Annotated in this window: 39 protein-coding genes, 4 tRNA genes and 1 pseudogene; 26 read left to right on the forward strand and 18 right to left on the reverse strand. The window is 39.3% G+C overall.

All coding sequences use genetic code 11. The annotated features are described in order from the left end of the window. Positions 1 to 246, forward strand: a 246-nt coding sequence (locus FTV38_RS12200; RefSeq protein ID WP_180022611.1) for a transposase family protein, incomplete at its 5' end; no start/stop codon positions are given. An 84-nt stretch (positions 247 to 330) separates the two neighbouring features. Here FTV38_RS12200 and FTV38_RS12205 read toward each other — a convergent pair. The 4 genes from FTV38_RS12205 to uvrB all read right to left on the reverse strand — a co-directional run bounded on the left by FTV38_RS12205 (position 331) and on the right by uvrB (position 6,065). Further along, positions 331 to 2,013 carry a hypothetical protein gene (locus FTV38_RS12205; protein ID WP_180022612.1) on the reverse strand — a complete coding sequence of 561 codons (1,683 nt, stop codon included), beginning with the start codon at positions 2,011 to 2,013 and terminating at the stop codon, positions 331 to 333. Between the two features lie 218 nt (positions 2,014 to 2,231). Next, complete coding sequence (gene rarD / locus FTV38_RS12210; protein ID WP_078191878.1) at positions 2,232 to 3,164, reverse strand: EamA family transporter RarD; 933 nt, start codon at positions 3,162 to 3,164, stop codon at positions 2,232 to 2,234. A 134-nt stretch (positions 3,165 to 3,298) separates the two neighbouring features. Continuing rightward, positions 3,299 to 3,889, reverse strand: coding sequence for a lipocalin family protein (locus FTV38_RS12215; RefSeq protein WP_180022613.1), 591 nt, complete (start codon positions 3,887 to 3,889; stop codon positions 3,299 to 3,301). 154 nt (positions 3,890 to 4,043) lie between these two features. Then, entirely contained in the window at positions 4,044 to 6,065 is a 2,022-nt protein-coding gene (gene uvrB, locus FTV38_RS12220) for an excinuclease ABC subunit UvrB (protein WP_180022614.1), read from the reverse strand. A gap of 294 nt (positions 6,066 to 6,359) precedes the next feature. Here uvrB and FTV38_RS12225 point away from each other — a divergent pair, with 294 nt between their 5' ends. Next, a complete protein-coding gene (locus tag FTV38_RS12225; protein ID WP_180022615.1) occupies positions 6,360 to 7,148 on the forward strand; it encodes a hypothetical protein in 789 nt (262 codons plus the stop codon). Between the two features lie 198 nt (positions 7,149 to 7,346). Continuing rightward, positions 7,347 to 8,803: pseudogene (locus FTV38_RS12230) on the forward strand (diguanylate cyclase domain-containing protein). A 60-nt stretch (positions 8,804 to 8,863) separates the two neighbouring features. Here the strand turns inward: FTV38_RS12230 and FTV38_RS12235 are convergent. Continuing rightward, on the reverse strand, positions 8,864 to 9,043 hold the full coding sequence (locus tag FTV38_RS12235) for a hypothetical protein (RefSeq protein ID WP_078190224.1): 180 nt from the start codon (positions 9,041 to 9,043) through the stop codon (positions 8,864 to 8,866). 444 nt (positions 9,044 to 9,487) lie between these two features. On the opposite strand from FTV38_RS12235, the gene FTV38_RS12240 reads away from it, so the two are divergent. The 4 genes from FTV38_RS12240 to FTV38_RS12250 all read left to right on the forward strand — a co-directional run bounded on the left by FTV38_RS12240 (position 9,488) and on the right by FTV38_RS12250 (position 13,325). After that, complete coding sequence (locus FTV38_RS12240) at positions 9,488 to 10,564, forward strand: OmpW family protein (RefSeq protein WP_180022616.1); 1,077 nt, start codon at positions 9,488 to 9,490, stop codon at positions 10,562 to 10,564. A 244-nt stretch (positions 10,565 to 10,808) separates the two neighbouring features. Continuing rightward, positions 10,809 to 12,020: an MFS transporter gene (locus FTV38_RS12245; RefSeq protein ID WP_180022617.1), complete on the forward strand. Its 1,212-nt coding sequence runs from the start codon at positions 10,809 to 10,811 to the stop codon at positions 12,018 to 12,020. Continuing rightward, complete coding sequence (locus FTV38_RS18125) at positions 12,013 to 12,147, forward strand: hypothetical protein (RefSeq protein WP_257220694.1); 135 nt, start codon at positions 12,013 to 12,015, stop codon at positions 12,145 to 12,147. Before FTV38_RS12245 ends, FTV38_RS18125 begins: the two co-directional genes overlap by 8 nt. Positions 12,148 to 12,368: 221 nt before the next feature. After that, positions 12,369 to 13,325, forward strand: a complete 957-nt coding sequence (locus FTV38_RS12250) for a TauD/TfdA family dioxygenase (protein ID WP_180022618.1) — start codon at positions 12,369 to 12,371, stop codon at positions 13,323 to 13,325. A 107-nt stretch (positions 13,326 to 13,432) separates the two neighbouring features. Here the strand turns inward: FTV38_RS12250 and FTV38_RS12255 are convergent, their stop codons facing one another. Beyond that, positions 13,433 to 14,344, reverse strand: a complete 912-nt coding sequence (locus FTV38_RS12255; protein ID WP_180022619.1) for a LysR substrate-binding domain-containing protein — start codon at positions 14,342 to 14,344, stop codon at positions 13,433 to 13,435. Between the two features lie 102 nt (positions 14,345 to 14,446). Here FTV38_RS12255 and FTV38_RS12260 point away from each other — a divergent pair, with 102 nt between their 5' ends. Next, positions 14,447 to 15,298, forward strand: coding sequence for a pirin family protein (locus FTV38_RS12260; RefSeq protein WP_180022620.1), 852 nt, complete (start codon positions 14,447 to 14,449; stop codon positions 15,296 to 15,298). A 94-nt stretch (positions 15,299 to 15,392) separates the two neighbouring features. On the opposite strand, the gene FTV38_RS12265 is transcribed toward FTV38_RS12260, so the two are convergent. After that, positions 15,393 to 16,376 carry an alpha/beta hydrolase gene (locus FTV38_RS12265; RefSeq protein ID WP_233945430.1) on the reverse strand — a complete coding sequence of 328 codons (984 nt, stop codon included), beginning with the start codon at positions 16,374 to 16,376 and terminating at the stop codon, positions 15,393 to 15,395. 336 nt (positions 16,377 to 16,712) lie between these two features. Here FTV38_RS12265 and chrA point away from each other — a divergent pair, with 336 nt between their 5' ends. Then, entirely contained in the window at positions 16,713 to 17,951 is a 1,239-nt protein-coding gene (gene chrA / locus FTV38_RS12270) for a chromate efflux transporter (protein ID WP_180022622.1), read from the forward strand. Positions 17,952 to 17,986: 35 nt separating this feature from the next. Here chrA and FTV38_RS12275 read toward each other — a convergent pair whose 3' ends face one another. Both FTV38_RS12275 and sthA read right to left on the reverse strand, forming a co-directional pair. Next, the gene (locus FTV38_RS12275) at positions 17,987 to 19,099 is read right to left on the reverse strand and encodes an AAA family ATPase (RefSeq protein ID WP_180022623.1); all 1,113 of its coding nucleotides are present in this window, start codon (positions 19,097 to 19,099) and stop codon (positions 17,987 to 17,989) included. Between the two features lie 143 nt (positions 19,100 to 19,242). Then, complete coding sequence (gene sthA, locus FTV38_RS12280; protein ID WP_180022624.1) at positions 19,243 to 20,658, reverse strand: Si-specific NAD(P)(+) transhydrogenase; 1,416 nt, start codon at positions 20,656 to 20,658, stop codon at positions 19,243 to 19,245. A gap of 206 nt (positions 20,659 to 20,864) precedes the next feature. Here sthA and lipA point away from each other — a divergent pair, with 206 nt between their 5' ends. The 3 genes from lipA (at position 20,865) to FTV38_RS12295 (ending at position 25,348) form a co-directional block, all read left to right on the forward strand. Beyond that, positions 20,865 to 21,878 (forward strand): lipoyl synthase, encoded by a 1,014-nt coding sequence (gene lipA / locus FTV38_RS12285; protein WP_078190238.1) that lies wholly within the window; start codon positions 20,865 to 20,867, stop codon positions 21,876 to 21,878. A 410-nt stretch (positions 21,879 to 22,288) separates the two neighbouring features. Then, positions 22,289 to 24,802: an acyl-CoA dehydrogenase gene (locus FTV38_RS12290; protein WP_180022625.1), complete on the forward strand. Its 2,514-nt coding sequence runs from the start codon at positions 22,289 to 22,291 to the stop codon at positions 24,800 to 24,802. A 159-nt stretch (positions 24,803 to 24,961) separates the two neighbouring features. Continuing rightward, entirely contained in the window at positions 24,962 to 25,348 is a 387-nt protein-coding gene (locus tag FTV38_RS12295) for a carboxymuconolactone decarboxylase family protein (RefSeq protein ID WP_005008801.1), read from the forward strand. A 104-nt stretch (positions 25,349 to 25,452) separates the two neighbouring features. Here FTV38_RS12295 and FTV38_RS12300 read toward each other — a convergent pair whose 3' ends face one another. Beyond that, entirely contained in the window at positions 25,453 to 25,710 is a 258-nt protein-coding gene (locus FTV38_RS12300) for a hypothetical protein (protein WP_078191893.1), read from the reverse strand. 186 nt (positions 25,711 to 25,896) lie between these two features. Beyond that, positions 25,897 to 27,075: a trypsin-like peptidase domain-containing protein gene (locus FTV38_RS12305; protein WP_180022626.1), complete on the reverse strand. Its 1,179-nt coding sequence runs from the start codon at positions 27,073 to 27,075 to the stop codon at positions 25,897 to 25,899. Positions 27,076 to 27,244: 169 nt separating this feature from the next. Between FTV38_RS12305 and FTV38_RS12310 the strand changes: the two genes are divergently transcribed. Together FTV38_RS12310 and FTV38_RS12315 are read left to right on the forward strand one after the other, a co-directional pair. Next, positions 27,245 to 28,003, forward strand: a complete 759-nt coding sequence (locus FTV38_RS12310) for a Nif3-like dinuclear metal center hexameric protein (protein ID WP_180022627.1) — start codon at positions 27,245 to 27,247, stop codon at positions 28,001 to 28,003. Positions 28,004 to 28,159: 156 nt separating this feature from the next. Then, positions 28,160 to 28,786: a superoxide dismutase gene (locus tag FTV38_RS12315; RefSeq protein WP_078192384.1), complete on the forward strand. Its 627-nt coding sequence runs from the start codon at positions 28,160 to 28,162 to the stop codon at positions 28,784 to 28,786. 327 nt (positions 28,787 to 29,113) lie between these two features. Here FTV38_RS12315 and FTV38_RS12320 read toward each other — a convergent pair whose 3' ends face one another. After that, entirely contained in the window at positions 29,114 to 30,457 is a 1,344-nt protein-coding gene (locus FTV38_RS12320; protein WP_180022628.1) for a hypothetical protein, read from the reverse strand. A gap of 504 nt (positions 30,458 to 30,961) precedes the next feature. On the opposite strand from FTV38_RS12320, the gene FTV38_RS12325 reads away from it, so the two are divergent. From FTV38_RS12325 to FTV38_RS12345, 5 genes are all read left to right on the forward strand, one after another. Beyond that, a tRNA-Asn gene (locus FTV38_RS12325) sits at positions 30,962 to 31,037 on the forward strand. Between the two features lie 5 nt (positions 31,038 to 31,042). Further along, positions 31,043 to 31,118 (forward strand) — tRNA-Asn (locus FTV38_RS12330). Between the two features lie 217 nt (positions 31,119 to 31,335). Beyond that, a tRNA-Asn gene (locus FTV38_RS12335) sits at positions 31,336 to 31,411 on the forward strand. A gap of 255 nt (positions 31,412 to 31,666) precedes the next feature. Beyond that, positions 31,667 to 31,742 (forward strand) — tRNA-Asn (locus FTV38_RS12340). 22 nt (positions 31,743 to 31,764) lie between these two features. Further along, the gene (locus FTV38_RS12345) at positions 31,765 to 32,247 is read left to right on the forward strand and encodes a DUF2726 domain-containing protein (RefSeq protein ID WP_218945491.1); all 483 of its coding nucleotides are present in this window, start codon (positions 31,765 to 31,767) and stop codon (positions 32,245 to 32,247) included. Between the two features lie 75 nt (positions 32,248 to 32,322). On the opposite strand, the gene FTV38_RS12350 is transcribed toward FTV38_RS12345, so the two are convergent. The 4 genes from FTV38_RS12350 to FTV38_RS12365 all read right to left on the reverse strand — a co-directional run bounded on the left by FTV38_RS12350 (position 32,323) and on the right by FTV38_RS12365 (position 35,480). Then, positions 32,323 to 32,583: a hypothetical protein gene (locus FTV38_RS12350; RefSeq protein ID WP_168379169.1), complete on the reverse strand. Its 261-nt coding sequence runs from the start codon at positions 32,581 to 32,583 to the stop codon at positions 32,323 to 32,325. Positions 32,584 to 32,718: 135 nt separating this feature from the next. Continuing rightward, positions 32,719 to 33,972, reverse strand: coding sequence for a prolyl oligopeptidase family serine peptidase (locus FTV38_RS12355; protein WP_180022629.1), 1,254 nt, complete (start codon positions 33,970 to 33,972; stop codon positions 32,719 to 32,721). 118 nt (positions 33,973 to 34,090) lie between these two features. After that, positions 34,091 to 34,972 (reverse strand): 4-hydroxybenzoate octaprenyltransferase, encoded by an 882-nt coding sequence (ubiA, locus tag FTV38_RS12360; RefSeq protein ID WP_180022630.1) that lies wholly within the window; start codon positions 34,970 to 34,972, stop codon positions 34,091 to 34,093. Positions 34,973 to 34,994: 22 nt separating this feature from the next. Then, the gene (locus FTV38_RS12365; protein WP_180022631.1) at positions 34,995 to 35,480 is read right to left on the reverse strand and encodes a chorismate lyase; all 486 of its coding nucleotides are present in this window, start codon (positions 35,478 to 35,480) and stop codon (positions 34,995 to 34,997) included. A 202-nt stretch (positions 35,481 to 35,682) separates the two neighbouring features. On the opposite strand from FTV38_RS12365, the gene FTV38_RS12370 reads away from it, so the two are divergent. Continuing rightward, entirely contained in the window at positions 35,683 to 36,597 is a 915-nt protein-coding gene (locus FTV38_RS12370; RefSeq protein WP_180022632.1) for a polysaccharide deacetylase family protein, read from the forward strand. An 84-nt stretch (positions 36,598 to 36,681) separates the two neighbouring features. Here FTV38_RS12370 and FTV38_RS12375 read toward each other — a convergent pair whose 3' ends face one another. Beyond that, a complete protein-coding gene (locus FTV38_RS12375) occupies positions 36,682 to 36,960 on the reverse strand; it encodes a hypothetical protein (protein ID WP_180022633.1) in 279 nt (92 codons plus the stop codon). A gap of 96 nt (positions 36,961 to 37,056) precedes the next feature. Continuing rightward, positions 37,057 to 38,472 (reverse strand): type I glutamate--ammonia ligase, encoded by a 1,416-nt coding sequence (glnA, locus tag FTV38_RS12380; protein ID WP_171262625.1) that lies wholly within the window; start codon positions 38,470 to 38,472, stop codon positions 37,057 to 37,059. Between the two features lie 890 nt (positions 38,473 to 39,362). On the opposite strand from glnA, the gene FTV38_RS12385 reads away from it, so the two are divergent. The 6 genes from FTV38_RS12385 to folE all read left to right on the forward strand — a co-directional run bounded on the left by FTV38_RS12385 (position 39,363) and on the right by folE (position 44,370). Continuing rightward, complete coding sequence (locus tag FTV38_RS12385; RefSeq protein ID WP_078190263.1) at positions 39,363 to 39,947, forward strand: aminodeoxychorismate/anthranilate synthase component II; 585 nt, start codon at positions 39,363 to 39,365, stop codon at positions 39,945 to 39,947. Between the two features lie 18 nt (positions 39,948 to 39,965). Then, positions 39,966 to 41,012 carry an anthranilate phosphoribosyltransferase gene (gene trpD, locus FTV38_RS12390; protein WP_168379163.1) on the forward strand — a complete coding sequence of 349 codons (1,047 nt, stop codon included), beginning with the start codon at positions 39,966 to 39,968 and terminating at the stop codon, positions 41,010 to 41,012. A 16-nt stretch (positions 41,013 to 41,028) separates the two neighbouring features. After that, positions 41,029 to 41,835: an indole-3-glycerol phosphate synthase TrpC gene (gene trpC, locus FTV38_RS12395; protein ID WP_180022634.1), complete on the forward strand. Its 807-nt coding sequence runs from the start codon at positions 41,029 to 41,031 to the stop codon at positions 41,833 to 41,835. A 169-nt stretch (positions 41,836 to 42,004) separates the two neighbouring features. Next, positions 42,005 to 42,925, forward strand: a complete 921-nt coding sequence (locus tag FTV38_RS12400) for a hypothetical protein (protein ID WP_257228782.1) — start codon at positions 42,005 to 42,007, stop codon at positions 42,923 to 42,925. 111 nt (positions 42,926 to 43,036) lie between these two features. Further along, complete coding sequence (locus FTV38_RS12405; protein WP_078190270.1) at positions 43,037 to 43,726, forward strand: Smr/MutS family protein; 690 nt, start codon at positions 43,037 to 43,039, stop codon at positions 43,724 to 43,726. Positions 43,727 to 43,821: 95 nt separating this feature from the next. Beyond that, positions 43,822 to 44,370: a GTP cyclohydrolase I FolE gene (gene folE, locus FTV38_RS12410; RefSeq protein WP_171262632.1), complete on the forward strand. Its 549-nt coding sequence runs from the start codon at positions 43,822 to 43,824 to the stop codon at positions 44,368 to 44,370. Positions 44,371 to 44,563: the final 193 nt, after the last annotated feature.

Below are 44,563 nucleotides of genomic sequence, written 5' to 3' on the forward strand. Positions count from 1 at the left end.
GGAATTTATACAGTGTATCCAAATAGCTTGTTGCCATTAAAAGCAAAGAAGCGCTGTAAACTGGATTCCGAACTAAAAATCTATAATCAGGAAATCAATAAAAGAAGAATTGGAATTGAGCATGTATTTGGCAGTTTGAAAACCTTCAAAATTCTTGCTGAGCGATATCGCAATCGAGGCAAAAGACTAGCATTAAGATTCAATCTAATTGCTGGAATTTATAACTTGGAGCTGAGTGAAAAATGACTTATGAAAGAAATCTATTGTGGTGTTTATTTATTTTGGGCAAAACAATGGATTTTTGAAGTCAGATCTATATTTAAAATTCAGTTAACTTTTCAGATTCTCAGCAAACTTTTCCAGATTAAAATCAAAGAAATTTACACTCAGCTCTAATATTTTCGGAAGTGCATTTAAACCATTCTCTCCAGCACTAATCGCAAAATATCTCTGATCACTAAAAGACTGCACGTTTAAGGCATTTTCACATGGCTCAAAATCGAGATTGACGAGCTGGGACGCATGTTCCTTCAGCAACATTAAAACCTGCATATAAGTCTGGCGCTTTTTTTGCTGCTGCGCTTTTAAAGCATCGGCTTCAAGACTTTCATAATCACCTGTTTTCGTCATGCGTTTGGAAAATCCAACATGAGCGCCATGGGTACCCGTATTTTCTACGACGGCTTCAGCAGCAAAGATCTGCTGTTGATCCTCGTCCTCGGTCGTCTGCAAGAGCGCTTTCAATGCCGTATGAATTTGCTGTGACTGCTGTTGATGTAACTCCCACTCATCTTCGTTTTGAACATGAAAAATGTGCGTCCGCCGTTTCAACAAAAGCACCTGCCAAGCCTGTAGTTGAAGTCGCAGTCGTTTTAACTCCAAACTCGCCTCAAACTTCGGGCAACTACTCAAGACGTTTAGACTCGTGATGAGCTTCTGAGATATTTGCATGCTATGGAAAAATAAAAAATCATGCTGTATCTGCTCACTCAGTTGATATTGAACAGTCTGATGCAATGGCTTCAAGATCAATGTATTGAACTGCTGCTCAAAAGTAGGTAAAACCGTCACTAATTGAGTGGCATCCTCTACATGCAGCATTAAAAGTAGATGCTTATCTACCCGTATATGTAGTTGCTGCATTAAATTTTGCAGATCTAAATGTATAAAACCTGCAATAGATGCCAGCTTAGAGACTTGAATTTTTAATTCGTCTATTTGCTGATTCTCTAAAGCAGTATTTAAATCTAAAGCCAACCCATCAAAAACGTCGTCTGCTAGGGCGTCATTATGTTTTGTCGATAAAAACCGAGTTGCTGAATACTGCGTCGTCCAATCTAAATCAGGCGACAAAATATAAATAAACTCAGATGTTTGTACAATTTGTAAATAACGCGTTTTTTGTTCACGCTTTAAATAATATTTAAAAATCGGATGTTGCCAAACCTCAGATGATTTTGGTACAGAAGCATCAAAAACTTGCCCTAACATATGTGACTTTAAGAAAATTTCGATCAAGAAAATTTTAACTTGCAGAGCAGTGAGTTGACGTGCATCACTCGGCGCAATCAAATCCATTTCACGAATGATTTGTGCGGCATTTAAAATGAAATGCTGATGTAATACATTTTTTTCATACTGTAATTCAAAATCTTCTTCGGCATCTATTTTATTGATATAGAGTAGGTTTTCTTCTAATTTTCGCGCAATTTGAATACTCTGGGTCAATATTCGAAGTTCTTCGAGCTGTGTTGCCAAATACTGTGCATGCTCACGCATGACATCATATTTTAGTACTTTCATCAGCATGCCCAAATTCATCGGTACATCTCTTTGATACGACTGTGATGAAGACTCCCAACGAATACCTTTTTGCGATAACACCTGCTGTATCTGTGCTAAATTGGATTGATCAAGATCAGTGCATACTTCAGATACAATACTCCGCCAATGCTGATCCAACACAGGCTCTAGCTGTAAAAGTTTAGCGCTTTGATGAAATGGGACAACCACTGACTGCTTCCTGTATCTTGGTTCTTTAATCGATCTTTTATCGATTTCAGTTTATTTTTATCTAAAATAAATATTTTTGTACACCATCATTCAATGCTGTTCTTCCTAAACAATAAATTGAATCATGGCGTGTTTTAGTTTTCTAAGTTTAAGATTTTATTAAAAAACAGCAAGCATTAATTGTAAACTGATCAATTTATCGTACCAGCATTTTCAGTCTAAGAATCGATTCGATCATTTAACGCTTTTACATTTTTTGCTAGCGCACGTTCATTTTGCTTTTGTTTAAACAGATGCAAAACACCCTCTATCACCAATAACAATACCGCACCCCAAATTGGAATATAGGTCAGCCATTCTTCGGCTTCTACTCGCTCCCCCAATGCGATGGATGCAAAAGCTAACAACACGGGTTCTAAATAACTCAACAAACCAAAAATCACAAATGGCAAATAACGACTCGCCAACATATAGCTACCTAAGCCAAGCGCACTCAGAAAACCCAGTCCTAAAACCGCCAAAATCAGATACGGGAATAACGACATCAGCGCTAAACTATCGCTATGAATAAATCCTAAATAAAAGGCTACAGGCAAAATTAAGCAAAGATCCCACCAAAAACCACCCAAATGATCGGTTTTAAAGGTACGACGTAAAAAGAAATAAATCGGATAAGCCACAGCGACATAGACAGTTTCCCACGCGATACTGCCAATACGCCAAATTTCGTGGCCGACCCCTAAAATTGCCAATGCCACGGCAGCCATCTGCCATTTAGACAGCTTTTCTTTATACAGTACACATCCAACCAGAACCATCACTAAGGGCAATAGAAAATACCCTAAAGATACTTCTAGCCCTCGGCCATTAATTGGTCCCCACAAAAACAACCAAAGCTGTGTAGTACATAAAAATGAACTAATGATTAACCAAATGAGAAAGATCGGTTGCTTGACCACACGCCAAAAAATTTCACTGACTTTGTTTAAATCTTTCATCCACCACATAAATAAGGTTAAAAATGGCAAGGTCGCCAACATGCGCCATGCAAAAGTTTGCTCGCTATCTAGAGGTTTTAAAAAGATGGTAAAGAAATACAAAATACCAAAAGTGACCGATGCCAATACAGACAATGCAACGCCTTTATACATCTTCCACTCCAGTCCAAAATACACCATAAATTTGATATTTTGCTTGATCAATCAAGCTTTTCGCAGAGACATTCTAGCAAATAAAAAACCATGCACAGGCATGGTTTTTTAGCATTTGTTCAAATATTTAGGTTTTATGGTTTTACTGTTTGCTTGGTATGAATAATATCTGATAAGTCATAACCGACAGATTGAGCATAATTTAGATATTCCTGAATCACTTCCTGATCTGGATGAGCCGAACGAGATAGCACCCACATATATTTACGACGGGGTTCACCCACCAAGACTGTTTGATAGTCTTCATCGGCTTTGAGCACCCAATAATCACCACGCCCCACAGGCAACCAACGAATCACTTCAGGTAAGAAACTGACTTTTAATTTTGAGTTAAACGGTGCATTTTGTACAAATGCCTCGCCTATTGATTGTTTCTTGGTGCCATCTTTCGATACACAGCGATTATTGACATTAATATTGCCATTTTCATTTAAGGTATAGACCGCGGTAACATCACGAGCACAGCTTTTTTGAAAGACTAAAGGCTTACGAGCAACTTCATACCACATACCTAAATAACGATCGAGCTCGACTTTTTCCACAGTCTGTAAAGGTTTCGTCTGTGCATAGGCCATTGTGGCTGCACCCAAACCAATTAACACTGCTGCACCAAGTGCAATTTTTGCGAGCTTAAAACCAGCTTTCGGAAGATTCGTTGTTGTCATTTTATGCCTCATTTCGATGCAAAACATTCGATGAAAATTAAGTAATTCTCTCTCTCGTGTTTTTACTCTAGCGGAAAAAATTGCTCTAAAAATCATTTTCTTGTCTGAATTATGTATGTAATTCAAACAATATGCCGCATCTTGTCTAACAAAATTATGAAATCATCTGTGCTTTTAAACGCAAGATTTCATCACGTAATCGAGCAGCTTGTTCAAACTGCAAATCTTTCGATGCTTTCAGCATTTCTTTTTCCAGCTTGTTCATATGTTTTGCTAAAAGTTTTGGATCAGACATCAAATGACGTTCATCTGCAGTTAATGCCTTAGCCTGATCTGAAATTTTTGCATCGATTTCATCATCTGTGAGCACTTCACCAGTATCAATATCATTAACGTTTTGACGCACTGCACTGCGTGGCGTAATGCCATGTTCAAGGTTAAAGGCGATTTGTAAATTACGACGCCGATCCGTTTCATCAATGGCTTTTTGCATTGAGTCAGTCATACGATCTGCATATAAAATCGCTTTACCGTTTAAGTTACGCGCTGCACGACCAATGGTTTGAATCAAAGAACGCTCAGAACGCAAGAAGCCTTCTTTGTCTGCATCTAAAATGGCGACTAGAGACACTTCTGGCATATCTAAGCCTTCGCGCAGTAAGTTAATCCCAACAATTGCATCGTATACACCCGAACGCAATTCATGGATAATTTTAGTGCGCTCAACAGTGTCAATATCTGAATGTAAATAAGCGACTTTAATGCCATATTCTTTCAAATATGAAGTTAAATCTTCTGCCATACGTTTGGTTAATGTCGTAACCAATACACGTTCATTTAAGTTTTTACGATTATTAATTTCTGACAATACATCATCAACTTGCGTTAACACTGGACGAATTTCAATTTCAGGGTCGACCAAACCTGTGGGTCGAACCACTTGCTCAACGACTTGTTCAGACTTTTCCATTTCATAATGTGCAGGCGTTGCACTGACATAAATGGTCGAAGGAATAATCCGCTCCCATTCTTCAAATTTCATTGGCCGGTTATCAAGCGCACTTGGTAAACGAAAACCGTAATTGACCAAATTTTCTTTACGTGAACGGTCACCTTTATACATAGCCCCAATTTGCGGAACGGTAACGTGCGATTCATCAATGATTAATAAAGCATCATCAGGTACATAATCAAACAAAGTCGGAGGTGCTTCACCAGAAGGACGGCCAGACAAGTGGCGTGAATAGTTTTCAATACCGTTGGTATAGCCAAGCTGCTGCATCATCTCTAAATCATACCGTGTACGTTGTTCGATACGCTGTGCTTCGAGTAATTTATCATTTGCACGAAAGAATCCTAGTCGTTCTGCGAGTTCTTCACGAATCGTTCCAATTGCACGCTGTAAATTATCTTTAGGTGTTACATAATGGCTTTTTGGGTAAATCGTAATACGTGGCACTTTACGGACCAACTTGCCCGTCAAGGGATCAAACCATCGAACTGAATCAACTTCATCATCAAATAATTCTATTCGAATGGCATTTTGATCAGATTCAGCAGGAAAAATATCAATAATTTCACCACGAATACGGTATGTGCCCCGTAAAAATTCGAGTTCATTTCGGGTGTATTGCATTTCCACCAAACGACGGATGATATCATCACGGCTAATACGGTCTCCTTCCACGATATGCAGAAGCATACTCATATAAGCATTGGGATCACCCAGACCATAAATAGCTGAAACTGACGCTACGATAATTGCATCACGTCGCTCTAATAATGCCCGTGTTGCCGAAAGACGCATTTGGTCGATATGATCATTAATCGATGAATCTTTTTCAATAAAAGTATCTGAAGATGGAACATAGGCTTCGGGTTGATAATAGTCATAATAACTGACGAAGTATTCCACGGCATTATGCGGAAAGAAGGCTTTAAACTCGCCATAAAGCTGCGCAGCCAAAGTTTTATTATGCGCCATAATAATCGTTGGACGTTGCGTGCGTGCTATCACATTTGCCATGGTATAGGTTTTACCTGAACCTGTTACCCCTAAGAGCAACTGATCATGCATTCCTTTTTCAATCCCCTTCACCAATTTCTCAATCGCTTGAGGCTGATCACCTGCCGGCTGATATTGTGTTACGAGTTCAAAAGGCTGTTCCTGCATCACACTCTTCTTCAACAGTTTTATATGGCTTTATTATGAGGGCAAAGTTGCACAAAACAACGCTAAATTTATGTAAATACCAGAGGCGTGTACGGACTGTAAAATTATAATTCAACATAAACCCATAGATTTTTTTCATGTTTGAAAAATAATTCGCCTGATTTCGCATGTTTTTCTTGAGGAAACTCTTGGCTCTAAAAAAACTCAGGAATAAAGCGTTCATTTATCCCTTATTGATACTTGACCTATGTAAATTTCACCTGCAACATGAACAAAAGGACGCCACAGATCAAACTTATGACTTACCAATATCATGACGAAAGTATTGTTAAAAACCTACCCGAAGATACTATTTTTGTTTTTGGCAGCAATATGGCAGGTCAACATGCTGGCGGTGCAGCGCGTACTGCCCTAGAGCATTTTGGTGCAATGAATGGTATTGGTCGTGGATGGGCTGGTCAAAGTTTTGCTATTCCAACAATGAATGAGCATTTACAACAAATGCCATTGTCTCAGATTCAACATTATGTTGATGATTTTAAAATCTATACCAAGAATCATCCGAAGACCAAATATTTCATTACTTCGATTGGCTGTGGTGTCGCTGGCTATAAAGTTGAAGAAATTGCTCCCATGTTTAAGGGGATTTCCAGAAATGTTATTTTTCCAATTTCATTCCGTCCTTTCGTTGAAAAAGCTTTACCAAAACTTACTTCGAAACTTCTACATACAATTTTTCAAGACTCGGTAATTTTTGCACCTTCGGCAGATGAATTGGTTGATGTTCTGGCCTTAACAGATAATGAAAAAAGTCTTGCGAAAATTGTGCTGAATACCCAAATGTACCCGACAGATAGCAATGGTCGTGACCGTATTTTTGAAATTGAAGATATTTTGCATGCCCTGAATGGGAAAATATTTGAGTTTCAAAGCAACTCAGAAGGCCCAATGATGTTTGGCGGCGTCATTTTAGCCCTACTTGAACTGTACAATATTAATGAAAAAGATTTCATTGATGTTTGGAAAGCTGAACGTGAAATCGCTGCACCAAGACCTGAAAATAAAGCTCGTAAAGCCAGCCGCTAAAGACTTTTTTCACCATATCTCCCCCCCTAAAAAAGCCAAAGTCTACATTGGCTTTTTATCTAAGTTGAATTAACGACTTTTAGTGACATAAGTCACACTAAAAATAAAGTTTATTTTATATATCACATTATTTTAATATCATTTTTTTCGTCTTATACTACATGCTGTAATTATCATGAAGAATGACGAGCACATAAAATAGACATGCTAGATTCTCCTTTTTTTGAGCTATCCCCCATTGCCATGTGGCTTGAAGATTACAGTGAAGTCAAAAAACAATTTGATCTCTGGCGTCAGCAAGGTGTGCAGGATCTCTCCACTTTTCTTCAACAAGATGAATCACGTATTCTGCAATGTGCGAGAAAAATAAAACTCTTACAGGTCAACGCAAAAACGTTGGAACTTTATCAAGCACGTGACTTTGAACATTTATGTCAAAACCTTGATTTAGTTTTTCAGGCGGAGATGTGTCAAACACACATTAGAGAGCTGGTTGCATTGTGGAATGGTGATACGCATTTTTCCCATTCTGCCGTGAACTATACGCTTAGTGGAGAACGCCTAGACATTCAACTCAAAGGCATCGTGCTACCGAGTCATGAGCAGGATTTATCCGCCGTCTTAATTACGACTGAAGATATCACGTCTTATACTCAAGCTTGCCGTTTACAAGAACAAAGTCGTCATTTGGCAGAAGCACGTTTTCATTATTCACCGACTTCACTTTGGGTCGAAGATTTTGCCGGATTAAAATAAAATTAGATCAGCTACGCGCTTTAGAAATCGAAGACTTTGTGACCTTTTTAGATGTTCATCCCGATTTTGTACAAGAGTGCATTAAAGAAATACTGATCGTTGACGTCAATCAAGCCACGCTTGATTTATTTGGCGCTCAGAACAAAGAAATATTGCTCAAAAATGTACATAAAGTGTTTGCCAAAGAAATGCTGCAAACCTTTAAAGAACAGTTGATTGAACTTTGGAATGGCAATCTACATCATCAACGTGAAGCCGTAAATTATGCACTTGATGGCAGTATCCGCCACGTCTTGCTGCAATTTACCGTATTTCCCGATTATCTCGATGACTGGAGCACCGTGCAGGTTGCGCTGACTGATATTACCGCACGTAAAAAGGCTGAAAATTATCTTGAATATTTAGGTAAGCATGACGTTCTGACCAAACTCTATAACCGTTCATTTTATATCGCAGAACTCAATCGTCTCGAACGCAATCAATTGCGTCCTGTTTCTTGTATTTTTATTGATTTAAATGGACTAAAAGAACTCAATGACAGTATTGGGCACGATGCTGGTGACAGTATCCTCAGACGTCTGGGCAACATTTTAAACCAACTTATTCAGCATACGCCCTATTCTGCTTCGCGCATTGGCGGTGATGAATTTGTCATTCTATTACCTGGTGCAGATGATGCGGCGCTGCAAAACTGCTTACAAAGTTTGAATGAGTTGTTATTGGTCGATAACCAATTTTATTCTAATCAACCGATGAGTATCTCGATTGGCTGTGCCACCAATGAGCTGAATGAGCGGATGGACGATATGCTTAAACGTGCCGATTTGGACATGTATCGTCAGAAGAAAAAGTATTATCTCAATAAAGACCGAAGAATTCAGTCTGAAATACGCAATTAACATCAATAATTTGCAATAAAAAAGCCATGGTTTGTACCATGGCTTTTTTATTTAAATCTTTTAACGCTTACCCATCGAACGACGTGTACCGCGTGGTGGCATCCAAGTACGGTCAGCATAACGCTGAGGTTTTGGACGCATATCTTCAAAGATTTCATCCGAAGCATTATCTTCAGCTTTTTTAATCGGAAAAGGCAAATTGACTAAAGCCTTTTTCTTGGGAGGGTTTTGCGTACTCATACGAATAACTCAATTGAATCTGGCGCTATTGTACAAAAAAAATGGTTTTGGTGTAAAAGGCTTTGAGAGATTAGCCTCGATTGACATATAAAGACTCAATGATTAGCTATGAATTTTTATATCTATAGAGGACAACAGCACAAAAAAGTGCTTTGAATATGGTCGTTTTAAACTATTTTATTGACCCAAATCAACCAATACACTGTCACTTATGTCAATAAATATTGAATATATACAAATAGATAGAACCATTTCTAAATTTCAAAAATGTTCGATTTTTTTACACAAATACCTAATTAAAGTCTTCAAATAATACAAATCATCAAGAATGTTACAGGACTATTACGTTTATTCTTGTTTTCTATAACATTTTTTACGCACTAATTTTGAATAATGGGCACTTAGAAAAATTATTATCAATTTACGGACATGGAGTCCTTTAAAATGAAAAAAAGTGTATTGTGCATTGCTGTTTCTATGGCTGCCCTACCTATGCTCAGTCATGCAGACTCACCATATTTTAGTTTAAAAGATGGCGATGGCTTCAAACGTTTTTCTGTCTCTGTTGGTGCTCTACATGTTATGCCACAAGGTAAAGCACAGCCATTCCATGTTGATACATCAGTAAAAAATGGTGAAACAGCCAAAGTTGGTGATATTTCAATTGACGCAGTAAAAGCCAATATGGATCCAGCTATGGATCCAAACATTTCTACTTGGTTTGTCGGTTTGCTCGATAAATTAGGTACGAGTACCTTACCAGCAGGGCTAAGCGGTACTGCTGAAATTAATGGCCTACAAAGTTGGGATAACCAAGGTACTGGCCTTGAAGCCGATGATGTAACCACACTAGGCATCATGACCAACTATTTCTTTACTGATAACATTTCTTTAGAAATGAAAGCCGGTATCCCACCTGAGGTAGACCTAAACGGCAAAGGAAAAATTTATGCGCCATTTGCAGCTATTGCGACACCTGAGTTAGGTATTATCGACCTACCTGAAATCGCAATGAAGAATAGTTTGCTGATTACAGATTTAGAAGCCTACGGCCCAGCGGCATCTGCTCGTGCATGGACCCCCGCTGCAGAAATCCAATATCACTTCGGTAAAACTGGCGTCAATAAATTCCGTCCCTATGTGGGTCTAGGCGTAATGTATGCATACTTTAATGAACTAGAAATTAATCCACGTACAGAAAAAGACCTGATTGCTGCTGGACATATGATTGCCAATATTAAAGAAGGTAATGCAGGCGCTTCTTTAGAAGGAAAGCCAAGTAAGGCTAATCCAAAAGTTGATTTAGAGGCAACTGATGTATTTGCTCCGGTTGCGACGGTGGGCTTCACTTATGATTTCAATGATAAATGGTTTGCTGTTGGTTCTGTTAGCTATGCACACCTTCAAAATGAAACAACCATTACCGTTACAGATGCGACACACGGCGAACTGATCAAATCTAAAGCGGATATTGAAGTAAACCCGATCCTTGCATATGCAGGTATCGGTATGCGTTTCTAATTAATAACCTGAATATAAAAAAGACGGCTACAGCCGTCTTTTTTATTAGGCTATATATGGTCTTTTATTCTGAGATATCTTTTCAATCTCTTTTAAACACTTTTGAATTTATGCTGAGGCAATTTCCTTTATTCATCCATAGTTACCTATAAAAAAAATTTATTGTTTGGTGAATTAAATTTAATCGCAACTCTGCGTTTATTCGAATACCATTGGATTAAATTTAAAGAATGTAGCCTGCTGTATGTCTGATACTCGTTTCTCAAAGCCCCTGATTTACATGCTCATTGGCAGTGCTATTATTTTGGCATTGTCTTTAGGGGTGCGTCATGCATTTGGCCTCTATCTCGTGCCGATGAGTGATGAATTTGGTTGGGGACATAACGTTTTTAGCCTTGCCATTGCCATGCAAAACTTAATTTGGGGTGCTGTACAGCCAATTACTGGGGCTTTTGCAGATAAATATGGCAGTAAGATCGTGGTCGCCGTCGGGGGTGCATTATATGCCCTAGGGCTATTACTCATGGCCATCAGCTCTACCGGTTTACTTCTTAATTTAAGCGCAGGTTTAATCCTGGGTTTGGCTCTCTCAGCCACATCATTTCCAGTATTACTTTCTGCCGTAGGACGTGCAGCGCATCCAGACAAACGTAGTTTAGCCATGGGTATTGCCAGTGCAGCAGGTTCTTTTGGTCAGTTCATTATGCTGCCCTCTACATTACTGCTATTGCAAAAATTGGGTTGGTCTTCGGCTTTGGTGGTCAGCGCCATTTTAATTGCGCTTATTATTCCTTTAGCTTGGATGCTAAAAGCACCAATGTATGTTGCACCAAATGCAACTAATATGCATGAAGCCTCTCTGACTTTTAAACAAATTTTGCAATTGGCTTGGGAGCATAAACCCTTTTGGTTTCTAGCACTCGGTTTCTTTGTCTGTGGCTTCCAAGTGGTGTTTATTGGCATCCATCTTCCGGGATATTTAATCGATCATGGCTTTAATGCCACTACGGGCACTATTTTCCTCGCGCTCGTTGGACTATTTAATATTGTCGGCACCTACACAGCTGGTTGGCTCGGTGGCAAATATTCCAAACCAAAGCTGTTGATGGGACTGTATGGTTTACGTGGCATTGCCATTATTTCCTTTCTTTTGCTGCCTTTAAGCACATGGACAATCTATGCATTTGGCGTCATTATGGGACTATTATGGCTTTCTACCGTACCACTCACCAACGGTATTGTGGCCAATATGTTTGGCGTTAAATATCTCAGTATGCTCAGCGGTATCGTGTTCTTTACACACCAAGTCGGTTCATTTTTTGGTGGCTGGTTGGGTGGTGTGAACCACGATATGACCGGTAACTATGATGCCATTTGGATTTTTTCGATTGTCCTGAGTATTTTTGGGGTATTGGTACATTTCATGGTTAATGAGGAAAGTGTCATTCATGACTAATTCAACATTATGGTTCCGACTCAGTATTGGCATCAGTATTCTGGCCTTGTTGGCATTGTCCATCGGATTATGGAGCCAAACGCCTGAATTATTCGAATACTTTAACCAAGCGTTTTGTGCACATTAAAGACGTATTGAAGCATTAATTCCAATTCAAACTGCTGTTATATCAACACTACAACAGCAGTTTTTAAGCTATTTTCTACACGATTCAATAAAAGCTGCATTTTCAGCATATTAGTATTAATAATACGTTTTTTCATAAACTTAGCTTATTTTTTAATTTTCCAACCTGCGCTTTCTTCCATAGATTAAGTCTCAATAAAGAACAATTTGAGAACTTATGAAATGACCGCATTAACTCAACTTTCGCAAGCCATCCATGATGCTCCACGTTGGCATCAAGCAGAACAATTTCAAGATGGCAATGAAATTCGTATTGAAGCGCAACATGACCAAGCTTTGGGGGCTGTGGTTTATGGTTTAGATGCGCGTAAAGCACAGTCTGGGGAAACCATCTACCGTTTAAAACAAGCGTTGGCAGAACACTTGATTTTAATTTTTAAACATCAAAGTCTAGATGATTTACAGTATCTCGCGTTTGCAAGCTACTTCGGTTCAATTTTCCGTCCTGGTGCAGATATTCCTGTGCTAGCGTCACAAGATGATACCGGTACACCACCAGACGTCGTACCTGTTTCAAATGCAGTCGGCAAAGGTGACTATACTGGACATGGTGAATTGGCTGCGCATGCAGACCATCAGTGGACTCCGCTGCCATCTTTTGGTTCATTACTCTATGCCATTGAACTGCCACAAGACGGTGGACAAACCTCATGGTATAACACTATTAAAGCCTATGAAGCTTTAGATGAAGCGACACAAAAACATTTAGACCAACTTCAACTCATTACCTATAACCCATTTGTCCGTGCCAAAAATAATAAAGGCACAACGGGATATGGCGCTACACCGCTATATCGTTTCAAAGACCACCCGATTGTTGGACATGCTTATCCACATCCGCTTGTACGTACCCATCCAGAAAGTGGCCGTAAAGGGCTGTGGTTAAATGAACGATCTGAAGTGGAATTGGTTCACTACGATGATCAGTCAGGCAGTGAATTGATTGCATCTTTACGTGAACATTTATTGAAACCTGAGTTTCGATATGAACATCAATGGGAAGAAGGTGACATTGTATTTTGGGATAACCAAGCGACATTACACTCACGCCACCCTTTCCCTTCAGACCAACGCCGCTTATTAAAGCGAATTAGCTTAGCAGGAGGACGACCATACTAATGTTGAACTTCATGCCAACAATAAAAAATAAATAACCCTGTAAAATCCGTGTTTGAGCAATAACCCAAAATAATTAGAATATGAAAACAATAAGAACACTGCTCAAATTACGGATGATCTATATCTAAGGCCTTAAAACCTGAAATCAAATGATCTAACATCGCACGTACACCCGGCAGCATACCTTGTCGTGTCGCGTATGCAACATGGATGACCCCTTGCGGCAATTGCCATTCAGGAAATAGCTCAATTAACTCACCACTTTTTAAAGCATCACGTACAAACACTTTGGGCAAAGAAGCGATTCCCACGCCAGAAATAGCAGCAGAAATCATGGCACTAAAACTGTCAGTTCTTAAGCGTGGATGAAATTCAATTTGTTGAGTTTCACTTTTTTCACGATGTCGGAAATCCCAAAAATGTTTAGGCCGATCAAAACCAATACACGGAAAATTTTGAATCTCAGCCAATTGCTGTGGAATTTCACGCTCGAAGAAAAGTTGTGGCGATGCCACCAAAACATGATCCCAAGCATCTAAATCTCGAACGATCAAATCACTATCCAATAAAGGCATATTACGCACACGAATGGCTAAATCTACGCCTTCCTCAATCACATCAACCCGATGATTGGTCGCCATCAGATGCACACTGATGTCTGGATATTGCTGCATAAAATCAGTGACCATTTTGGCAACAGGCATTTCCACCAAAGCCACAGGACAAGAGATTTTAATCTGGCCACAGAGTTGGTCGTTCAACGTACTAAGCACAAAGTTTTCCGTTTCGCTGACTTCCTCTAAAATTTTTAAGCAATGTAAATAGAACTGTTGTCCTATTTCAGTTACTGTAAATTTTCGCGTATTCCGCTGAATCAGACGTACACCCAAACGGGTCTCTAACTCTGTAATACGGCGTGATAGCTTAGATTTTGTAATACCCAATGCTTCACTAGCTTTGGTATAACCTTGGTATTTCACCACTTGCACGAAGTAGTAATAGTCATTTAAATTTTGCATGATTGTTTCATTTTTAGAATAATCTGTTGAGTTTTTCGCCCTGTCATTCCCTCACTATACCTCAATAATAGATCTCAGAAGCAATATATTGAGGGCTGAATTATGAATTCAATCAAACGTGTTTATCATAGTGATCGTAGCACTTGGGTGGGCGATGGCTTCCCAACAAACTCTATGCTCCCTATGCAAGAAATGGGCAATCAAACCAGTCCATTCCTCATTATGGGCTATACCGGCCAATATCATTTCTCTCCAAGTCATCATCAACGTGGTGTTGGGTCACATCCACACCGTGGCTTTGAAACAGTGACCATTCTTTATGAAGGTGAATTGGAGCATTTTGACTCTAAAGGAAATCACGGCAGTATTGCCAAAGACGAAGTGCAATGGATGACCGCGGGTCGAGGCATTATGCATGAAGAACACCATTCTAAAGATTTTGCAAAAACTGGCGGAAATTTAGACATGGTACAACTTTGGGTCAATTTACCTAGTCATGCCAAAATTACTGAACCTCGCTACCAAGAACTGACTACAGCCAATATTGCTGAAGTTAAACTTGCACAAAATGCAGGCGTGGTACGCGTCATTGCTGGCCAATTTGAAGACACAATGGGTACAGCTGAAACCTTTAGCCCAATGAATGTCTTGGATGTGCGCTTGAATGCAAATGTTGAACAGGAATTTTCATTCAACCCACAGTGGAATAACATGATTTTTGTATTAAGTGGCGCGATCGAAATCGAAGGTCAACGCTTTGATGCGAAACAGACTTTATATGTCAGTGACCAAGTATCGTCCTTGAAACTTAAATCTTTTGAAGCAACCAAACTGCTTATTTTAAGTGGCGAAGCTTTAAATGAACCTATTGCGGCACATGGACCATTCGTCATGAATACTGAAGATGAAATACGTCAGGCATTTTATGATTTTCAACATGGTCATTTTGCTTAAATATTTCCACGATAAAGTCCCAATAAAAAAACCGCCTTCTGGCGGTTTTTTTATATCTATTTTGGTATGAATTACGCATCACGCTTTCAACAGATTATTGCGTGACTTTTTGATAAAACTCATCGATTGTATTGACCATTTGATCGAGTCCCGGCTGTTCCAAAGGATAATGTCCTGCGTTTTTCAACAGCACGACATCGACTGGAACTTGGTGAATCCGTGCTAAAAATGGCTGACTTAAAGCCAAAGGCGTCCAACGGTCTTGTTCAGGCTGCGTTAGTAGAATTGGGCAGACATCAAACTGCTCCGGTGGCGTGTCATTTTTATAATATAAATACGAATCTAGAAATTTAACCGATACACTATTCCCAGCTGACGTTTTATCTTTTAAAAAGACCTGCAATGCTGCGTCATTATTCACCAAACGATGCATTTTACTTACCCAACGCATCGGCATTGGCAATGCTGATAATGGTGTATGTGCCGTCACATGAGCCATTGGACTGCCCACGCGGCTCATAAATTTATTCAAAGAGACTTGATCACGCACGGTTTTATTTGAAGTATCTAGAAAGGTCATACCGACGATACCTTTCACCTGTTTATTTTTTGCCGCCACGTGATAGGTCAACATACCACCAGCACTGAGCCCATACAAAACGATAGGACGATGATCTTTTTGTAGCTCAGCTTCAATGAGGTCATTGCCTGCTTGAACCCAATCATCATAAAGAGTTTTAGAGCCTTTTTTGACTTGGGTGAGGCCATAACCGGGCATATCAATAGCGATAGTTTCATAGCCACTCTGTGCCAAAGGCTGACCCAAAATCATCGACATTTGTCGACCATTTGTTCCCACACCATGAAACAGAATCACCTTCACTTTTGCCTGTGGATTTCGATAGGTATCTAAGTGAATAGTATGACCCTGCCAATTCCACCACTCTTCTTTAGGGCGCTGCGTTTCGGTTAAATGGTATTCTTTAGGTAGATAGGGCTGAATGTCCTGCCAACTGTTTTGATCTGCATAACTTGCTAATGGTTGTGTAGCAGGTAGCTGATCATCTGCAAATGCCATGATTGAAAGTAACGATGCAATGCCACTCATCAACCACTTAAATAAGGCACTCAAAATTTCTGATAAGGTGTCTGATTTTGGAGAAGTCATTTTTAGACAAAATATTTTATGTGTAAATGCTGATGCTAATCAGCGGCAGAAACCGATGCCATGTGTATGTGGGACAGTACTATGTCACTTTATCCAATTATCGTTTTCTCTGCAAAGTGCTTCAGAATATATTTGAAGCAGGACTTACATGCTCCTGTAATAATCGACCTTTAAAATCTTTTAACATTCAAGATTTTATCCTTTAGAAATTCATAACCTTATTTCGATTTTTAATATTGGTAACGCATGAGCCAGTCCATACCACAACGAAACCTTGTCATCTTTCTCACCTTTTTAAGATTAGGGTGTATTGCATTTGGTGGACCTGCTGCGCATTTAGTGTTGTTTTTTCAATATTTTGTGAAACAAGAAAAATGGATAACGGAGCATGAATATGCGCATTTGCTTGCCTTGGCTCAAGTCCTTCCAGGCCCAACAAGTAGCCAGCTCGGCATGGCAATTGGATTTCAACTCAACCGCTATCAAGGTGCTTGTTTTGCATGGTTAGGATTTACTTTACCTTCAGCCCTGCTGATGTGTGCCGCGGCCACTTTAAGTATAAAACTCAGTAATCAACTCTCAACTTTATTCTTTCATGTTATTCAGTTAATTGTACTAGCCGTTGTTGCATGGGCATTTTGGCAAATGATGCGAAGCTTCTGTAAAACAAAATTTCAGTATCTAGTCATGCTTTTAGCTGCATTTTTTATTTATTTCTTTCAATTTTCTTTAAATCAAGTTTTGGTGATTTTATGCGCTGCAATTATCGGTTTAGTTTTATCGTCAAATCAATTACACAGCCAAAAGCCAAATATCGCCGAAACATTTCCACCCAAACATGATAATTTTAGCCGGAATGCACATGAAAATACTTGCACCTCTTGGCTATGGCTTCTCGCCTTTATCAGCCCTTTTTTCGTTCTGCCATTCTTCGATATACAACATAGCAATATATTGGCTTTCAGCTTAGAAAGCTTCTACCGCACAGCATCCCTCGTCTTTGGTGGTGGACATATTATTTTGCCATTTTTACATCAGGACTTTGTCTCTACAGGACTGATCAGTAATGAAAATTTTGACTTAGGCTATGCCCTTGCACAACTCATGCCGGGACCTTTGTTTAGTTTCGCCGCCTATCTCGGCACACTTTTACCCATGACCGATGTGCCAATCTTGAATGCCGCACTCGCGACGTTAGCGATATTTTTACCATCATTTTTATTATTGTTTGGCTTATTACCGTTTTGGAATAAATTGATGAAATACCCGATGCTTTTTGGCACCTTAAAAATAATCAATGCGGCTGTCGTTGGTTTATTACTGTGTCTACTATTTCAAATGAGCCAAAAATACATCATTCAATGGACAGACTTTATATTTGTTGCCGTCGTTATTGCTTTACTTCGCAGCAAACTGCCAGTTTGGTTCAGCTTAATAAGCAGTTTTATCGGCTATTACGCTTTTTTAACTTTTCTGCCTTTTTAAACTTAAGCAAAAAAAACTAGAACTCAAGGAGTAAATTAATCCTCATCGATTAAGCTTGCGCCCTTGACCACAGTTTTCCCCTCGACCTGATCCAGTTGATAATGCTGCACATCACTATACTGTTTGATCATTTCAACCAGTTCATTGGAATGTGTGGTCAACCAAAGCTGCGTATAGCGACTTGCTTCGGCAATCAGCATCGCCAAGGCAGGTAATAAATCGGGATGTAAGCTATTTTCTGGCTCATTCAGTGCCATAAAATTTGGGGGTCTTGGACTCAATAAAGCCACAGCTAAACACAAAAACCGTAAAGTCCCATCTGAAAATTCGGCACTTTCCAAAGGTCTTAAGATCCCTTGCTTTTGCATCATCATTTGAAAGCGCCCACCCATTTCCTGCACATAAAATTGGGTCTGCGGAAAGGCTTTTTCTAGTACTTCAAACAAGGTTTCACTGTTACCACGCTCACGCAAGGTTTCAAAAGCCGCAGCTAAATTTGTACCATCATGCGCTAAAACTGGCGAACGAATGCCCACCTGTGGGACACGGATCGGTGAATTTCCACTGACAGAAAACTCATGATAAAAACGCCAGTTTTTCATGGTCTCACGCACTTGTGAAACTTCGGGATATAAGTGTGGATCGGACAATTGTCCAAACACCGACTCTTCTGGTGTTAATGCCATCGGATAAGCAATCCGTTCTTCATCAACATTTTTAAGAAATGCCGCTTGGTTGGTTCTTTCCAACAACTCACTCATTTTTCGACGTTGATAGCCGCTTAACCAAATCCCTTCTACTTTGACCAAAGGATCGAGTGCAAACAAGGTGATGAGCGGTTCAGGAAAACCTATTTCAAGTTGATATTCATAATGCTCCATCTCCACTGCAAGCTTCATGCGCTTAGGGTCTTTCGATCGATCACCCGCACGGTGACCATCTGCCCACATGATTTTTTGAATCCCGCCCTCATTTGCAATAGCTTGGGATAATTGGCCATTTGCAGCTTCATGCAGGAGACGTACAGCTTTATATAGATTGGATTTACCACAACCATTCGGACCACTGACAATATTCAGACGCGATAAGGTCAGATTCATATGATGAATAGATCGAAAACCTTGAATGGTCACTGAACGGATCGTCATAAGCTACCTAAAATGAGTTGGAAATGCTGATGATTATAAGTGGATTGAATGTATATTTTGCATACACTTTATCCTAACTATAAAAAAACCCGCAAGCCGAAACTTACGGGTCTTTCATTGTACATTCTAAGTTCAATTTAACCTTAGAATAAACGGTTCATACCATTCAATGTTGCAACACGGTACGCTTCCGCCATAGTCGGATAGTTAAATGTGGTTTCTACGAAATATTTAATCGTATTGTTCGGGCTGTTCATCACGGCCTGACCAATGTGAATAATTTCCGCAGCATTATTACCGAAGCAATGAACGCCTAAAATTTCTAAAGTATCACGATGGAACAAGATTTTAAGCTCACCCACGGTGTCGCCCGTAATTTGCGCACGTGCCAAATGTCGGAAAGATGCCTGACCCACTTCATACGGAATTTTTTCTTCAGTTAACTGTTGTTCAGTTTTACCAATCGAAGAAATTTCAGGAATTGTATAAATACCTGTAGGAATATCCGTTACAGGTGCAATTCCTTCTTCACCGCTCATGTTAGAACCGGCACAGCGACCTTGGTCATATGCAGCAGATGCAAGTGATGGCCAACCGATTACATCACCCGCAGCAAAGATATTCTCTACTTCAGTTTGATATTGATCATTCACGGTTAATTGACCACGGCTGTTTGGTTTAATACCTACATTTTCTAGGCCTAAACCATCTGTATTACCAGAACGACCGTTACACCACAAAATCGCGTCGGCTTTAATTTTCTTACCACTTTGCAAGTGCAGAACCACATGATCTTCATGTGTTTCAAGATGATCAATCTGTTCGTTGTGGCGAATCAATACACCCTGCTCACGTAAACGATATGACAATGCATCTGAGATTTCATCGTCTAAATAGCTGAGTAATTTGTGCTGTGTATTGATCAAATCAACTTTGTGGTCTAGACCAATAAAGATAGACGCATATTCACAACCAATCACACCTGCACCATAAATGATGATTTTTTGGATTGAATAATCTAGATCTAAAATTTTATCTGAATCAAATACGCGAGGATGATTAAAGTCTAAAGCAGCTGGACGGTAAGGACGTGAACCTGTAGCAATCACTAATTGCTGGAATACTAAAGTTTCCGTCATACCTTCATTGCTAAAAATCAAAACAGTGTTTTGATCTTGGATATACGCACGGCCGTGGAAAATATCAATTTTATTACGGTCATAAAAACGTGAATGCGTTTCAACTTGTTGTTGAATCACTTTATGCGCATTACGTAACACCTGTTTCATCGTGAACTGTTTCCATTCACCGACTTTTTGGAACATAGGGTCACGTTGGTAACGTAAAATGCTTGAAACGGTCTGACGTAATGCTTTACTTGGAATTGTTCCTACATGGGTACAGTTACCACCAAGCTGTTCACGCATATCTACAATAGCAACTCGCTTACCTGATTTAGCAAGTTTCATTGCAGCGCCTTCACCCGCAGGGCCAGAACCCAGAACTACCGCATCGTATTTCACGAAAGTTCCACTAACGACCTCTTTCTTACGTGGCATTCAACGCTCCTTTACAAATATTCTTTAATCTAGGCTGTATTATGACGTATATCCTAACTTTTTTGGATATTTAGCTCACATATATTATGTGATAACCACATTTATTATATGAATATCGTTTTCCCCCTATTTAAGCTCAAGTCCGCTATAATGATCGAGCTAATTTTTTGAATATCTCCTTGTCAAAAACAGTGGAAAAGTTGAATATGTCTGAGAACCGTAAACCTGTACAGGGTGTAAAACTTCGTGGCGCAGAAAAAGTCGCTCGCATACCTGTGAAGGTCGTGCCAACGGTTGAAACGCCTCGTAAGCCTGACTGGATTCGGGTCAAAATGGCTGCCCCTGATGAAGTTCAACGTATTAAAACAACTTTACGCGCACAAAAATTACATACCGTGTGTGAAGAAGCGGCTTGCCCGAACTTACCTGAATGTTTCGGTGGCGGTACTGCAACCTTTATGATTATGGGCGATATCTGTACTCGTCGTTGCCCATTCTGCGACGTTGCGCATGGTCGTCCCAATGCTCTTGACCCAGATGAACCACGTCACATGGCAGAAACCATTGCCAATCTTGGTTTGAAATATGCCGTAATTACGTCGGTCGACCGTGATGACCTAGTTGATGGCGGCGCACAGCACTTTGTTGACTGTATTAAAGAAGCTCGTGACTTGAGTCCAAAAACACTTTTGGAAATTCTAGTTCCTGACTTCCGTGGTCGTATGGATGTTGCCCTTCGTATTATGACGGAGTGTCCACCTGATGTCTTTAACCACAACATTGAAACCGTGCCACGTTTGTATAAAGCAATGCGTCCGGGTTCTGACTACCAACACTCTTTAAACTTATTAAAAATGTTTAAAGAATACTGCCCAGATGTACCAACTAAATGTGGTTTGATGGTCGGTATTGGTGAAACTGAAGAAGAAGTGATTGCGTTATTAGACGACTTAAAAGCACACGATGTTGACTATGTCACCATTGGCCAGTACTTACAGCCCTCTAAAGAACATGCTCCTATTGACCGTTTTGTAAGCCCAGAAGAATTTGAGCGTTACACTGCACATGGCCAAAAGCTTGGTTTCAAAAACATTTGGGCTGCACCAATGGTCCGTTCAAGTTACTTTGCTGACCGTCAATACTATGGTGAGCCAGTGCCTGCGGTACGTCGTAAAACTGATCCTGCAAAGAAAATTGCAGTTCAAACCATTGAAGCTTAATCACTCTAAGATTTAAAACATCGCAAATTAAAGCCCTCATTGATTGAGGGCTTTTTTGTGGCTTTCACACTCAGCCCAATTCGTTAACAAATATAAGATCTTTCGAAAATAGTGCGTTCCTTTAAACGGTATCCAACATATCGAATCATACAAGTTTACGTAATGTGACATTTCTTTGCCCGATAGGGATTGTATTGTGATTATTTATTAATCAATCTATTGAAAACAGTTTATTTGCGCTTTCATGATATTCGCGCAATTGTCCAATCATACTCACCAGCCGAGTGATGCCATTTTGACAGTCTCATGCACTTTAAAATCAGAAAGACAAAAGATGAGATCATTTTTAAACGCATGTAGGCTGTTTTAAACGCATAACGCTCTGGCCCTTGTCACTGGAGCCATAACAAATGCTATTTATACTCAGTGCCGTACTCTTTATTTTTGCTCTTTGGGCCGTTTTTTTCTTTGAACTTTCACGAGCTGTAGGCGCGATAACACTGATATTCGTTTCAATTGCACTCGCCTTTTTAAGCCCATGGTCATTAATACTTGGCATCCCGCTTATTGCTTTAAGTTTAATTGTGTTGATTGATCCACTGAGGCTCAATCTACTCACCAAACCTGCCTATAAAACCTTAGCAAATGCGATGCCGAATATGAGTACTACGGAACGTGAAGCGTTGGATGCAGGAACAAGTTGGTGGGAAAAAGAGCTATTTATGGGCGCGCCTGATTGGAAAAAATTTGAGGCTTATCCCTATCCTCAGCTTAGTGCTGAAGAACAATCCTTCATTGATAATGAAGTCGAACAACTTTGTGCCATGCTCAACGAATGGGATATTCACCATAAACATAAAGACCTCCCACCAGAAGCTTGGCAATTCATTAAGGATAATGGTTTCTTAGGACTAGTGATTCCAAAATCTTACGGGGGCCGTGAATTTAGTTCATATGCACAAAGCCGTGTCATGAGCAAGATTGCATCTCGCTCACTCACTGCCGCAGTCAGTTGTATGGTGCCCAACTCTCTTGGACCGGGGGAATTACTTCTACACTATGGTACCGAAGCACAAAAAGACAGATACCTCCCTGGCCTTGCAAAAGGTGAAGAAATTCCATGTTTTGGACTCACAAGCCCTGAAGCAGGCTCAGATGCAGGCGCTATTCCAGATACAGGTGTTGTCTGTTATGGCACCTTTGAGGGACAACAAGTGCTCGGCTTAAACATGAATTTCTCTAAACGCTGGATTACCCTTGCACCGATTGCCACCGTCATTGGTCTTGCATTTAAGTTATACGATCCAGATGGCTTATTGGGAGATAAAAATAAAACGGAATATGGCATCACCTGCGCGCTGCTACCGGCGAGTCATGACGGTGTCATTACAGGCCCTCGTCATAATCCAGGCTCACCATTTATGAATGGGACAGTTGAAGGTAAAGATGTCTTTATTCCCTTAGACTGGATCATTGGTGGGATAGAAAATGCCGGTAAAGGCTGGCGTATGCTGATGGAATGCTTAGCGGTTGGTCGTGGTATTTCACTTCCTGCATTGTCAACGGCAGCCGGAGAAATGGCATATTTAAACGTCGGCGCATTTGCCAAAGTTCGTCAGCAGTTTAAAATTTCTGTAGGTAATTTTGAAGGTGTACAAGAAGCTTCGAGTGATATCGCATCAGATGCTTATATGCTTGAAGCATTTCGCTATTTGGTGACTTGTGGTTTAAACCAAGGCGGCAAACCTGCTGTAATGACTGCAATGGCCAAATACTATGCCACTGAAACCATGCGTAAAGTAGTCAATCATGGCATGGACATCGTCGGTGGACGTGCCGTGCAGATGGGACCTCGTAATTTTTTAGCTTTGAATTATCAGGCCATTCCTGTGTCAATTACTGTCGAGGGTGCCAATATTCTAAGTCGCTCTTTGATGATTTTTGGACAAGGCTCCATGCGTTGTCATCCATATTTATTTGAAGAGCTACAATTACTTCAAGCCGAAGATAAAAACACTGCACTCAATACATTCAATGAAATGCTCTTTAAGCACTTAGGCTATACCTTTAACCGAACTGCACGTGCTTTTGCTTATGCCTTCACTGGTGGTCCATCAGACTCACCTGCTTCAGCAGATGAATTTAGCCACCCCTACTATAAAAAAATTAATCGATTCAGTGCTGATTTCGCGCTGACTGCAGATATGTGTCTTGGCCTTTTAGCCGGCGATATTAAACGTAAAGAAATGCTCTCTGGCCGACTTGCAGACATTCACTCTTATTTATTTATAGCGACAGCTATTCTTAAATATTATGAACAAGGTCAAAGAAGCGAAGCTGAACAACTACATGCACAACTTGCATTAGATAAAGCTTTGTACAATGTCGAAGAAGCTTTCCATGGCTTATTTGATAACTTCCCAATGCGACTAGCGGCAAGTGTAGTAAAAATCATCTGCTTTCCGTTTGGACGAGTTGTTGCCAAACCTACAGACCATTTAAAACGTGAAGTTGCCACTCAAATGATGCTAGATAATACTTTCCGCCAAGAACTGAAAAAGCACGTGTATTACAGCACTGCAGCAGATGAAGTTTCTGGTCGTATGGAAAATGCCTTTTTACAATTGTTGAAAATTGAACCGCTGTGGAACCAATTTAAAAAAGCTGAATCTAAAGGTCAATTCAAAGGTTTAACTTTTGAAGCACATATAGCCGATGCCATTGCACAAAAAGTCATTACTGCCTCCGAAGCTGAACAGCTCAGCACTTACAACATTCAACGCTATGACAGTATGCTCACAGATGTTTTCGATATGCAACTCATCCACGAACTTGAGCTATCCAATCCACATTTAACCGTTTCACCAGAAGTGAAAAAGCAACAACACACCGATGATGAACCAGAAGCCTTCCTGCGTTATTAATCAGCTTCTGCATCGCTTTTAAGCTTTATTTTTCTCAAAATAAAAGCCATTCCACTGTTAAACAATGGGATGGCTTTTTTATACGACCATCAGCCAATGGTATCGCAGAGTCAAAGGTATAGGCTGTACTGCAAAATTACATCACAGAGGGTTTGCTACATGTCACAACAAGATTATGAAAATGGCTTAAAAGTTCGTACTGAAGTTATGGGTGAAAGTTTCGTTAAACGTGCTCAAGACAATACCGTGCCATTTACTCAACCTTTGCAAGATTGGATTAATGAGCATGCATGGGGTTCAACTTGGCAGCGTGAAGGCGTTTTACCCCGTAAATATCGCTCACTGATTACCATTGCATTTTTAACTGCACAAAAAAGTCCAACAGAACTCAAGGGTCATGTCCGAGGTGCTTTAAATAATGGGGCGACTGTAGAAGAAATTCAGGAAGTATTACTTCATAGTTTGCCATATTGTGGTGCACCAGCGACTCAAGAAGCCTTTCGTGCGGCGCTTGAAGTCATTAACGACTATCAAAAATCTGAATAAGTCGCTACGTTATAAAACAGCTTTAGAAAACTGCGATTATCGTGGTTTTCTAAAGGGTTTCATCTTGTTTTTAACTTACGACCTTAAATATAGTGAATCCCGAATCAAATCCAGTAGACATTAAAATTATAGAAGAATTCATTCACTTCAAATCGAACTTGATATCCCAATTCTGTAAGCTCAGCAGATAAACTTCGAATCTCTTCTAAAGCTAAATGCTTGGGTAAAACCGTAAATACGGCGGTATTCCCCTGTTTGGCATTTTCCTCAATCAGCAAAGCCAAACGTGTCTTATATAAGGCGATATCTAAATTGGCTTGACTGGATAAAACTTTGGCATGTTCAGCGGGTAAAAAGCTCATATTCTTATACGCTTATCTGATTATTATTGCTTATAAATTAAGCCAAATTCAGCAAAGCGTGCAATGCATTTTTGTAATTGATATTTCAATTACAAAGCGCATTGTTTGGCGCAAACGAAGCTCTTCAAAGCGATATACAAAAAAAGGAACTCAAAAAAAATCCCTCATGAAGAGGGATTTTCTATGCTAGCGGGGTAATGGAATATATTGCGAGTCACTGTTTTGAGTTTGCAGTTTACGCTCTCCCACTTGTACCGGCAATGTCATCGCCTTTCCGTCTCGCTCAATGTCAATTTGCATAGTGCTCAATGGCGCTTGTTGTGCAACGTAGTTGATTAAATGCGAAGTCGAGGTAATCAGCTCATTATTCACTTTCACGATTTTATCACCACGTTTTAAACCTGCCTGTGCTGCAGGTCCATTACGAATGACATCTGCGACAATCACACCATTCACACGTGGATCTAAAATATTTTCTTGTTTAATTGGAAGTAAACTAATACCTAACCAACCACGAACCACTCGCCCATCTTTTAAAATAGCGTTCAGCACTTGTTGACATACTTTTGCAGGAATGGCAAAACCAATCCCCAAAGAGCCACCTGACTGCGAGAAGATCGCGGTATTTACACCAATTAAGTTCCCTGCAACATCAATTAAAGCACCACCAGAGTTGCCGGGGTTGATCGCAGCATCTGTTTGAATAAAGTCTTCGTAAGTGTTGATTCCCAAATCTGAACGACCTGTAGCTGAGATAATCCCTTGCGTAACCGTCTGACCCACGCCAAAAGGGTTACCAATCGCTAGGACGACATCACCGACTTCATTGCCACTTAGCTTAAATGGCAAAACCGGTAATTGACTCATTTCAATCTTAATCACAGCTAGGTCTGTATCTGGGTCTGTACCCACAACTTTCGCTTCAGCACGACGACCATCATGTAAAGCCACAACGATCTGATCGGCCTGTGCGATCACGTGGTTATTCGTCAAAATATAGCCATCTGGACGAACAATCACACCTGAACCTAAACTATTTTCGTTTTGATTGGTTTGATCTGGAAGTTGATTACCAAAAAACTCACGGTAAACAGGATCATTTAATAAAGGATGATCCAATTGTTTCACTTTTTGCGTAGTGAAAATATTGACAACCGCTGGAGCAGCAACTTTTACCGCAGCACTATACGAAACTACACCGCCTGTACGCGACGTATCAATGAGGGGCTCAACCTTTTCTGCAGGCATTTTAACCCCATCTGGGGCAATGGGTGCTTTAGGTTTTTGAACCTGTTGCCATGTAAAGAAACCGATGATCACAAGTATTAATAATACCCAAGGTAACCATGTAAAGGTCCGACGCACGTCTATATCCTCTAAATTTTATAATTCATTAATGGCTAAATAATTTATATCGTATTGTAATGTAATCTTTTCAACAAAATTAAAAATAAATACAGAGATTTGTGATTCTTTAGTTACAATTTAAACAATCGTAAATTTTGATTCATCTCTTTGAGATTTTGGACAGTATATGGCTCAGTTAAGTGAAATTATTCAGTGGTGTGACAGCACACTCAAAGCACATGAATTTAAGGACTATGCTCCCAACGGCTTGCAAATTGAAGGCTCAGCAGAAGTGCATAAAATTTTATGTGCAGTTACCGCATCACAAACAGCGATTGAAGCCGCGATAGCAGAAAAAGCTGATTTGCTATTGGTACACCATGGTTATTTTTGGAAAGGTGAAGCTTACCCAATCACAGGTATGCGCGGCAAACGCATCAAAAGCCTGATCAAAAACGATATTTCACTCGTTGGTTATCACTTACCTTTAGATAGTCACCCTACTTTAGGTAATAATGCAGCGATAGCAGATTTGCTCGAATTAGAAAATATTGAAGCTTTAGATCCTACTGAACGTCATCCTATTGGCAATGTTGGCTATTTAAAACAATCCATGACTCCAGCGGCATTTAAAGACTTCGTTTCTGAAAAATTAGGTTTTGATGCCATTCACCTGCCTGCAGATAAACCATCTATTCAAAAAATTGGTTTTTGTACGGGCGGCGCACAGGACTTTATTGGCAAAGCGGCTGCTTTAGATTGTGATGCCTACATTTCAGGTGAAGTGAGCGAACGTACTTTTTACGAGGCTGAAGAATTAAACGTGCATTATTATGCATGTGGACACCATGCAACTGAGCGTTATGGTGTACAACGACTCGCAAAAGCTATTTCAGAACAGTTCAATATTGAGTATAGTTATTTCGAATTAAATAACCCGATTTAATTTAAATCGTCTAGGTCTTTGGCTCAGTCCTTATACGTATATTTTCAGGCTTTATTCTGTATTGTTATTTATAAGCAATGCGCATTTTACTGCAAGAATCTATTACAATAACGGCACTTAATGTCAAAACCCAGCAAAATGCAAGGAATTGAAAACATGACAACGATTACTTTACCAGCGTTACCTTACGGTTACGAAGATCTTGCTCCTCATATCAGCAAAGAAACTTTAGAATACCATCACGACAAACACCACAATACTTATGTGGTTAACCTAAACAAAGCAATTGAAGGTACTGACCTTGCTGGCAAAACTTTAGAAGAAATCATCACTGCTGTTAAAGGCGATGCTTCTAAAGCTGGTATCTTCAACAATGCAGCTCAAGTATGGAACCACACATTCTACTGGAACTGTATGGCTAAAAACGGTGGCGGTAAAGCTACTGGCGCTTTAGCAGCTAAAATCGACGAAGCTTTTGGTTCTTACGAAAAATTCGCTGAAGAATTTGCAAATGCTGCTGCAACTCAGTTCGGTTCAGGTTGGGCTTGGTTAGTTGCTGACGAAGTAAACGGCAACCTTTCTATCCTTAAAACTTCAAATGCTGACACTCCACTTGCTCACGGTAAAGTTGCTGTGTTGACTATCGACGTTTGGGAACACGCTTACTACATCGACTTCCGTAACGCTCGTCCTAAATACATCTCTACTTTCTTAGAAAGCCTAGTGAACTGGGACTATGCAAACGCTAAATATGCAGGTCAAGCTGCTGGCGTTGAAAAATAAGTTTTAAAACTTATTCAAAAGTCAAAAAAATCACCCTTTTAGGGTGATTTTTTATGGGCTTAACAATTTTAAAATCTATAAAAATATATAAGCACTACTTTTTCTTGTTTTAGTTCAAGTGAAATTAAATAAAGTTATGCAACAAGGATTTTTTATTACACATGTTGCATGTTAAACATTTTAAAAATTTAAAATCCGTAGGTATGGCCTTTCCCAACACAAGATTCTGAAATTTATTAAAATTAAGGTGTTTTCAAATACTATGTATTAAATTAATTGTAGGAGAATTACCATAGTTATATTTTTGAGAGTATAACTACGCAATTATTACCTTAAGAGATCATTTACGCCTAAATGACCAAACTTGCCATTTATTAGACGACCATCATCTAACTGCACGTTTTTAAATTCTATAGTTCCCTCTGAATCATTGACAGTTACACCACTACAATGATTATTCGTCAATTTACAGTTCCATTTCAGATAGATATTCACATTTAATTGACCCTTCTGTGGTCTTTGATAAGCTACATTTACATTTTTAGTTATAGTATCGTATTTCACTGTGAACTCTAGATCAGATTGCTTATCTCGACTCATAAAACGATAATATTTACTTTCATTCTCTGCATATGCAACTGCTGAAACAGTTTCATCAATTTTAAAAACTTCATCTCCTGCAATGACTTGACCATAAGGAATTTTTTTCACAAAACCTCCAGATACTTTTAAGTCTGGAGAAGCAATATATTCAATAGGGTTAGTAAATAAGTTATTGATGAATTTAAAGGTCGTTATACCATTTTCATAATCTGTATTTAATATAAAATCTCGATTGAAGTATCCCTTATATATGTGCACATCTTTAGGTTGCTCATTACTGAAATAATTCCCCTCTGTTAAGATAAATCTATCGTGATCAAGATCCACAGGATTATTAAAATTAAAATAGTATTCTTTATCGGTCGTAAAACTTAAAACAGAACTAGTTTTCCAATCCAAAAATTTTTCTATTGTTGCAGGTTTACCATTAACAACTAAGTCTGATTCCGCATGATATTCATTAAATCGTTTGGTGTTCCACACTGGCCAATCAGAATTTACTTCAAACTTAACAGAGCCCTTAATTTTAGCTGTAGATGCAAAGCCAATATTATTTAAACGTCCTGCTATAGAACCATTTGCGTCTATAATAAAGTAAGTTTTACCATTACTCTGCTTTTCAATTTTATAAGAAAATGTATCGCTGCATGAATTTTGACATTGAACTCTCAGATACCCGTTATCATTCTCTGAATAGCTAAAAACTCCAACTTTATCGTCATTAGGATAAAAATAAAGACCCGCCAAATTATTAATATGGGCAGACAAATCATTGCTTGGTGTAAGAATTTCTAAATCCCACATATTATTGTTTGTAGCAGATGCTTCAATCACACTATCTGTGTGAAATGGTGAAAACTTGATGGTTGAGTGATTAGCAATGCCAGAATTTTCAATTTCAAAATAGCCATGCGTCAAATCTGGACTTAGTACAGTAGTTTCTTCAATAGGCTTCGGTACAGATGTTTCTGATGACGTTGGACTACTTTCTCCTCCCCCTCCACCACATGCGACTAATAAAATAGATAAAAGAGTTAAAGGGAATAATTTTCTTCTAAGGTGAAGCATATAAATCCTTGTTTAAAAAATAAATTTTTAAATTTTATAAAAATACTGAATTTAGACTACTTTTGTAAATATTCAATACCATTTCATAAAACAATGAAACTTTGCCTAGTTCTTATACAGGAAGCTAAGCCACTTGTGTACTTAGACGATTTTTTTATCTAAAAATTATTAAAAAATCTTCTATTTATTTTAAAAACTGTAATTGGCCGTCTAATTATTGCCCAATGTAACAAAATAGCGATCATACAAAATGACAGTGCGTACTTCTCTCAGCATGTCTAAAACAAGAATAGCGATCTAACGCAACCTTACTCACCATTTCATCCATTACTCTTCAAACTATAATCGCCAAAGTATTCTGATGACTTTTAATACGATAAAAGCTCAAAAGAATCAATAAATAAGCAACAAACCCATCTTTGAATAATAAAAAAACATTTAAGCGCTATATCCGTCATTTTTACTTGACCCTTTTAAGTTTCATCCCTAAAATGCGCATCAGATTCTCCAATAGCTCAGTCGGTAGAGCGACGGACTGTTAATCCGCAGGTCCCTGGTTCGAGCCCAGGTTGGAGAGCCATCTATTCTTCCATAGCTCAGTCGGTAGAGCGACGGACTGTTAATCCGCAGGTCCCTGGTTCGAGCCCAGGTGGAAGAGCCAGATTCTAAAAAACCCACTCATTATGAAGTGGGTTTTTTATTGCCTATTCATTAATATGAGTACACCTACTTTATTGTTTTTACATTCCCCAAAGTATGTGTATAAGTACCCACTTGCCTGATTCGGCTATTTTTAAAACACTTAATTTGATTTTTCTGTATTTTATTTAAATCAGGCTTGACCACCCTGCCATACATCTTTAGAATCCATTTCAGATTCTCCAATAGCTCAGTCGGTAGAGCGACGGACTGTTAATCCGCAGGTCCCTGGTTCGAGCCCAGGTTGGAGAGCCAAATTCTAAAAGCCCACGCATTATGTCGTGGGCTTTTTTATGGTCTGACTTTTGTTTTAAGATAAGAATCACTTGCTCTATGACCTAAGCTATTCACTTAGCTCTCCGACCACATTAGAAAGAATAGTCAGAGCTTAAGTTTTAAAAACGCTTTATATTAAAGGTGTTTATATTTAATACATTCAGCCTAAATTTCCTTATTTTTTGCAATTCTGACTTGACCTCACTGCATTTGCCCCATAGAATGCGTGCAGATTCTCCAATAGCTCAGTCGGTAGAGCGACGGACTGTTAATCCGCAGGTCCCTGGTTCGAGCCCAGGTTGGAGAGCCAAATTCTAAAAAGCCCACGCATTATGACGTGGGCTTTTTTCATATATGTAGTTTATTCCGTGCCAGATCTCAGTCAGTTCATATTTTTTATTATTGGTTGCTTGGCAACTTTTGCCCTTGTCTGCTTAGTCTTTCCGAGACTGTTTAGAAGCAAACAAAAGTTTTTCCCACGTCGTGTAATCACTGCCTTTGAAAGTAAGATGTTTCATCGTTTAAATGAAGCATTTCCGAACTACCACATTTTAGCCCAAGTGGCTTTTAGCGCACTGATCACCAATCAAAATTATAAAATTAGGAATAGATTTAATCGAAAAGTCACTGATTTTGTCATACTTGACCAAACTTATAATGTGCTTGTGATTATCGAACTGGATGACCCTAGTCATATAGGCAAAGAGCAAGAAGATGCTGAACGTGATGCAATGCTTGAAGAAGCGGGCTACCGTGTAATCCGCTACACCAGTATTCCAACAGTTCACACGCTCAGGCATGATATAAATAAATAGTTGTAAAATACGTAAATCAAAATCAAACATTGAGTGAATGCGCATTGCATTCACATCGATAATGTAAACAGAATTTTATTGAGCATTTGACTCTTGAGCAGCCAGCACTTCTGATACTGCTTGGTCAGCCTCAGCAGCCAAAGCCTCATCTTGGGCTTCTTTAGCTTTAATGCGCTCAATCATTTCAGCTTGTTGTTGCTTATATTTTTCTTGGTTTTTGGCATCACTATTGACTGCAAGAAAAGCCATACTGACCAAAAATATAGGAATCAATAGCCCAAGTGCCATCAAAATGATCATCTTTTTGGTATTGGGCTTTGGCTTAACTTCAGACATAACGATTCTTTCATTTACATAAATAATTCGACGCCCAATATAGCAAAAAACAAAATTCGCTCAAGTCTATACAACACATTTTGCCTATTCATAAAAAGCCTTGGAACAATCCAAGGCTTTTTTTTGGAGTACAAATTAAGATTTAGTGGTTGGCATATGCTGTTTAATAAAATCTACAAGCATCTGATTACGTAAAACAATTGCTTGAGTATGAGAGGCCTCAGGCACCAATTCAAAGGTCACATCAGACTTTAAATTTAATTTTAAGTTTTCAGCTAAAGCCTGTGTAACTTGATAAGGTACTGCCGCATCCAATTGACCTTGGATAATTAGCACTGGTTTATCAATATGCCTTGTTGCGGGTTGATTAATCGTTAAGAATTTAGCAATTTCTGCATTCTCTTGGAAATTTGCCGTTAACCCAGGGTAGTCTGTGGCTGTTTTACCCACATTACTCGCTATAAAATTATTAATATCTGCCTCAAATTCCTCCATGAGTGGCGTAAGACATAAGCCATTTTCCCCTGTACTCCCTTCCGCCTTTGCCACCCAAGGTTGAGAGCGTGTTTCAAATATAGCATTGTAGTCAAATCTTGGTTCGTAGGCTTTAATCCCTATTGCAACATACGCAGCATAAGCTAAGAGCTCAGAATACACCTTTGCCGCTGTACCTTTTGCGACGCCGCTATCTGGTATATTTTCTGCAGCAGCCAATCTTGCAATCGCTACTGGTGCAATTTCTTTAATGATATAGCCTAAACTTGATGCAGGTGCAGCAGCAACAGCGCCCCTATAGTGATTATCTCCGTTTGCAAATTCCGCTGTCCCTAAGGATGCATGACCACCTTGGGATTGACCTACTGACATCCAGTCGCCATGCATGTCTTTACCTAAATGCTGCTGTAAAGCTTTAACCGCATATTGCGCAGACTTAGCTGCACTTTCTAAATGTAAATAGGTATGAATGCCCGGTGTACCCAAGCCCTCATAATCCGGTGCTAAAATTACGTATCCTTCTTTAAGTAAACTTTCAGCCATTGCCTTAAATCTTGGATTTAACGAATTTAAACTTGGTGCACAAGAGTCACCACTTCCCACAGTACCATGTTCCCAAACTACTACACGCCAACCATCTGCAGGTTTGGGTGTAGATGGATAAAATACCATTGCTGTTGCATTGACTCTTTTGTCTTGCACATTTGGCATTTTATACGTCATTACACGCACCTTACTTGCATCCAAAATAGTGTCTTTGCTATAAGGCTCATCCGATACATAATGCTGTGTAAATACAAATTCAGAACGATCATCACTATCGCCACAGGCTGATAGCAAAAGCACGGACGAACATAAAACAGTAATTAGACTTTTCTTCAAATACATTTGCATTGTTGATTTCCTTTTCTTGTTATTACGTTTTTCTCATATGAGATCTTTAAATTAAGCATAAAAAAAGCACCCGAATAGGATGCTTTAGTTCATTTTAAAAAGTTTCAGATCAATGACATTAAAGCGTCAGGGCCATGAAAATTCCAATAAAAATCATAAGCCCTACCCAGCGGTTATGGCGAAACGACCAAAAACATAACTGCGGATCACGGCCTCTGGTTTTAGTCCATTGGTAAATAAAATCGGCAGCCACAGCCAACATTGCAACTAAACCAAATGGCATCAAGAGATCTTCTAAATACAACGCAGAACCAATCAGTACAATACTTAGCGCCTGTAATAAAGAAATGATTTCAATATCGTATTTACCAAATAAAATCGCAGTCGATTTCACGCCAATTTTCAAATCATATTCACGGTCAGTAATGGCATATTGTGTGTCATACGCAACAGTCCATGCCAAATTACCAAAGTACAATAACCAACAAGTTAAATCAGGTGTTTGCCCCACAGCGGTATAAGCCATAGGAATCGACCATGAAAATGCCGCGCCTAAAAATACTTGTGGCAGATGCGTGTAGCGTTTCATAAAGGGATAAATGAACGCTAAAAACAATGCACCAAAGGACCAATAAAAAGTTTCTATCGGTAAAAAGAACAACATACATGCGCTAGCAAGCACCAAGATCAAGAACACATATATGGCTTCTTTAGCACTAATCACTCCAGTGGCTAAAGGACGATGCTTGGTTCTTTCCACAGCACCATCGACTTTACGGTCAGCAAAGTCATTAATCGCACAACCTGCTGCACGCATAAATATCGTGCCCAAAATCATGGGAATCAAAATACTGAATTGCGGTGTTCCTTGATTGGCAATCCACAGTGCCCACATGGTTGGCCAAAAAACCAGTTCCGTGCCAATTGGCTTATCGAAGCGACATAAATAGTAATAAGCTTCTAAACGCTGCTGCCAAGTAATCTGTTGCACCACGGCCATGACTGTCCTTCATCTGGTAATGTTATTTCTGCAAATATTGCTCAAAACTCGCTAAAAAAGTTTCCTGAACTATAAATTTACAACCATGCCAAGTATAACAGCTCTGACGTGTCCAACCATCGTCTAGCCACAATACACGCCGCTCACACTTCGGATTGGTCCGTTGAAATAAAAAATGTCCGATGGGTTTTTTACCAATATGCCGAAAAATCCGCGCACGGCCTTGTATACTGAGGATTGGAAATATACTTTTTGCCTTGACCCACGGCTCAGCTTCACAGCCATATAAATAACTTTCACGTACCCAAGCTGTGTGCTGTATTGGCATTTGTAGCCACCGTGCATCTTGAAGCGTCATACGTTGAAATTGCTCAATACTTGGCTCAACCTTAAATACGCCTTGGGCAAAATCTGTTAATTGTTGAGTTAATGAACCCGAAGCATACAACCATGTTCTTAATTCAGGAGACATTCTTTTATCCCGCATTTCGCATGCTTGACGCTGCATATTCCATTTCCCTTATAACCATTTGCTGAGTATAGCGAATCCTTAGTGTAACCAACTCAATATAGTTTTTCATGACCCATAGCTTGTTTTCAGTAAAATGAACAAAACAAAACGGCTTAAGTACTTCATTACATTTGCAATCAACACAAACCTCACATACACAGTATGATGTCGTGGATAACCACTAAATTACACAAGCATAATGTTTCCATTTTACCCGCTACATGTTTTTATTTTTTTCGTTTTACTTTGTGCCAATATCACGGTTCAAGCAAAATCTATTGCACTCAGTTTTGATGATGGATTAAATCCAGTGTTTAACGCACAAGCGGAACAAATCAATGCCCAAATTTTAAAACATCTGCATGATCAACAAATCAAAACTATTGTCTTCCCTAGCCTGATTAAAATTGGCGATTATCAAGGTAAACAACTGATTCAAGCGTGGGGACAATCTGGCCATCTGATTGGCAATCATAGTGCACTGCACCAAAATCTGAATAAAGAAAATGTCACTGTACACGATTATCTGCACAGCATTGAACAGGCAGATACAGTGCTAAAAACGCTGCCGAATTACATCCGTATTTACCGTTATCCATTTTTAAAAGAAGGTAATAACGCTGAAAAACGTGATGCTGTCTATCACTGGTTAGAGCAGCATCAATACCGCATTGGCGGTGTGAGTATTGATGCCAGTGACTGGTTTTATAACCGGAAATATCTCGACTATGCCAAACAGCAAGACTTTGACAAATTAGAGCGTCTAAAACAAGCGTATATTGCTCACCTGCTTCACCGAGCGGATTATTATGACCAGCTTGCGCAGCTCACTTTACAACGTTCACCGCAGCATGTTTTGCTTTTACATGTAAATGCCATTAATGCCGCATTTTTAAAGGATGCCATTACTGCTTTTCAACAGCATGGCTGGACATTTATTTCAGCTGAGCGCGCCCTGCAAGACCCGTTATATGCACAGCACAGCCAAAACATCCCTGCGGGTGAAAGTGTAATTTGGTCCATTGCCAAAACAAAAGGATTAGAAAACTTACGCTACCCCGCCGAAGATGCGCCTTATGAAATCGACAATTTGAAACAGCATGGTTTGCAATGACGATTGGCAAATTTCTAGATATTCAATAAAAAATGACCTGCGACGTTGTAGGTCATTTTTTCAGTTCAATTTTTTAGTGTTGAATTAAAAGTTATCTGTCTTGGCAATGGCTTCAAACTTGCCTTGCGGCGTTTTAATCAGAACTAGTCCTTCGGTGGTAATATAAAAATTTTCAGGGTAATCAAACTCCAATGCTAGCTCTGGGTTTTTCAGTTCGACAAATTCAGCCTGCTTATAACCTTCAACGGTCCGCCCCACTTCCAAATAAGTCACTTCTGAGAAGTTGAGTTTAAATCCCTTTGCTTGATCCGCTGGATCAATCCAAGGAAAAAAACCGGTATGTTTTTTACGTGGTTTTGCCATGTTTAGATATTCATTCAAATCTTTGCATTATCTTAACCCATCTCATAAAAAAACCCGCACAAGGCGGGTCTTTTTACAGTGAAATTCTGTACAGAATTACAAGCTGTAGTACATGTCGAATTCAACTGGGTGAGTAGTCGTGTTAAGACGACGAACTTCTTCAGTTTTAAGTTCGATGTAGGCATCAAGCATTTCTTTAGTGAACACGCCACCTTTAAGAAGGTAATCATGGTCAGCTGCAAGAGCTTCAAGCGCCATATCTAAGCTATGAGCCACTGTAGGGATTTTAGCTTCTTCTTCAGGAGGAAGATCGTACAAGTTCTTGTCAGCAGCTTCACCTGGGTGGATCTTGTTTTGAATACCATCAAGACCAGCCATAAGAAGTGCAGCGAAACCTAAGTACGGGTTCATCATTGGATCTGGGAAACGTGCTTCGATACGTTTGCCTTTCGGGCTAGAAACGTAAGGAATACGAATAGAAGCTGAACGGTTACGTGCTGAGTAAGCAAGCATAATCGGTGCTTCAAAATGTGGAACTAAACGTTTGTACGAGTTAGTCGAAGGGTTTGTGATTGCGTTCAATGAACGAGCATGTTTGATCACACCACCAATGAAGTATAACGCCATTTCTGAAAGACCAGCGTATTCATCACCAGCAAACAAGTTCTTGCCGTCTTTAGAGATCGACATGTGAACGTGCATACCAGAACCGTTATCGCCAACCATTGGTTTAGGCATAAACGTAGCAGTTTTAGCATATTGGTGAGCAACGTTCCAAACAGCATATTTGAACTGTTGTACTTCGTCCGCTTTACGAACCATAGTGTTGAAGCTTACACCGATTTCAAGCTGGCAAGATGCAACTTCGTGGTGATGTACTTCTACACGACCTGGGCCCATGATGTCTTCAATTTTTGCACACATATCTGCACGCATATCTTGTGAAGAATCTACAGGAGGAACTGGGAAGTAACCACCTTTCACACGTGGACGGTGACCAGAGTTACCCGCTTCGTAATCTTTACCAGTAGACCAAGCAGCTTCTTCAGCGATTAATGTGTGACGCGCGCCAGACATATCGATGTCCCATTTTACTTCGTCAAAAACGAAGAATTCTGGTTCTGGACCAAAGAAAGCAGTATCACCGATACCAGTTGATTTTAGGTATTCTTCCGCACGGCGAGCAATAGAGCGTGGGTCACGTTCATAACCTTGACCAGTTGAAGGTTCGATAACGTCACAAGTCACAACAACTGTAGCTTCTGCAAAGAACGGGTCGATAAAACCAGTTTCTGCATCTGGACGTAAGATCATGTCAGATGCTTCAATGCCTTTCCAACCAGCAATTGAAGAACCATCAAACATTTTGCCATCTTCAAACGTATCTTCGTCGATTGAATCTGCTGGGTAAGTTACGTGTTGTTCTTTACCCTTAGTATCAGTAAAGCGAAAATCGACCCATTTTGCGCCACTTTCTTGGATGAGTTGAAGGACCTTGTTCGCCATGCTCATTTTGCTCCGATGATTTTTTTGTGCACACTGAAGTGCGTGTTAGTAGTTGGTAGTTATTAAGCAATTACCGTACCAACTTTTAAAAGCTAAGCTAAAATACTGAATTCCTTATCAGAATAGAAGATTTTAGCTCCTTGCTTTTCGACTATTATACTGTGTGTAACAGTAAATGCACCATATTCAGCCACTCTTCATCACTTTTGTTTAAAAACTTCTCGCAGGTGTATCAAAATAGTGCAACTTGGTTTTGCACCAGTATGCACCAAAATGATTAATCGCTTTCAACGATAAAATTATTAGGATTTTATTCAAGCTTTAAGGTCGAATTTAAATACGATAGAAACTAATGGTTTAGCTAGTTCTAGATGGAAAAATACCAGCGTGATAACTATATTCATGATCGATATTTAGGTTTTTTGAGCCCTTAAAGCACTCTTTTTTTGAAGTAGATTTAACCATTTTGTTTTAATTTTGATCAATCTACCTTTGCATTAATTGTGCTCCATTTTGGTGATTTTGCTTCAAAACGGTTCATATTTTTCCAGCTAGAGCCTGAATTGCAATTTTTAACGACAGTAAGCAGATCTTTTTAAAATATCAATTGAACACATTTTAAACACTTAAATTCAGCCTATTGCTTTGTTCAACTTAAATCCTAAATTTATAAGTCGATAATTTGCTGAAATGATTTCAGTTGCGATGAACTTTGGCGAAATTGTTCAGCAGAAATTGAATAATATTTGCTATGATTGGCTGCATTCTAAATATTTCACTATTTTTCTATATTTAAAATATCCACACGATATTTGGGTCAATATACAACTATTTAGAATCATTTCGGACTATTCTAAGCACAGTTAAGTGCATAAATTTCAAAGGTTAATACGCTCATGCTTTTGATGATCGACAATTATGACTCTTTTACCTACAACATCGTCCAATATTTTGGCGAGTTAAATCAGGAAGTAAAAGTTGTACGTAACGATGCCGTGACATTGGAAGATATCGAGCGATGGCAACCGAAGTATTTAGTCATTGGTCCTGGCCCTTGTTCGCCAAGTGAAGCAGGTATTTCAATTCCTGCGATTCAACACTTTGCGGGAAAAATTCCTTTACTCGGTGTGTGTTTAGGCCACCAAGCCATAGGACAAGCTTTTGGCGGCGATATTATTCGCGCTAAAAAAGTGATGCACGGTCGTTTATCTGACATGTATCACAGCGATCAAGGCATTTTCAGCAACCTCCCTTCGCCATTTTCAGCAACGCGTTATCACTCTTTGGTGATTGATCAAGCGACTTTGCCTGAATGTTTAGAAGTGACCTGCTGGACCAATGAAGAAGATGGCACGATGGAAGAAATCATGGGCGTAAAACATAAGACATTGCCTGTCGAAGGCGTGCAGTTTCACCCTGAATCAATTCTTAGTGAACATGGCCATCAAATCTTTAAAAACTTCTTAGAAATTTACGCTTAATCGAGTGCAAAAAATATTATGAATATTCAACAAGCTTTAAATAACATCACTAAAAATATTGAACTCACTCAACCTCAAATGGAAGAAGTGATGCGTACCATCATGCAAGGTGAAGCGACCGATGCGCAAATTGGCGCACTCATGATGGGCTTACGCCAAAAAGGTGAAAGTATTGATGAAATCACTGCCGCAGCACGTGTAATGCGTGAGTTTGCGATCAAAATCGATGTCAGTGATCTGCCACATTTGGTGGATATCGTTGGTACAGGTGGTGATGGTCAAAACTTATTTAACGTTTCTACTGCGTCTAGTTTTGTCATTGCAGCAGCAGGTGCAACCATTGCTAAACATGGCGGTCGTGGTGTTTCATCAAAATCAGGCTCTTCTGATCTTTTAGAACAAGCTGGAATTAACCTTGACCTGAACATGCAGCAAACTGAACGTTGTATTCGTGAAATGGGCGTTGGTTTCCTCTTTGCACCTAATCATCATAAAGCCATGAAATATGCTGCTGGTCCACGTAAAGAATTGGGCTTCCGTAGTATTTTCAACCTACTTGGCCCGCTTACGAATCCGGCCGGCGTAAAACGTTTTGTGATTGGTGTTTTCTCTACAGAATTATGTCGTCCTATGGCTGAAGTTTTAAAACAACTCGGTGCAGAACATGTCTTGGTGGTGCATTCAAAAGACGGTTTAGATGAAATTAGCCTTGCATCAAGTACTTATGTTGCTGAACTCAAAGATGGCGAAGTCACTGAATGGGAAATTCAGCCGGAAGCCGTAGATATCGAGTCGCAAACCTTAACGGGTCTATCTGTAGATAGTGCTGCTGAAAGTCTAAAATTGATCAAAGATGCTTTAGGTAAAAACAAATCTGCACTCGGTGATAAAGCCGCGAATATGATTGCCCTAAATGCAGGCGCAGGCATTTATGTTTCAGGCTTAACCAAAAGCTATAAACAAGGTGTTGCATTAGCACATGACATTATTTATGGCGGTCAAGCACTAGAGAAAATGGGCATTTTGTCTGAATTTACTAAAACTTTAAAAGAATACGAAGCTTAAGATTAGGACACAGATCATGGTAGATATCGCCAATACAATTTTGGGTAAAATTGTTGAACGTAAAAAAGAAGAATTTGCAGCCCGTCTTAAACAACGTAGCTATAAAGATGTCGAAGAGCTAGCTCAAGCAGCTACACCTGTTCGAGGTTTTGCACAAAACCTCGGCTCTAAACGTCCGGGGGTGATTGCTGAAATTAAAAAGGCATCACCATCGAAAGGCATCATTCGTGAAAACTTTAACCCTGCTGAAATTGCGCAGCAGTATCAAGATGCTGGTGCGGCATGTTTGTCTGTTTTAACCGATGTGGATTTTTTCCAAGGTGCTGATGAAAACATTCAGATCGCACGTTCGCACTGTGACTTGCCAGCCCTGCGCAAAGACTTTTTGATTGACCCTTATGGCGTAATTGAAGCACGCGCTTTACATGCGGACTGTATTTTATTAATCGTGGCTTGTTTGTCTGATCAACAACTCGAAGAAATGTCGAAAACTGCTTTTGAACACAATCTCGACGTGTTGGTTGAAGTACATGACGAAGAAGAACTTGAGCGTGCAATGCGTCTTTCTGACAACTGTATACTTGGCGTCAATAATCGTAATTTAAAAACCTTTGAAGTTGACCTCAATACATCATTACGTTTGAAGAAGTTACTTGAACCTTCTCGCCTACTCGTGACAGAAAGCGGTATTGCCACACCCACAGATGTTGCCATGATGCAAGAACATGATATTCATGCATTCTTGGTCGGTGAAAGTTTTATGAAGCAGCCACGCCCTGATCAGGCGTTTAAGGAGCTGTTTGGTGTGCCTGATAAAATATAAATGAAATATGTAGGGTGAGTTCGCTCACCCTTTTTCTCCTTTGCATCCATATTAAAAAAATTACACATCCTTTTTATAATTTTTATTCATTTGAGAATTAAAAATAATGAAGTCGATTATTTCTTCTACTCTTCTATTCATTTCATTAATCTTGGTTTCACTACACCAGATGAGTTGGGCAAAAAATATAACTCTGTATACAGGCTCACCGTATCTTATTGACCAAAATCATATCCTCTACTTTAATATTTCCACTATGCCCGAAGGCATCATTGCTGCGCAGATTGACCTAAATCAAATTTTTCCAAATATAAATACTAACGTGCTAAAGGGCAAAAATTATGATTTCAATAAGAATCAAATTGAAATCGTTAGTTATCAAGGCTTACCAATAGTCATTAATTTCTCAATCAATACTAAAAACAAGAATATTGAAAATTCAACCTATTTTTCTATTTCTAAAGGACAAAAAAATTCTTTATCAAAACCAATCAATATTAAATCTCACCCTTATTCCATGGAAAAATTAAATCATTTTGAACAGATTTTTTATAAAGATACCCCTCATTTATTGAAAAAGAATTTAGCTGATGAGCCATATTTAATAAATATATTCATGTTCCATGCAGCAATAAATGATTTTGATGATATGAATGATTTTTTCCAAAATGCGATAAAGAACCTGACACAGAAAAATGATATTGATAATTATGAAAAAGCCAAAAATTTGTATCTTGAATATTTAAATTTTGGTGAAAACAATGAATTTTATGATACCACCTTAATTATGGCGGCTATCGAGCACACAGATATTTCTTTCATCAAAAAAATGAAGCTTAGAAAAATAAATGAACTTGTAGTAGATGAAGTTGAACCACAAACATATTATTTCACTAGATGCTCCCCATTAGGTAAAGCTATTCGCCTAAATCAATATCAGATAATTTCTTATTTACTTGAAAAAGGCGCTTCAACCGAAATCGTGTGTATTTCTAAATTTAATGAAGAACAATCAGCATTAGCTCTTGCAGAACAATATAAAAATAAAAAAGTTATTAAATTAATTAATTCAACTTTGAAGTCCAAATAGGATTTGTAATGAATTAAGAGATCTTCTTTATATAAAGTCTTTCCAGTTCAAATCAGTGCCATTTAAGGCTATAATTGCTTTAAATTTTTGTATATTTCCCGTTTTTTCATTATGAGCAAACACGATTCTTCGCTTTCAAAAGATCAGTACAACCTACTGAAATCTTTTAAAAAGCAAATTACGAATCCACATTCCTCTACGATTGCTAAACAGCCTGAGCCGACGCCAAAGACTGTTGAACAAGAGCAGGAAGAAGACTTCGCGCTTTTCCAAAAGCAAATGCAAGGTGTTCAAAAAATGAATGCAGGAAATACTGCAAAAATGGAAAAAGTGGGTCGTAAAAAACCTGATGCGCAAACCTTGGCAAAGCGTGCTGCTGCAATTGGCCCTATGGAAACAGATGATGCATTACTTTCTGATACGCAAGCGATGCTCAACCCTGTTGCCAGTCAAGCGGCCTTAAGCTATCGCATTGCAACCTTACAGCATAAAGTTTTTGAAGATTTAAAAGCCGGTAATCTACGTTGGTTCGAAGCAGTCGACTTACACGGTTGCACTGTAGAAGAAGCTCGTTCGGCTGTGCTGCAAATCATTCAAATGGCGAAAGATGACAATCAAAACGTCATTAAAATTGTGCATGGCAAAGGACCAGAAGCAATTTTAAAAACTTATGTAAATAGTTGGTTACGTCAACATCGTGATGTATTGGCATTTGTGAGCGCCCCAGAAAAACAAGGCGGTACAGGTGCTGTACTGGTTCTGCTTAAACGTGCAGAAAAGAACCCACAGTTTAAACAATAATCGGATTTAACTCCAAAAGAAGGCATTGTAATAGTTTTCTGCTACAATGCCGTCCTTGTTCAATCTCTCAGTGTAAGTGAACACGTCTTATGTCTATGCAGCAATCCTACGCAAATATCCTAACTGCCGTTGGTGAAGATCTGAATCGCCCAGGTCTTAAAGATACGCCTATGCGTGCTGCTAAAGCTTTTTCATATCTTACTTCTGGTTATAGCCAGACACTTGAAGAAGTGACCAACAATGCGGTTTTCCCATCCGATAACCGTGAAATGGTCTTAGTTAAGAATATTGAATTCTATTCTTTGTGTGAGCACCATTTATTGCCTTTTTATGGCCGTGTACATATTGCTTATCTCCCAGAAGGCAATGTTTTAGGTTTATCAAAATTCGCACGTATTACAGAAATGTTTGCCCGTCGCCTACAAATTCAGGAAAACCTCACTCAGCAGATCGCTGAAGCTGTGGCTGAAGTGACTGGTGCACGTGGTGTTGCTGTGGTGATTGATTCAGCTCACATGTGTATGATGATGCGTGGTGTAGGTAAACAAGAGTCTACAACCCGTACCGTTTCTTTTGTCGGTGACTTTAAAACCAATAAAGAAGAACGCCGTGAATTCTTAAGTGCTGTGCCTGAAAGCTATTAATAGAACATTCAGCGTCAGCTCTTTAAAAAAGCCTCAAACTTTTGAGGCTTTTTTTATTTGTGTTTTTGTCCCGTCCTGAAATAAGTTTACACCTTAAGAGACTTATTTTATGGAACATGCACAAGAACAACGAGTTAAACGCACACAACGTGATTATAGCTTCGCCTTTAAAATGATGGTTGTACATGAAGTA

It is taken from the genome of Acinetobacter sp. YH16044 (assembly GCF_013417145.1).
Lineage (GTDB): Bacteria > Pseudomonadota > Gammaproteobacteria > Pseudomonadales > Moraxellaceae > Acinetobacter > Acinetobacter amyesii.

Coding starts and splice junctions, on each gene's coding strand:
- FTV38_RS12320 (WP_180022628.1), bottom strand. CDS start 30,457: ATGCTTCACCTTAGAAGAAAATTATTCCCTTTAACTCTTTTATCTATT.
- FTV38_RS12310 (WP_180022627.1), top strand. CDS start 27,245: ATGGCTCAGTTAAGTGAAATTATTCAGTGGTGTGACAGCACACTCAAA.
- FTV38_RS12375 (WP_180022633.1), bottom strand. CDS start 36,960: ATGGCAAAACCACGTAAAAAACATACCGGTTTTTTTCCTTGGATTGAT.
- FTV38_RS12225 (WP_180022615.1), top strand. CDS start 6,360: ATGACTTACCAATATCATGACGAAAGTATTGTTAAAAACCTACCCGAA.
- FTV38_RS12365 (WP_180022631.1), bottom strand. CDS start 35,480: ATGCAGCGTCAAGCATGCGAAATGCGGGATAAAAGAATGTCTCCTGAA.
- rarD (WP_078191878.1), bottom strand. CDS start 3,164: ATGTATAAAGGCGTTGCATTGTCTGTATTGGCATCGGTCACTTTTGGT.
- FTV38_RS12370 (WP_180022632.1), top strand. CDS start 35,683: ATGTTTCCATTTTACCCGCTACATGTTTTTATTTTTTTCGTTTTACTT.
- FTV38_RS12215 (WP_180022613.1), bottom strand. CDS start 3,889: ATGACAACAACGAATCTTCCGAAAGCTGGTTTTAAGCTCGCAAAAATT.
- FTV38_RS12260 (WP_180022620.1), top strand. CDS start 14,447: ATGAATTCAATCAAACGTGTTTATCATAGTGATCGTAGCACTTGGGTG.
- FTV38_RS12250 (WP_180022618.1), top strand. CDS start 12,369: ATGACCGCATTAACTCAACTTTCGCAAGCCATCCATGATGCTCCACGT.
- FTV38_RS12400 (WP_257228782.1), top strand. CDS start 42,005: ATGAGTTGGGCAAAAAATATAACTCTGTATACAGGCTCACCGTATCTT.
- FTV38_RS12385 (WP_078190263.1), top strand. CDS start 39,363: ATGCTTTTGATGATCGACAATTATGACTCTTTTACCTACAACATCGTC.
- FTV38_RS12245 (WP_180022617.1), top strand. CDS start 10,809: ATGTCTGATACTCGTTTCTCAAAGCCCCTGATTTACATGCTCATTGGC.
- FTV38_RS12295 (WP_005008801.1), top strand. CDS start 24,962: ATGTCACAACAAGATTATGAAAATGGCTTAAAAGTTCGTACTGAAGTT.
- FTV38_RS18125 (WP_257220694.1), top strand. CDS start 12,013: ATGACTAATTCAACATTATGGTTCCGACTCAGTATTGGCATCAGTATT.
- FTV38_RS12275 (WP_180022623.1), bottom strand. CDS start 19,099: ATGACGATCCGTTCAGTGACCATTCAAGGTTTTCGATCTATTCATCAT.
- FTV38_RS12345 (WP_218945491.1), top strand. CDS start 31,765: ATGACGTGGGCTTTTTTCATATATGTAGTTTATTCCGTGCCAGATCTC.
- trpD (WP_168379163.1), top strand. CDS start 39,966: ATGAATATTCAACAAGCTTTAAATAACATCACTAAAAATATTGAACTC.
- lipA (WP_078190238.1), top strand. CDS start 20,865: ATGTCTGAGAACCGTAAACCTGTACAGGGTGTAAAACTTCGTGGCGCA.
- folE (WP_171262632.1), top strand. CDS start 43,822: ATGCAGCAATCCTACGCAAATATCCTAACTGCCGTTGGTGAAGATCTG.
- chrA (WP_180022622.1), top strand. CDS start 16,713: ATGAGCCAGTCCATACCACAACGAAACCTTGTCATCTTTCTCACCTTT.
- FTV38_RS12405 (WP_078190270.1), top strand. CDS start 43,037: ATGAGCAAACACGATTCTTCGCTTTCAAAAGATCAGTACAACCTACTG.
- FTV38_RS12300 (WP_078191893.1), bottom strand. CDS start 25,710: ATGAGCTTTTTACCCGCTGAACATGCCAAAGTTTTATCCAGTCAAGCC.
- sthA (WP_180022624.1), bottom strand. CDS start 20,658: ATGCCACGTAAGAAAGAGGTCGTTAGTGGAACTTTCGTGAAATACGAT.
- glnA (WP_171262625.1), bottom strand. CDS start 38,472: ATGAGCATGGCGAACAAGGTCCTTCAACTCATCCAAGAAAGTGGCGCA.
- FTV38_RS12290 (WP_180022625.1), top strand. CDS start 22,289: ATGCTATTTATACTCAGTGCCGTACTCTTTATTTTTGCTCTTTGGGCC.
- FTV38_RS12240 (WP_180022616.1), top strand. CDS start 9,488: ATGAAAAAAAGTGTATTGTGCATTGCTGTTTCTATGGCTGCCCTACCT.
- FTV38_RS12235 (WP_078190224.1), bottom strand. CDS start 9,043: ATGAGTACGCAAAACCCTCCCAAGAAAAAGGCTTTAGTCAATTTGCCT.
- FTV38_RS12265 (WP_233945430.1), bottom strand. CDS start 16,376: ATGGCATTTGCAGATGATCAGCTACCTGCTACACAACCATTAGCAAGT.
- FTV38_RS12255 (WP_180022619.1), bottom strand. CDS start 14,344: ATGCAAAATTTAAATGACTATTACTACTTCGTGCAAGTGGTGAAATAC.
- FTV38_RS12350 (WP_168379169.1), bottom strand. CDS start 32,583: ATGTCTGAAGTTAAGCCAAAGCCCAATACCAAAAAGATGATCATTTTG.
- FTV38_RS12315 (WP_078192384.1), top strand. CDS start 28,160: ATGACAACGATTACTTTACCAGCGTTACCTTACGGTTACGAAGATCTT.
- trpC (WP_180022634.1), top strand. CDS start 41,029: ATGGTAGATATCGCCAATACAATTTTGGGTAAAATTGTTGAACGTAAA.
- FTV38_RS12355 (WP_180022629.1), bottom strand. CDS start 33,972: ATGCAAATGTATTTGAAGAAAAGTCTAATTACTGTTTTATGTTCGTCC.
- ubiA (WP_180022630.1), bottom strand. CDS start 34,972: ATGGCCGTGGTGCAACAGATTACTTGGCAGCAGCGTTTAGAAGCTTAT.